Annotated in this window: 57 protein-coding genes (2 of these 57 only partly in view); 19 read left to right on the top strand and 38 right to left on the bottom strand. The window is 31.5% G+C overall.

The annotated features are described in order from the left end of the window. From HNP35_RS02685 to dusB, 4 genes are all read left to right on the top strand, one after another. A protein-coding gene (locus HNP35_RS02685; protein ID WP_184158698.1) for a phytoene desaturase family protein crosses the window boundary here: on the top strand, positions 1 to 684 show its end. It extends 834 nt beyond the left edge of the window; the window shows 684 of its 1,518 coding nt (coding positions 835-1,518); its start codon lies off the left edge, out of view; it ends in the stop codon at positions 682 to 684. 7 nt (positions 685 to 691) lie between these two features. Further along, positions 692 to 2,356, top strand: coding sequence for a C45 family autoproteolytic acyltransferase/hydolase (locus HNP35_RS02680; protein ID WP_184158700.1), 1,665 nt, complete (start codon positions 692 to 694; stop codon positions 2,354 to 2,356). Next, positions 2,353 to 3,648: a phenylacetate--CoA ligase family protein gene (locus HNP35_RS02675; protein ID WP_184158702.1), complete on the top strand. Its 1,296-nt coding sequence runs from the start codon at positions 2,353 to 2,355 to the stop codon at positions 3,646 to 3,648. The genes HNP35_RS02680 and HNP35_RS02675 overlap by 4 nt, the downstream gene beginning before the upstream one ends. A 133-nt stretch (positions 3,649 to 3,781) precedes the next feature. Further along, complete coding sequence (gene dusB / locus HNP35_RS02670; protein WP_184158704.1) at positions 3,782 to 4,774, top strand: tRNA dihydrouridine synthase DusB; 993 nt, start codon at positions 3,782 to 3,784, stop codon at positions 4,772 to 4,774. Positions 4,775 to 4,835: 61 nt separating this feature from the next. On the opposite strand, the gene HNP35_RS02665 is transcribed toward dusB, so the two are convergent. The 5 genes from HNP35_RS02665 to rbfA all read right to left on the bottom strand — a co-directional run bounded on the left by HNP35_RS02665 (position 4,836) and on the right by rbfA (position 8,896). Then, the gene (locus tag HNP35_RS02665; RefSeq protein ID WP_184158706.1) at positions 4,836 to 5,060 is read right to left on the bottom strand and encodes a hypothetical protein; all 225 of its coding nucleotides are present in this window, start codon (positions 5,058 to 5,060) and stop codon (positions 4,836 to 4,838) included. Between the two features lie 16 nt (positions 5,061 to 5,076). Beyond that, complete coding sequence (locus HNP35_RS02660) at positions 5,077 to 5,577, bottom strand: DUF6934 family protein (protein ID WP_343069212.1); 501 nt, start codon at positions 5,575 to 5,577, stop codon at positions 5,077 to 5,079. Positions 5,578 to 5,705: 128 nt separating this feature from the next. Further along, on the bottom strand, positions 5,706 to 7,133 hold the full coding sequence (locus HNP35_RS02655; protein WP_184158710.1) for an MATE family efflux transporter: 1,428 nt from the start codon (positions 7,131 to 7,133) through the stop codon (positions 5,706 to 5,708). Between the two features lie 169 nt (positions 7,134 to 7,302). Beyond that, the gene (locus HNP35_RS02650) at positions 7,303 to 8,502 is read right to left on the bottom strand and encodes an ABC transporter permease (protein ID WP_184158712.1); all 1,200 of its coding nucleotides are present in this window, start codon (positions 8,500 to 8,502) and stop codon (positions 7,303 to 7,305) included. A 1-nt stretch (position 8,503) separates the two neighbouring features. Continuing rightward, positions 8,504 to 8,896, bottom strand: coding sequence for a 30S ribosome-binding factor RbfA (gene rbfA, locus HNP35_RS02645; RefSeq protein ID WP_144216310.1), 393 nt, complete (start codon positions 8,894 to 8,896; stop codon positions 8,504 to 8,506). 210 nt (positions 8,897 to 9,106) lie between these two features. Between rbfA and HNP35_RS02640 the strand changes: the two genes are divergently transcribed. The 4 genes from HNP35_RS02640 (at position 9,107) to HNP35_RS02625 (ending at position 13,176) form a co-directional block, all read left to right on the top strand. After that, positions 9,107 to 9,526, top strand: coding sequence for a CBS domain-containing protein (locus HNP35_RS02640; RefSeq protein WP_184158724.1), 420 nt, complete (start codon positions 9,107 to 9,109; stop codon positions 9,524 to 9,526). A 288-nt stretch (positions 9,527 to 9,814) separates the two neighbouring features. Then, positions 9,815 to 11,251, top strand: a complete 1,437-nt coding sequence (locus HNP35_RS02635) for a circularly permuted type 2 ATP-grasp protein (RefSeq protein ID WP_184158726.1) — start codon at positions 9,815 to 9,817, stop codon at positions 11,249 to 11,251. A gap of 31 nt (positions 11,252 to 11,282) precedes the next feature. After that, positions 11,283 to 12,224, top strand: coding sequence for an alpha-E domain-containing protein (locus HNP35_RS02630; protein WP_184158728.1), 942 nt, complete (start codon positions 11,283 to 11,285; stop codon positions 12,222 to 12,224). Positions 12,225 to 12,228: 4 nt separating this feature from the next. Further along, positions 12,229 to 13,176 carry a transglutaminase family protein gene (locus HNP35_RS02625; protein ID WP_184158730.1) on the top strand — a complete coding sequence of 316 codons (948 nt, stop codon included), beginning with the start codon at positions 12,229 to 12,231 and terminating at the stop codon, positions 13,174 to 13,176. Between the two features lie 70 nt (positions 13,177 to 13,246). On the opposite strand, the gene HNP35_RS02620 is transcribed toward HNP35_RS02625, so the two are convergent. From HNP35_RS02620 to HNP35_RS02535, 18 genes are all read right to left on the bottom strand, one after another. After that, complete coding sequence (locus HNP35_RS02620; RefSeq protein WP_184158732.1) at positions 13,247 to 14,500, bottom strand: murein hydrolase activator EnvC family protein; 1,254 nt, start codon at positions 14,498 to 14,500, stop codon at positions 13,247 to 13,249. A 23-nt stretch (positions 14,501 to 14,523) separates the two neighbouring features. Next, positions 14,524 to 15,306: a DUF4292 domain-containing protein gene (locus HNP35_RS02615; protein ID WP_184158734.1), complete on the bottom strand. Its 783-nt coding sequence runs from the start codon at positions 15,304 to 15,306 to the stop codon at positions 14,524 to 14,526. Between the two features lie 7 nt (positions 15,307 to 15,313). Then, complete coding sequence (locus tag HNP35_RS02610) at positions 15,314 to 16,666, bottom strand: tetratricopeptide repeat protein (protein ID WP_184158736.1); 1,353 nt, start codon at positions 16,664 to 16,666, stop codon at positions 15,314 to 15,316. Positions 16,667 to 16,713: 47 nt separating this feature from the next. Then, positions 16,714 to 17,730: a sugar phosphate nucleotidyltransferase gene (locus HNP35_RS02605; protein WP_184158739.1), complete on the bottom strand. Its 1,017-nt coding sequence runs from the start codon at positions 17,728 to 17,730 to the stop codon at positions 16,714 to 16,716. Positions 17,731 to 17,813: 83 nt separating this feature from the next. Continuing rightward, positions 17,814 to 18,248, bottom strand: a complete 435-nt coding sequence (dut, locus tag HNP35_RS02600) for a dUTP diphosphatase (RefSeq protein ID WP_184158741.1) — start codon at positions 18,246 to 18,248, stop codon at positions 17,814 to 17,816. 28 nt (positions 18,249 to 18,276) lie between these two features. Beyond that, positions 18,277 to 19,737, bottom strand: coding sequence for a lipopolysaccharide biosynthesis protein (locus HNP35_RS02595; protein ID WP_184158743.1), 1,461 nt, complete (start codon positions 19,735 to 19,737; stop codon positions 18,277 to 18,279). A gap of 96 nt (positions 19,738 to 19,833) precedes the next feature. After that, a complete protein-coding gene (locus tag HNP35_RS02590) occupies positions 19,834 to 20,280 on the bottom strand; it encodes a GNAT family N-acetyltransferase (RefSeq protein ID WP_184158745.1) in 447 nt (148 codons plus the stop codon). A gap of 570 nt (positions 20,281 to 20,850) precedes the next feature. Then, positions 20,851 to 21,711: an ATP synthase F1 subunit gamma gene (atpG, locus tag HNP35_RS02585; RefSeq protein ID WP_184158747.1), complete on the bottom strand. Its 861-nt coding sequence runs from the start codon at positions 21,709 to 21,711 to the stop codon at positions 20,851 to 20,853. A 90-nt stretch (positions 21,712 to 21,801) separates the two neighbouring features. Continuing rightward, positions 21,802 to 23,379, bottom strand: coding sequence for a F0F1 ATP synthase subunit alpha (atpA, locus tag HNP35_RS02580; RefSeq protein WP_109191248.1), 1,578 nt, complete (start codon positions 23,377 to 23,379; stop codon positions 21,802 to 21,804). Between the two features lie 38 nt (positions 23,380 to 23,417). Next, positions 23,418 to 23,951 (bottom strand): ATP synthase F1 subunit delta, encoded by a 534-nt coding sequence (atpH, locus tag HNP35_RS02575; RefSeq protein ID WP_184158749.1) that lies wholly within the window; start codon positions 23,949 to 23,951, stop codon positions 23,418 to 23,420. Positions 23,952 to 23,955: 4 nt separating this feature from the next. Beyond that, the gene (locus HNP35_RS02570; RefSeq protein ID WP_184158751.1) at positions 23,956 to 24,456 is read right to left on the bottom strand and encodes a F0F1 ATP synthase subunit B; all 501 of its coding nucleotides are present in this window, start codon (positions 24,454 to 24,456) and stop codon (positions 23,956 to 23,958) included. A 128-nt stretch (positions 24,457 to 24,584) separates the two neighbouring features. Next, positions 24,585 to 24,776 carry an ATP synthase F0 subunit C gene (gene atpE, locus HNP35_RS02565; protein WP_184158753.1) on the bottom strand — a complete coding sequence of 64 codons (192 nt, stop codon included), beginning with the start codon at positions 24,774 to 24,776 and terminating at the stop codon, positions 24,585 to 24,587. A 98-nt stretch (positions 24,777 to 24,874) separates the two neighbouring features. After that, a complete protein-coding gene (atpB, locus tag HNP35_RS02560; RefSeq protein WP_184158755.1) occupies positions 24,875 to 26,026 on the bottom strand; it encodes a F0F1 ATP synthase subunit A in 1,152 nt (383 codons plus the stop codon). Between the two features lie 567 nt (positions 26,027 to 26,593). After that, positions 26,594 to 26,821, bottom strand: a complete 228-nt coding sequence (locus HNP35_RS02555; protein WP_184158757.1) for an AtpZ/AtpI family protein — start codon at positions 26,819 to 26,821, stop codon at positions 26,594 to 26,596. Beyond that, positions 26,802 to 27,200 (bottom strand): bactofilin family protein, encoded by a 399-nt coding sequence (locus tag HNP35_RS02550; protein ID WP_184158759.1) that lies wholly within the window; start codon positions 27,198 to 27,200, stop codon positions 26,802 to 26,804. The genes HNP35_RS02555 and HNP35_RS02550 overlap by 20 nt, the downstream gene beginning before the upstream one ends. 13 nt (positions 27,201 to 27,213) lie before the next feature. Next, the gene (locus tag HNP35_RS02545; RefSeq protein WP_184158761.1) at positions 27,214 to 29,826 is read right to left on the bottom strand and encodes a tetratricopeptide repeat protein; all 2,613 of its coding nucleotides are present in this window, start codon (positions 29,824 to 29,826) and stop codon (positions 27,214 to 27,216) included. Positions 29,827 to 29,915: 89 nt separating this feature from the next. Further along, entirely contained in the window at positions 29,916 to 30,611 is a 696-nt protein-coding gene (locus HNP35_RS02540) for an ABC transporter ATP-binding protein (protein ID WP_184158763.1), read from the bottom strand. Between the two features lie 113 nt (positions 30,612 to 30,724). Next, on the bottom strand, positions 30,725 to 32,185 hold the full coding sequence (locus tag HNP35_RS02535) for a DUF5687 family protein (protein ID WP_184158765.1): 1,461 nt from the start codon (positions 32,183 to 32,185) through the stop codon (positions 30,725 to 30,727). Positions 32,186 to 32,313: 128 nt separating this feature from the next. On the opposite strand from HNP35_RS02535, the gene HNP35_RS02530 reads away from it, so the two are divergent. Both HNP35_RS02530 and HNP35_RS02525 read left to right on the top strand, forming a co-directional pair. Next, entirely contained in the window at positions 32,314 to 33,366 is a 1,053-nt protein-coding gene (locus HNP35_RS02530; protein WP_184158767.1) for a ferredoxin--NADP reductase, read from the top strand. A 358-nt stretch (positions 33,367 to 33,724) separates the two neighbouring features. Further along, positions 33,725 to 34,069, top strand: coding sequence for a hypothetical protein (locus tag HNP35_RS02525; RefSeq protein WP_246453309.1), 345 nt, complete (start codon positions 33,725 to 33,727; stop codon positions 34,067 to 34,069). A 212-nt stretch (positions 34,070 to 34,281) separates the two neighbouring features. On the opposite strand, the gene HNP35_RS02520 is transcribed toward HNP35_RS02525, so the two are convergent. Continuing rightward, positions 34,282 to 35,292 (bottom strand): glycosyltransferase family 9 protein, encoded by a 1,011-nt coding sequence (locus HNP35_RS02520; RefSeq protein WP_184158770.1) that lies wholly within the window; start codon positions 35,290 to 35,292, stop codon positions 34,282 to 34,284. A gap of 43 nt (positions 35,293 to 35,335) precedes the next feature. Further along, positions 35,336 to 35,941, bottom strand: coding sequence for a DUF4254 domain-containing protein (locus tag HNP35_RS02515; protein ID WP_184158772.1), 606 nt, complete (start codon positions 35,939 to 35,941; stop codon positions 35,336 to 35,338). Positions 35,942 to 36,052: 111 nt separating this feature from the next. Between HNP35_RS02515 and upp the strand changes: the two genes are divergently transcribed. Next, positions 36,053 to 36,706 (top strand): uracil phosphoribosyltransferase, encoded by a 654-nt coding sequence (upp, locus tag HNP35_RS02510; RefSeq protein ID WP_184158774.1) that lies wholly within the window; start codon positions 36,053 to 36,055, stop codon positions 36,704 to 36,706. Here the strand turns inward: upp and HNP35_RS02505 are convergent. Further along, positions 36,701 to 37,630: a DUF6427 family protein gene (locus tag HNP35_RS02505; RefSeq protein WP_184158776.1), complete on the bottom strand. Its 930-nt coding sequence runs from the start codon at positions 37,628 to 37,630 to the stop codon at positions 36,701 to 36,703. The genes upp and HNP35_RS02505 overlap by 6 nt on opposite strands. A gap of 141 nt (positions 37,631 to 37,771) precedes the next feature. Between HNP35_RS02505 and HNP35_RS02500 the strand changes: the two genes are divergently transcribed. Beyond that, positions 37,772 to 38,002, top strand: a complete 231-nt coding sequence (locus HNP35_RS02500) for a DUF6341 family protein (protein WP_184158777.1) — start codon at positions 37,772 to 37,774, stop codon at positions 38,000 to 38,002. A gap of 41 nt (positions 38,003 to 38,043) precedes the next feature. On the opposite strand, the gene purD is transcribed toward HNP35_RS02500, so the two are convergent. Further along, a complete protein-coding gene (purD, locus tag HNP35_RS02495) occupies positions 38,044 to 39,318 on the bottom strand; it encodes a phosphoribosylamine--glycine ligase (RefSeq protein ID WP_184158779.1) in 1,275 nt (424 codons plus the stop codon). A gap of 135 nt (positions 39,319 to 39,453) precedes the next feature. On the opposite strand from purD, the gene HNP35_RS02490 reads away from it, so the two are divergent. The 4 genes from HNP35_RS02490 to HNP35_RS02475 all read left to right on the top strand — a co-directional run bounded on the left by HNP35_RS02490 (position 39,454) and on the right by HNP35_RS02475 (position 43,813). Then, positions 39,454 to 40,764: a phenylacetate--CoA ligase family protein gene (locus tag HNP35_RS02490; RefSeq protein WP_184158781.1), complete on the top strand. Its 1,311-nt coding sequence runs from the start codon at positions 39,454 to 39,456 to the stop codon at positions 40,762 to 40,764. 36 nt (positions 40,765 to 40,800) lie between these two features. Next, positions 40,801 to 41,331, top strand: a complete 531-nt coding sequence (locus HNP35_RS02485) for an ORF6N domain-containing protein (RefSeq protein ID WP_184158783.1) — start codon at positions 40,801 to 40,803, stop codon at positions 41,329 to 41,331. 206 nt (positions 41,332 to 41,537) lie between these two features. Further along, complete coding sequence (gene wecB / locus HNP35_RS02480; protein ID WP_184158785.1) at positions 41,538 to 42,626, top strand: non-hydrolyzing UDP-N-acetylglucosamine 2-epimerase; 1,089 nt, start codon at positions 41,538 to 41,540, stop codon at positions 42,624 to 42,626. Beyond that, positions 42,626 to 43,813, top strand: a complete 1,188-nt coding sequence (locus HNP35_RS02475) for a glycosyltransferase family 4 protein (protein ID WP_184158787.1) — start codon at positions 42,626 to 42,628, stop codon at positions 43,811 to 43,813. The genes wecB and HNP35_RS02475 overlap by 1 nt, the downstream gene beginning before the upstream one ends. A gap of 57 nt (positions 43,814 to 43,870) precedes the next feature. On the opposite strand, the gene HNP35_RS02470 is transcribed toward HNP35_RS02475, so the two are convergent. From HNP35_RS02470 to HNP35_RS02460, 3 genes are all read right to left on the bottom strand, one after another. After that, positions 43,871 to 44,854, bottom strand: a complete 984-nt coding sequence (locus HNP35_RS02470; RefSeq protein WP_026727300.1) for a UDP-glucuronic acid decarboxylase family protein — start codon at positions 44,852 to 44,854, stop codon at positions 43,871 to 43,873. Positions 44,855 to 44,918: 64 nt separating this feature from the next. Continuing rightward, positions 44,919 to 46,043, bottom strand: coding sequence for a glycosyltransferase (locus HNP35_RS02465; RefSeq protein ID WP_184158789.1), 1,125 nt, complete (start codon positions 46,041 to 46,043; stop codon positions 44,919 to 44,921). A gap of 2 nt (positions 46,044 to 46,045) precedes the next feature. Beyond that, positions 46,046 to 47,095, bottom strand: a complete 1,050-nt coding sequence (locus HNP35_RS02460; RefSeq protein ID WP_184158791.1) for a glycosyltransferase family 2 protein — start codon at positions 47,093 to 47,095, stop codon at positions 46,046 to 46,048. Between the two features lie 75 nt (positions 47,096 to 47,170). Between HNP35_RS02460 and HNP35_RS02455 the strand changes: the two genes are divergently transcribed. Next, complete coding sequence (locus tag HNP35_RS02455; RefSeq protein ID WP_317618004.1) at positions 47,171 to 48,409, top strand: oligosaccharide flippase family protein; 1,239 nt, start codon at positions 47,171 to 47,173, stop codon at positions 48,407 to 48,409. 1 nt (position 48,410) lies between these two features. Then, the gene (locus tag HNP35_RS02450; protein ID WP_184158795.1) at positions 48,411 to 49,619 is read left to right on the top strand and encodes an O-antigen ligase family protein; all 1,209 of its coding nucleotides are present in this window, start codon (positions 48,411 to 48,413) and stop codon (positions 49,617 to 49,619) included. On the opposite strand, the gene HNP35_RS02445 is transcribed toward HNP35_RS02450, so the two are convergent. The 7 genes from HNP35_RS02445 to HNP35_RS02415 form a co-directional block, all read right to left on the bottom strand. Continuing rightward, entirely contained in the window at positions 49,545 to 50,726 is a 1,182-nt protein-coding gene (locus tag HNP35_RS02445) for an O-antigen ligase family protein (protein ID WP_184158797.1), read from the bottom strand. The two genes, HNP35_RS02450 and HNP35_RS02445, sit on opposite strands and share 75 nt — an antisense overlap. Positions 50,727 to 50,782: 56 nt before the next feature. Then, the gene (locus tag HNP35_RS02440) at positions 50,783 to 51,298 is read right to left on the bottom strand and encodes a hypothetical protein (protein WP_184158799.1); all 516 of its coding nucleotides are present in this window, start codon (positions 51,296 to 51,298) and stop codon (positions 50,783 to 50,785) included. Positions 51,299 to 51,314: 16 nt separating this feature from the next. Next, positions 51,315 to 52,307, bottom strand: a complete 993-nt coding sequence (locus HNP35_RS02435; RefSeq protein ID WP_184158801.1) for a hypothetical protein — start codon at positions 52,305 to 52,307, stop codon at positions 51,315 to 51,317. 8 nt (positions 52,308 to 52,315) lie between these two features. Then, positions 52,316 to 53,995 carry a DUF6909 family protein gene (locus HNP35_RS02430; protein ID WP_184158803.1) on the bottom strand — a complete coding sequence of 560 codons (1,680 nt, stop codon included), beginning with the start codon at positions 53,993 to 53,995 and terminating at the stop codon, positions 52,316 to 52,318. 82 nt (positions 53,996 to 54,077) lie between these two features. Beyond that, entirely contained in the window at positions 54,078 to 54,731 is a 654-nt protein-coding gene (locus tag HNP35_RS02425; RefSeq protein ID WP_184158805.1) for a transposase, read from the bottom strand. A 73-nt stretch (positions 54,732 to 54,804) separates the two neighbouring features. Beyond that, a complete protein-coding gene (locus HNP35_RS02420) occupies positions 54,805 to 56,289 on the bottom strand; it encodes a GH3 auxin-responsive promoter family protein (RefSeq protein ID WP_184158807.1) in 1,485 nt (494 codons plus the stop codon). Positions 56,290 to 56,300: 11 nt separating this feature from the next. Then, complete coding sequence (locus HNP35_RS02415; RefSeq protein WP_184158809.1) at positions 56,301 to 56,807, bottom strand: peptidase; 507 nt, start codon at positions 56,805 to 56,807, stop codon at positions 56,301 to 56,303. 212 nt (positions 56,808 to 57,019) lie between these two features. Here HNP35_RS02415 and HNP35_RS02410 point away from each other — a divergent pair, with 212 nt between their 5' ends. Further along, positions 57,020 to 57,199: a Sec-independent protein translocase subunit TatA/TatB gene (locus HNP35_RS02410; RefSeq protein ID WP_008465789.1), complete on the top strand. Its 180-nt coding sequence runs from the start codon at positions 57,020 to 57,022 to the stop codon at positions 57,197 to 57,199. 215 nt (positions 57,200 to 57,414) lie between these two features. Here the strand turns inward: HNP35_RS02410 and HNP35_RS02405 are convergent, their stop codons facing one another. After that, positions 57,415 to 57,671: the final stretch of a Tex family protein gene (locus HNP35_RS02405; protein ID WP_184158811.1), read on the bottom strand. It continues 1,867 nt past the right edge of the window; 257 of the gene's 2,124 nt are visible here — the last part of the coding sequence; its start codon lies beyond the right edge, outside the window; the stop codon is at positions 57,415 to 57,417.

Below are 57,671 nucleotides of genomic sequence, written 5' to 3'. Positions count from 1 at the left end.
GCTGGTCAAGAAAACTTTAGAAAACCATTTTTCAGCAGAATCCAAAATCTCGAAAGCGTACTTTCTGCATTTAGTTTGTATATCGTTTTTAAACCAAAAACCTTCAAATACATCAATCATAATTATTATCATTTTAAAAGCTCAAATGATGTTTGGAGTTCTTATGAATACGACGAGAATTCTTGGCCAAAAACGTTTATGGCATCTATGAGTCCATCAAAAAAAGAGGAAGAATGGGCAGACGGAATGACGTTTTTGACTTATATGAAATATGAAGAAGTTAAAGATTGGGAAAATACATTTAATACCACTTTTGACGAAAATGACCGTGGCGAAAGTTATGAGGGTTTCAAAAACAGAAAAGCTGCTAAATTTTTAGAAGAAGTAGAAAAAAAATTCCTTGGAATAAAAGATTGCATCAAATCTATTCATACTTCTACTCCACTTTCTTACCGAGATTACATTGGCGGCGACGGCGGAAATATGTATGGATATGTTAAAGATTCTAATAATCCGATGAAAACTTTAATTCCGTCTAAAACTAAGATAGAAAATCTTTATCTTACAGGCCAAAGTATTAACATGCATGGTGTTTTGGGTGTTACGGTTGGAGCTGTTGTAACCTGCTCTGAAATTGTAGGAAAAGAATATCTGCTGGAAAAAATTAAAAAGGCATCTGAATAGTTTAATTATGAAAAACCGAATTCTATATTTCTTTTTTATCGGTTTTTTAAGCTTGCTGACTTCCTGCGGTACTTCAAAATCAAAACATCATAAACCAGATCTTACTGCTTTCAATAATTCAAAACCTCTCGTAGAAAAGTTGTCTGACAGTGTTTTCACATCTGGAAAAAATTCTCTTTTAAAAAATAAACAAGGTCTTTGGGAACTTTATGTAGAAGGCGATCCTCTTGAAATTGGTTTGACAACTGGCGCTTTAACCGATTCGCTTTTACAAAAACAACAGCGTATTTTTTTCTCTAAAATAACTGATTTTGTTCCTTCCAAATTTCAGCAAAAAATACTTCGCCAGTTCTTAAAATGGTTCAATCGTAAATTATATTTGAATGTTCCCAACGAATATCAAACCGAAATTTACGGCGTTTCTCAATATACTTCAAACGAGTTTGACAATATCGCACCGCAATATCAGCGTAGTTTATATCTTCATGCAGCACACGATATTGGTCATGCTTTGCAAGATTTGGCTTTAGTTGGCTGTTCTTCTTTTGCGGCTTGGAACGAAAAATCGGAGGATGGAAATTTAATTCTGGCTCGTAATTTTGATTTTTATGTAAATGACGCTTTCGCGGAAAATAAAATTATTGCCTTTATAAAACCAAAAGAAGGACATCCGTTTATGATGGTAACTTGGCCAGGAATGATCGGAGCCGTTTCTGGAATGAATCTCGAAGGTTTGACTGTAACGATAAATGCTTCCAAATCTAAAATTCCGCTTAGCGCGAAAACTCCGATTTCAATCTTAACTCGTGAAATTTTACAACACGCCAAAAATTTAGACGAGGCAATTGCCATCGCAAAAAAAAGAAAAGTATTTGTTTCTGAATCGATTATGGTTGGAAGCGCCAACGACAACAAAGCCATTTTGATAGAAGTTTCACCGAATAAAATGGATGTTTATGATGTTCCGAACAGTGATCAATTAATTTGTTCGAATCATTTTCAAGGAGAAGCTTTTGCAGCAGACAAACGAAATTTGGAGCAAATTGCCAATAGTCATTCTGAATATCGTTATGAAAGAATGCAGGAACTTTTGTCTGAAAACCCAAAAGTGAATCCTAAAATTGCTTCGGAAATTCTTAGAAATAAAGAAGGTTTAAAAAATATTTCTTTAGGATTTGGAAATGAAAAAGCTTTGAATCAATTAATGGCGCATCACGGAATTATCTTTAAACCGAAAGAAAAATTGGTTTGGGTTTCTGCAAATCCTTATCAATTAGGCGAATTTATTTGTTATGATTTGGATTTAATTTTTGGAGAAAATGAAAATAAAACTAAATCTTTTCAAAAAGAAAATCTGAATATCGCGAAAGATCCTTTCTTGGAATCTGCTGCATTTCAGAATTATAAAAAATTTAAAATCGAAGATCACAAAATAGATTCACTTCTTGAGAAGAAAGAAACGATTTCTTCTGAATTTATTCAAAATTATCAATCATTAAACCCAGATTATTGGGTTGTATATTATAAGACAGGATTGTACTTTTACCAAAAAAAGGAATTTCTTCAGGCAAAGCTTAATTTTGAAAAAGCTTTAAACCTTGAAATTACTACAGTTCCTGAAAAAGAAGAAATTGAAAAATATTTAAAAAAAGTCAAAAGAAAATTACAATGATTCCAGCAATAGAAAAAGATTCTTTAGAAGAAATTAAAATTTTTCAAGAAAAAAAACTCGTTGAACTTTTAGAATATATCAGCGAAAATTCTCCTTTTTATAAAAGACTTTTTGCGGGACAAAACATTGATATTTCTAAAGTGAAAACACTGGAAGATTTACAGCATTTACCAGTTACAACCAAGGAAGATTTACAGCAATATAATGATGATTTTTTGTGTGTTCCGCAGCATCAAATTATCGATTACGCATCAACTTCTGGAACTTTGGGAGATCCTGTAACTTTTGGTTTAACCGATTCTGACTTAGATCGTTTGGCTTATAATGAAGCGATTTCTTTTGCCTGTGCCGGAATTGCAGAAGGCGATGTTGTTCAATTAATGACCACAATCGACAGAAAATTTATGGCTGGTCTGGCTTATTTTCTGGGTCTAAGAAAATTGAAAGTTGGCGTTATTCGTGTTGGTGCCGGAATTCCAGAAATGCAATGGGATTCGATTTTAAAATACAATCCGAGTTATTTAATTACAGTTCCTTCTTTCCTCTTGAAATTAATCGAATACGCCGAAATGCACGGAATTGATTATAATAACTCGAGCATAAAAGGCGCAATCTGTATTGGAGAATCTTTGAGAGAACAGGATTTTTCAATGAATATTTTATCTAAAAAAATTACAGATAAATGGAATATCAAGTTGTTTTCTACTTATGCTTCTACAGAAATGAGCACCGCTTTTACTGAATGTGAACACGGAAAAGGCGGACACCATCATCCGGAATTGATTATTGTTGAAGTTTTAGATGACAACAATATTCCTGTAAAAAATGGTGAAATCGGCGAATTGACATTTACTACTTTAGGAATTGAAGCGATGCCTTTATTACGATTTAAAACTGGAGATATTGTACAGCTACATAACGAGCCTTGCGCTTGCGGAAGAAATACTTTGCGAGTTGGACCTGTTGTTGGACGCAAAAAACAAATGATTAAATATAAAGGAACAACGCTTTATCCGCCAGCGATGAACGATGTTTTAAGCAGTTTTGATAATATCGAAAATCATTTAATTGAAATCTCTACAAACGATTTAGGTACAGATGAAATCCTGATTAAAATTGCTGTAAAAAACCAAACCCCAGAATTTTTACAAGAAATAAAAGACCATTTTAGAGCCAAATTAAGAGTAACTCCAAAAATTGAATTTGCTTCAAAAGAAGTTTTAAATCCGTTGGTTTTTAATCCAATGAGCAGAAAACCAATTCGATTTTTTGATTATAGAACTTCGTTCTAAGTTGCTAAGATACTGAGATTCTAAGGTTCTAAGTTTTTATTCTAAAAAGAAAAAACTCAGAACCTTAGCAACTTAGAAACTTAGAATCTTTCAAATTAAACTAAATGTTGTAATTTTGCAAAAAATTATGAAGATGGTCAAGATTGGCAACATAGAATTACCCGAATTTCCTTTATTACTCGCACCGATGGAAGATGTTAGTGATCCGCCGTTTCGCAGATTATGCAAAACGCATGGCGCTGACATGATGTATTCTGAATTTATTTCGTCGGAAGGATTGATTCGTGATGCTATTAAAAGTAGAATGAAGCTGGATATTTTTGATTATGAACGTCCTGTCGGCATTCAGATTTTTGGTGGTGATGAAGAAGCGATGGAAATGTCGTCTAAAATTGTTTCTACCGTAAAACCAGATTTAGTTGACATTAATTTTGGGTGTCCAGTAAAAAAAGTAGTTTGCCGTGGTGCTGGAGCTGGAGTTTTAAAAGATGTCGATTTGATGGTTCGTTTAACTAAAGCTGTTATCAAAGGAACTGATTTGCCTGTTACAGTAAAAACTCGTTTGGGATGGGATGAAAATTCCATTAATATTGATGAAGTTGCAGAAAGACTTCAAGATATTGGTGTTCAAGCTCTTACTATTCACGCAAGAACTCGTGCTCAAATGTACAAAGGCCATTCTGACTGGTCGCATATTGCACGTGTAAAAAACAACCCAAGAATTACAATGCCTATTTTCGGAAATGGCGATATTGACAGTCCGGAAAAAGCATTAAAATATAAAAACGAATATGGAATTGACGGAATCATGATTGGCCGCGCTGCTATTGGTTATCCGTGGATTTTTAATGAAATCAAACATTTCTTTAAAACAGGGGAACACTTACCTGCTCCAACGGTTATAGATCGTGTTGAAGCTGCCAGAAATCATTTGCAATGGTCAATGGATTGGAAAGGTGAACGTTTGGGAATTGTAGAAATGCGTCGTCATTATACAAACTATTTCAAAGGAATTCATTCGTTTAAAGAATTCAAACAAAAACTAGTTACCACAGATGCTCCTGAAGATTTATTTTCAATTATGAAAGAAATTGAACAGGTTTATGCGGGATATGAGTTTGTTTAAAAAGTAAAAGAAGAGCCTTCAATTTTTGAAGGCTCTTCTTTTAATGTATTTTCATCTAAAATTATTCTATAATATTTTTTGTAGAATTTCTTTTAGCAAGCTCAATTACTGATTTTAGTTCAGAAAAAAATAATTCCGCTTCTTTTTTATTTCGAATTGATTTAGTCAAGTTGTCACTGTAATTTAATTCTGTAACAACTCTATGATCAACAATATTTTTCTCAGAAGCAGAAGCTAGAGCAATTTCCTGAATTTTATTGATTTTATTTTGAATAGAATCTTTCATACAGCAAATTTAAAAATTATTGATTTAAATTAAACATATAATATCTATAAAGATCATTCGTCTTTCTTTGAAAATCAAAAGATTCAGGTTTAGGTTTAAAGAACGCCGATCCATTATTATCTAGTTCTATTGTACCATTTCGTAGTAATCTCACGTACCAATCTACTCCGATAATCACTAAAAAATCTTTTAAATCTTTATAATTGTATCTAAACATTCGATGATATAAATTGGCTCGTAAATCATCTGAACCATCAATGCCAATTGAAGCATACGGATTCTTTTTTAAAAAAGTTATCGAAAACAAAATAATAGTTGAAAAAACTTTATTACTGTCTTTATGTTTAAGATTAATCGAATCATCTATTTTTCCATCTAGATTAAATGGTCCAAAAGCTAAATTATAAACATTTGGTAATAATGAGTCTGCTATGTTTGTAAACTTAACTTTAAGTTGAATTTTTTTATTATTCCTAAGTTGCGACTCGAAAATATATTGATCTAAATTAGAACTCACATATGTGGCTTCAAAAGTATCTTCTAAATTAATTTTAATCATAAAAGCATTTAATTCATAATGCTAAAATAATATAAATTTCTTACAAAAAATTAAAAGCTTTAAAATTTGAGAGTTTTTATTTATAATTACACTTGAACTCGCTTCCACTTTCCTCTCTTATAGAAAACAATTCCAGCAAGCGTAATCGCAGTTTCTGCAACAGGAATAGCAATAAAAACTCCTGTTGGTCCCATGTTGAAATGCTTGGCAAGAACAAAAGCCAGCGGAATTTGGAACAACCAAAACCCGAAAAAGTTAATTCCCGTTGGCGTCCAGGTATCTCCTGCTCCATTAAATGTATTGATTAAAACCATTCCGATTCCGTAGAAAATAAAACCGATGCTCATAATTTGTAAAGCCTCGATTGCAACGGTTTTTACCATTTCATCATTCGTAAAAAATGAAATAATATATTTTCCGAAAACTAATGTTATAATCATAATTGAAGCCATGAAAATTACATTATATCTTGCTGTAGTGTAAACCGATTTTTCGGCGCGTTCGATTTGTTTCGCACCTAAATTTTGCCCAACCAAAGTGGCAGCGGCGTTACTTAATCCCCACGCTGGAAGTATGAAAAACATCATAATTCTAAGTGCAGTTTGATAACCAGCAGAACCATGATCACCTCCCGTTGTTGCGACTAATTGCGCTAGAAAAATCCAACTGCAAGAAGCAATTACGAATTGTAAAATTCCTGGAGCTGCAATTTTAACCAACGCTTTTATTTGAGTAAAATCTGGAGCAAAATATGGAATCTTGATTTTCAAAATTCCACTTCCGAAAAACAAATGATAGACTTGATATAGAACTCCAATGCTTCTTCCGATGGTTGTAGCCAAAGCTGCTCCAATTAATCCAAAAGCTGGAACTGGTCCAAAACCATTAATTAAAATTGGGCATAAAATGATATTACAAATATTGGCAATCCATAAACTTTTCATGGCAATTGCCGCATTTCCTGCTCCGCGAAAAATTCCGTTTATTAAGAATAAAAGCATGATACACAAACTTGAACCAATCATAATTTGTGTAAATCGGAAACCATGTTCTGCTGATTCTACTGAAGAACCCATCAGAATCAAAATATCTTTCGCGTAAATAATTCCGAAAATGCTCAATAAACTGTTAACTGCAAATGCTACAATTATCGACTGCATTCCCGCTTTTGCGGCAGCAATAGGGTCTTTTTCGCCAATGCGTCTTGCTACAACTGCTGTTGCTGCCATACTCATTCCGATAGCTAAAGAATAAATTACTGTCAATACAGATTCTGTTAAACCAACGGTTTGAATAGCAAAACTACTATGTTCTAAATGTCCAACGAAATACAAATCGACTAAGGCAAAAACCGATTCCATCATCATTTCCAAAACCATCGGAATGGCTAATAGAATTACGGCTTTCTTTATACTTCCTGAAGTATAATCAAATGATTCGTCGCCTTTTAAAGCTTGTTTTAAAGTGGTAAAAATTTTGGAAATAAAACCTTCCTTTATAGATGTTTCTGTCATGATATTTTAGGATAAATGATAAAATTGGTTCAGATGTATAAATCTGAACTTCAAAAGTAAAAACGTAAGTATCCTAATTATTTTAAAAAATAAAATAGGATTAGGCAGAAACAATCATATGCTGTAGTTATTTAAGGCGGTAAATATAAGTAATATTTTTTAGCAAAAATTAATCTAGCAATTTTTTACTAACTCGGCTGCTTGCTATTAAAGAAGCAACAAATCCTAAAGAAATAATCGTCGCCATAACAATCAGTACATTTTCCATTGTAAAAACAACCGGATATGCCAATGTCGGCGTGATCATAATCAACTCAAATTGTTGTTGCAAGATAACCAAGATTATTCCTAAAACAAGTCCAATTAATCCGCCAAGGACACTTAATAAAGTACCTTGAAGTAAAAATATTTTGCGAAGATGACTGATGTCTGTTCCCAGATTAAAAAGGGTTTTGAGATTTCCTTTTTTCTCTAAAATCATCATAATCAAAGCGCCAATTAAATTGAAAAGCGCTACGATAATCACTAAAGTAAAAATCAGATAAACTGCAATATTTTCTGTGTTGAGCATTTTATATAAAGACTCATTTAACTGCGCTCTATTCTTTAAAGTAATTTTATTTTTAAAGATTGAATTTAATTGAGATTTTATTGCATTTTCATCTGCGTTGGGTTTCGATTTAAATTCAATTCCAGAAATCTGATTGGGTTTATACATTAATAATTCTTGCGTTAAACCCAAATCTGCGAATACATATTTAGAATCCAAATCTTCGCTTATAGAATAAATTCCGACTGGTAAAACATCTGTTTTGTTAAATGCTTCTTCGGGATTTTCGATGGCACCTTTCCCTGGTTTGGGTGCAAAAATCTGAAGTGGATTTTCAAAATCCATAATTCCCAAAGAAAAATTCTGAGCTAAACCATAACCAATAACAACTTGAAATGTTTCTGGTTTTAGCCATTGTCCATTAAAAAGCTTCTTCCTGATATCGTTAACCGTGGCATAAGAACTATCAACTCCTTTTAAGTAAGTAACTTGTTGTTTGTCTTTAAACAAAAACAAAACCCGTTCTTCTATAATTTTAGTATACGAAGCAACACCATCAATTTTCTTGATTTGATTTTCTTGATCTGGTGTTATAAAAAAAGACTTTCCGTAGGTACTGGTCAATTTTAAATCTGGATCGATTTCATTTGTAAATGACAGACTAAAAACTTTTAATCCGCTAAAGACAGATAAAACCACAAACAAAGCCATCGTACCAACAATGATTCCCATGCTGGCAATTCGATTAATAATATTGATAGCATTGTTTTTACTGCTGCTAAAAATATAACGTTTGGCTATGTATAAAGGAAAATTCAAATTACGACTTTCTTCTCTTTTCTAAAAGGTCACGATTTTCTATTGGGTTTTCTTTTCCTGCAAGTGCATTGTCGATTTTCTCAATATAATCTAGAGAGTCATCTATAAAGAAAACTAGATTTGGAACACGACGCAACTGAAGACGTACACGTTGTGACAAATCATGTTTAATTAAAGTAGTATTTGTTTTAATTGCCTCTAAAGTTTCTTTGGCTTTTTCTTGTGGAAAAATACTTAAATATACTGTTGCCACAGATAAATCTGTAGTTACACTTACTTTGGATACTGAAATTACCAAATTAGTAATTCCGTTTTTTCTCACTTCACCTTGCAAGATGTCAACCAGATCTTTCTGGAGAACTCCACCTATTTTTTTCTGTCTATTTGTTTCCATACTGCAAAAATACTATTTTTAAATTCAATCGTAGCAATTTCAAACGAACTTGAATAGTAATTTTTATTGTTTGAAATCAAAATTAAATCTTCTTACTATAAACTATAACTACCTAAAATACTACTTATTCTTCTTTTTTGTACTGACAAAAATCATCTTATTAGTTTCATTTAATGCTCAAATTTGATATAAATCTAACACCATCAAATTATGAAAAAAAGAGAACCGATAAGTCACATTATGACAAAGAGCGTTATAACAGTAAATCAAAATGATGATTTAAAAAATGTTGTAGAGAAATTAAAAGCCAATTCTATCCGACATATTCCTGTAGTTAACGGAAAAGAAGTTGTTGGTATCATCAGCCGAACCGATATTAACCGTCTTACTTTTGGTGCGTTGTTTGATGGACAGGATGGAGCCGATGAAGCTATATTAGAAATGCTTACTATATCACAGGTTATGACTTCTAAACCCAAAACTGTTTCTTCAGATCTTATTATTAGAGATTTAGGTGAAATCTTTGTAAAAGAAGAATTTCATGCCACACCAGTTGTTGACAATGGAGAATTAAAAGGAATTGTCACGACAACAGATGTTTTAAAATATTTCTTAGAAGAAAATTATTAGTCAAAAAAAGGGAGCGTTTGCTCCCTTTTTTTTTGTGTCGATGATTCTTAACTCTAATTTTCGAATATAAAATCCGCGTAGAGCCATTTTTAGAATATCAAATTTTAAAAAAACCTAGCTCTAAAAAGTAAACTTTTCAAAATAGAAAGTCGAAAAAACGAATACTGCATAAATTAAAAAATTCACATCAATTTAAAGTTTTACTGAAAAATAATTTTATAAATTAGAACAAAAAATGTTTATTTTTTACTAAAAAGTCCATAATTCAATTTATTTAATAATTCGGATATGACAAAATTAGCACCTAGTTTAACGCACAGCGGATGGGATGAAATGTTTTCTAAAGAAGGTGTTCGCGATTCCTACAGTCAAGTTTTTAAAACTTTACAAAAGTTAAGTCATAAAAACTTAACCAACAAACAAAAACAAGCCTCAGATCTTTTTATGAACCAAGGTATTACGTTTACCGTTTATAGTGATGACACTAATGGTATTGAGCGTATTTTCCCTTTTGATATTATTCCCAGAATTATTACACAAAAAGACTGGCAAGAAGTTGAGTCTGGAATTAAGCAGCGTTTACTGGCTTTAAATTTATTTTTGGAAGATATCTATAACGAACAGAATATTGTAAAAGAAGGCATTATTCCTGCGGGATTAATTGCTTCATGCCCTCATTATATACAAGAAGTTCAGGGCATAAAAGTGCCTCACAATATTCATGTACATATTGCTGGTATCGATTTAATTCGTGGTGCAAAAGGTGAATTTTACGTTCTCGAAGATAATCTTCGATGTCCAAGCGGTGTTAGCTATATGTTGGAAAACAGAGAGATTACCAAACGTATTTTTCCAGATATGCTTTCTTCCAATCATGTTAGCATGGTGAGCAACTATCCTATGATTTTTCACAGTATTCTAGTTTCTCTTTCTCCTAGAAATGTGTCTAATCCTAATGTTGTTTTACTGACACCGGGCGTTTATAATTCTGCCTATTACGAACATACTTATTTGGCACGTCAAATGGGGATTCCTCTTGTTGAAGGCCGTGACTTAGTTGTAAACAATAGTAAGGTTTATATGAAAACAACTTCTGGCTTACAGCAAGTTGATGTAATTTATCGTCGCCTTGATGATGAATATCTTGATCCTTTGGTTTTTAAACCAGACAGTACGCTAGGTGTTCCTGGTTTAATAAGCGCTTACCGACAAGGAAATGTAGCACTTGTAAATGCTGTCGGAAATGGAGTTGCAGACGATAAAGCAATTTATGCTTATGTTCCAGATATGATTAAATATTATTTGAATCAGGAACCTATTCTAAAAAATGTTCCTACATATAGAATGGAAAATTTAGACGAACGAGAACTGGTTTTTGCTAATATGGAAAATATGGTCATTAAAGAAACCAATCAGAGTGGTGGTTACGGAATGATTATGGGAAATAAAGCGACTCAGGAAGAATTGGACAATGCAAAAATTGAAATTACCAAAACTCCAAGAAATTTTATTGCACAACCTATTATTCAGTTAAGTACCGTTCCGTGTCTGATTGACGGACAGCTTAAATTACGTCATGTCGATTTGCGCCCATATGCTTTATGTGGCCCAAAAGGAGTTCAAATTGTGCCGGGCGGATTAACACGTGTTGCTTTAACCGAAGGTTCTTTAGTTGTAAATTCATCTCAAGGTGGAGGCAGTAAAGATACTTGGATTATAAAATAAATAGATTTAATAACATTCAAAAAAAGTAATTATGCTTAGTAGAGTTGCAGACGGCATGTTTTGGCTTAACCGATACATGGAACGAACTGATGGAATGCTGCTTACTTTAAACACTTCCTATATTTTATCTTTTGACAAAGAAATTAGCGATTTTCAAGGTTACAGACCCCTTTTAGAATATTATACGAATTTATCTCAGGATAAAATTCATTCCATTCAATATGATAATACCTATGTTTTAAAATACATAATCTGCGATAATCAGAATGATAATTCGGTTAAAAACTTAGTGATAAAAGCTCGTGAAAATGCGCGAGGTTCGCAAGATAAAATTACTAAGGAGTTATGGGAACATATCAATTCGATGTATCATTATATGAATTCGCCAGATTTGCCCAAAAAACTTGAAACTACAGATGCGCTAAAAGTCATTACAAAACTCAATAAAGACTTATTGCTCTACAATGGAATTCTGCAAGTTACAATGCCTAGAGGTTTGGGCTGGTGTTTTTCGAGTATTGGTAAACATATCGAAAGATGTTTGCAAACTATTTCAATGACTCAGGCTTATTTTGCCCCAATAAATTACAATCTTGAAGGCGAAGAAGATTTGATTTATTGGAGAAGACTTTTATTGTCACTTTCAGGTTACGAACTGTATTTAAAAAGTTACAGTAACATTTCGCATAACAGAAAAGTGGTCCACCAGGTAATTTTCAACAAAGATTTTGCACATTCTGTAATTTATACTTTAGAATTAATAAATACGTATTTGGACAGTCTTTTTAAAGACAATGACATGAGCGAAGCCCGAACTTTAAAGAATCAGTTTGGTCGTTTGAAAAGTTATGTTGCTTTTACAGATTATCACCATTTAACAAATCAGGAACTGGAAGAAGTCTTGCGAAATACTAAAAATCAGCTTACGCAATTTTCAATAGATTTTTCAAAATTATTCTTTTCTTATACCTAAAAATATGGCGCTTTTCAAAATAGTTCACATTACTAAATACCAATATAATTACCCAATAAAAGAAAGTATCAACGAAATTCGAATTTTCCCACATCACTTTGAAAATCAGGAAGTATTACAATATCAAATTTTAATTACACATAATCCAGATGTTGATATTTCTGAAGATTATTATGGAAATCGTGTTGGAAACTTTAATGTCTTGGATGCACATACCGAAATGACAATCGAATCTCGAATGCTGGTTCGTGTAAATCACTCTCTAAAAATTCCAGAAATTGATTCGACTTCTGTAAAAGATATTGAAGAAGAAAAACAGAAAAGTATCATGCTACTGCGTCTTTGTTATCTCGATAAAATTGAAAAACAAAATGAAATTGAAGCCATTTTAAAGAAAATAAACATAGAAAATAAATCTATTATTGAAATTGGACAGCAATGTAATAATTATGTTTTTGAGAATTTTACTTACACCAAAGGCATTACTAATATAGAGACAACAGTCGATGAAATTCTAACTCATAAAAAAGGAGTCTGTCAAGATTTTGCTCATATTTTGCTACAGCTCTTAAGAACAGCAGGAATTCCTTCTAGATATGTAAGCGGTTACATCTGTCCAAATGAAAGTGGACTTCGTGGCGAAGGCGCAACACATGCTTGGGTCGAAATTTATACTCCAAATCAAGGCTGGTTGGGTTTAGATCCAACCAATAATATTTGGACAATGGATAATCATGTTCGTCTATCGGTCGGAAGAAATTTTGGCGACTGCACCCCTATTAAAGGAACTTTTAAAGGATTAGCAAGACAAACGCTTTCTGTTTGCGTTTCGATTGGTTACGAAGACGGGCGACAATTTGAAGAAATAAATGATGTTAAACTTCAAGAAGTCTCAGCTCGAGTTCAGGAACAATTAGATTATATGGATCATTTACAGCAACAGCAACAATGATTGAAATTCCAATATTCGAAATCTCAATTCCAAATTCCAATAAAAAAGGGAGCAAAATTGCTCCCTTTTTTTATCTGCTTTGTAACCATCCTTCCGGATTGTTATTTGATGTGTTTTGCATAATCAGGAATTTAATAATTGTTTTTCCTGTATCTCCACTCGTTCTAACTCGTCCAATGTTTTGTTTGATTGTAACCTTATCACCTTGACTAACCGAAACAGAACTTAAATTTTGGTATACGGTAAAATAATCTCCATGCTGAATTACAACTGCCTTATTTACTGGAGATAAAACAATAACTTTAGAAACTTCGCCAGCAAATACAGCTCTTGCATTAGCACCGTCTTCAGTAGTAATTTCAACACCTGAATTGTGAACTGTAATTGAAGGGTGCAGTGGGTGTGGCTGATCTCCATATCCAAGAGAAATAAATCCTTTTTCTACTGGCCAAGGTAATCTTCCTCTGTTGGCTTTAAAATCGGCAGCTAAAACTTTATCTTCTGGTGTCATTACAATTTTAGAAGAAGAAACTGGAGCTTTAGCTTCGCTAGAACCTGGATTTGCTTTTGCTCTTTCTGCTGCTGCCTTTCTATTGGCTTCGGCAATTGCTTCACGAATTAAACGATCAATTTGTCTATCAATTCTTTTTGATTCGCTTTGTTTTGATCGAATATCAGCTGCAATTTTATTTTTATCTTTTTTAAGTGAATTAACCAATTTTTGCTGTTCTTTTTTCTCAGCTTCAAGTGTAACTTTTTCTTTTTGGTTTTCAGCAATGATTTTCTTTTTTACCTGTCTTTGTCCATCCAGTTTTGCATTAAAATCGACTAATTGAGCTGTTTTTGACTGAATTTCAAGACCTTGGTTTTTTCTAAAAGCGGTATACTGTTTCAAATACTGAGCTCTTTTATAAGCTTGTAAAAAACTTTCTGAAGATAGAATAAACATCGCACGGCTTTGTTCAGAACGACTTTTGTATGATTTCAGAATCATTTCAGCATAATCTTCTTTTAGAACTTTTAATTCTTTTTTAAGCTTATTTACCTGGACCTGATTAATATACATGTCATTACTAATCAGCTTTTCTTGTTTGGCTGTAGTATTGATTAATTTCTCTTTAAGTCTAATTTTATTCGCCTGAATTAAATATTCATTTACAGCAGATTTCTCTTTTTTTCGAACAGACTGAAGCATTTTTTCATTGTCTCTAATTTCCTGTTGAATTTGAGCTTTACGCTGTTCCAGTTTTTCTTGCTGTGAATCCTGCGCCCACGCAAAAGTTGTGGCACATATTAAAACTAGACTTAGGAGAAATTTTGGCATGTTTCTATTTTTATTTTGCAAATTTACTGAATTGTAACTTTTTTATAGCCACTTGGAACGCTATAAGGAAAAGAAAGTTCTTCATTAAATGAAATATTGTTATAATTTAAATTAATATTCGTTTTGCCCTTTGGCTGAACTGCATTTATTTCAATACTAGTTGGCAATGTTCCTTGATTGAAAACTTTACTATCTGAATAATTAATCTGTAGATTTCTATTTTCAGATGGCTGTGCAATTTCTTCTTTTTGAATCAAATATTTTTCTCCGTCTAAGAAAAAAGTCTTTTTTATATTAGCATCCTTTTCTTCATCTAATCTAAAAAGATTATCTACAATTGTCTGTGTATATTTTCCTTTTCTTAAATCGTCAAATGCTTCACCAACCAATAGGTTCTGAACTTTGCTATAATCCAATTCTGTTCCTAACCATTTGCTTAAACTTGTAAAATCTCCCTCGTAATAAGTTCCATTTATTTTTTCGTAGTAACTTACTGCAGAAGGCGTTATCAAAGCTTTTGCCATTGTAATTCCCAAGAAACGTACGCTTATTAAAATCTGTTTATCTTTCTCAATTCTAATTTCAGCCGTAACATTTTGACTTTGTTTTTCATCTACATATTTTGCACTTGCTTTTATGTATAAAGTAGAAAAATCTAACTTATTCTCATAATGCTTTTCTACCACTTTTTTGTCTTCTTTCGGAGCAACTGCTTGGCTTGTATTATTTCCTTGTACTGCAACTGCCTTCGATTTACAAGAAATTACGGCAATAGACAGCAATAGTACTGATATATATTTTTTCATTTGAATTCTATTTTTTCTTTTTTAATAATTCATTTGCCTTCAAAAAGTATTCCTCTTTTTTCTTAGCATCCCCCAATCCATTATATGCTTCTCCCAATTGAATATTAAAATTTGCCTCCAATTTTGTATCATCTACAACATAATCAAGGCCCATTTCTAAAACGGTTTTTGCATTTTTAAACTGTTTTATTTGATTATTTCCTAAACCTGCATAATAGTAAAACTGCGCCTGACTCGGATAAACTTCAATCAACATCATCGCTCTTTTTGTCATTAGATCGTATTGTTTAACTTGAGAATACGCTTCTAATAATAACATATTAGTTTCAAGATCTGTATCCGAATTTGCTTTTAAATCTTTTTCATAATATTTAATAGCATTTTCGAACTGACCTTTGCTGTGGTAAAATTTTCCAATTTCCTTTGCAACATCAACTTCTTTATCATTATCAAAATAAGAAATTGCTTTTTCTAAATCTGCTGAATACTGTGGATTTTTATTGACAAAAATCAAAAATTCATTCAAAGTTCTATGTTTAATTTTTGAATCAATTTTTGAGCTTGCTAAAATTACATTCATCGATTTTATTGCCTTGTCTGCTTGATTGGCATCTAAATACGTTTTAAACAAACTTACTTGAGCCCACTCAGAATTTGGAATTTCTTTTGCTAATTGTTTGGCTACTTCTAAAGATTTCTCGTTTTCATTATTTTTTGAATACAAGAGAATTAAACTCAAATAATTAGATTCTTCTTTCGGATCTTTCTTAATTTGCTGAATCAGATTATCAATTTCTGCATTTTGATATTTTCCTTGCGAAAGAATCTGTGCTTTATAAATTTCACGATCGGATGATTTTCCGAATTTATCATTCATTTCGTTTATCGCAATTAATGCTTTGTCGTACTGATTAGTAATCATATATAAAGAGATTAAATCATCTTTATATTCTTCGTCAAAAACAATAATTTTCTGAATGATTTCGATTGCTAACGCGTAGTTTTTTGTCTCATAACTTACATCGTAAATTCCGAGCCAAAACCACTTATTTTTAGGGTCAAGCTGCGTTGCTTTTTCAAAAGCATTTTGCGCATTTTGATACTGTTTTAATGCAAAATAGTTTTTACCTAATTCAAAATAAGCGACTGCATCATTGGGTTTTAGTTTGATACATTTCTCCAATGACACAATTGCTTTATCGTAATTTTCAATCCCTTTTTGTTTTAATGATTCATAAAATGAGTCTTGATATTCGTCTGTTGCCATAGCAATATCTTCGGGTTCTGTCTGAGCAAAAGCCGAAAATGAAGCGCTAAAAAAAGCAAAAAACAAAACTGTAAAAACTCTTTTTTTAATCATTTGAAAAAATACATTTAAACAAAAACGAAACTTTCTTCTTTTTTATTTTATTCTAAAACAGCGTAATCACCAATACTAATGCTCGTAAATTTACCATCATAGCTTACGTGATTTCCAATCATTGCATTATCTAAATCAGCATTTTTGATTTGAGAATAGGTTTGAATCAAACTGTTTTTAATTGTACTATCTGTTACATGGCATCCGTTTCCTAGAGAAACATTTGGACCAATAGTAGTATTTTTCAAAACAACATTTTCTCCAATATAACAAGGAGGAATAATTGTTGAATTTTCCAATTTTACACCGTAATCTACTAAATGTTCTCCATCATTATGAAGAAAACCTAGCATTCTTGTATTGGTTTCAACAGTAACATCTTTGTTTCCGCAATCCATCCATTCGTCAACACTTCCGGTTTTAAAAACTTTTCCGTTTGCCATCATTGCTTTAATACCGTCATTAATCTGGTATTCTCCACCGTTCTGAATATTATTATCCAAAACATTCTGAAGCTCATTTCTTAAAACTCCAACTTCCTTAAAATAATAAATTCCGATAACCGCTAAATCACTTACAAATTCTTTTGGTTTTTCAACCAATTCTATAATTTCATTATTTTGGTTTAGTTTTACAACTCCAAAAGCCTCTGGTTGTTCTACTTGTTTTACCCAAATTACAGCGTCCGCTTCTGGATCTAATTCAAAGTCGGCTCTAATCAAAGTATCCGCGTAAGCAATTACAGCTGGTCCAGAAAGAGAATCTTTAGCACACATAATTGCATGTCCAGTTCCTAAAGGCTGATCTTGGCGATAAATAGAAGCTTTAGCTCCTAATCCTTTAGCTAAATCTTCTAAGCTTTTTACAACATCATCTCCAAAAAAAGCTTCATCTCCTAAAATAAAAGCTACTTCTTCAATTGGTTCTTTTAATATTTTGGCAATATCTTCAACTAAACGGTGTACTATAGATTTTCCCGCAACAGGAATTAATGGTTTTGGAACAGTTAAAGTATGAGGCCTCAATCTCGATCCACGGCCTGCCATTGGCACAATTATTTTCATTCTTTATTTGATTTATAAGAAGATTTGAAAAAATCTCCATTGGGTTTGGTCTCTCTTTTTTTTGTTTCTGTTTACTACAGAAATTATTTTACTCCAGTGCTTCCGAATCCGCCTTCACCTCTTGATGTTTCAGAAAGTGTTTCAACTTCAATCCATTCTGCTCTTTCGTGTTTTGCAATAATCAACTGTGCAATTCTCTCACCATTTTCGATTACAAAATCGTCATTAGATAAATTTACTAAAATTACACCAATTTCTCCTCTGTAATCTGCATCAATAGTTCCAGGCGAATTTAAAACTGTAACGCCTTTTTTTGCAGCAAGGCCACTTCTTGGTCTTACTTGCGCTTCGTAACCAATTGGCAATTCTATAAAAAGGCCTGTTTTTACAATCGCTCTTTCTAAAGGTTTTAACGTAATTGTTTCTGAAATATTGGCGCGTAAATCCATTCCTGCCGAAGCAACTGTCTCGTAGTTTGGTAATTCGTGCTGAGATTTATTGATTATCTGTATTTTCATTTTTTAAATATAATTTTTTAAGCTTGTCTTATTTTCTTTTCATTATTCCTTTTATAGTATCTTTTTCAAAATGATAAACCAAATACATAAAGGCTAAAAGAAGCGGAATTCCAACATAATATTTTTCTCTAAATCCGTAAAACGAAATGATTGAAAACAATATAGAAACTCCTAAATAAGCACCAATTTTATTCATGTCATAAGGAATTGGATAGTATTTATTTCCTAAAACATAAGAAATAAGCATCATACTTCCGTAAGCCGAAATAGTTGCAATTGCTGAACCATAATAACTATACTTTGGAATTAAAAGATAATTTAAAACCAACGTTACAATAGCACCAACTATAGAAATGTAAGCGCCAATTTTTGTTTTATCGGTTAGTTTATACCAAACCGATAAGTTATTATAGATTCCAAGAAAGAAATTCGCTAAAATAATTAACGGCACTACTTTCATTGCTTCCCAATACGATTTGTTGTCTAATAAAAGGTATTTCAAAACATCGGCAAAAACTATTACCCCTAATAAAATCAAAGATCCTAGAATCACAAAATATTTCGTAATAACGGCATACGTCTGCGGAGCATTTTCATTTTTAGCATGGCTGAAAAAGAAAGGTTCGATTCCTAATCTAAAAGCTGTTGCAAAAAGAACCATAAATAATCCTAATTTATAACATGCAGAATAAGCTCCAACTTCAGACTTGGCTAAGTTTTCTGGTAGCAAATAACCTAATAAGATTTTATCGAAATGTTCATTTACTGCAAAAGCTAATCCGGCTACCAAAATAGGAAGTCCGTATTTCATCATTCTTCTCCAAAGTTCTGGATCGAATTTTCGTCCAAGCGAAAGATAATTTGGAGAAAGAACTATAAATGTCGCCAAACTTGCCAAAAGATTAGCAATGAAAATATAAGCGATTTGAAAGTTTTCTACATATAAATTATCCCAAACAGAACCTGGATTTGATGCCGCCAAAGTAGGCAGATACATCAAAAAGAAAATATTTAGCAAAAGATTTATAACCACATTTCCAATTTTGATTGCCGCGTAAACCATTGGTCTTTGATTGGCTCTTAATTTAGAAAACGGAATTAAAACTAATGCGTCTAAGACTAAAATCCAAACTGTATACGTAATGTATTGAACGTCTACCTCTGCAAGATTGGCTAGGGTATTTCTAAAAATTAGAGCGACAAAAAGAAATATAATTGAAGTCCAAAATATAGAAATTGTCGAAGTTGCGATTACATTTTTCTTATCATCTTCGGCACTGTAAAATCTAAAAAATGCAGTTTCCATTCCGTACGAAAGTACCACGTTGAAGAAAACCATCCAAGACAATACAATTGAAACTTCTCCATACTCTGCGGTTGGTAAAATTCCTGTATATAATCTCACTAATAAAAAACTCAGCATTCTAGGTAAAACAGTCGCTAGACCATAAATTGCTGTTTGCTTAAATAGATTTTTATATAATCCCAAAATATAATTCTAATAATGTTTGTAAGACAAAAATAACCATTTCTTTTGTTTAATAATGCTTTTGTCTGTGCAATAAAGAAAAGTTCTCTTTGTTTTTTAATGAGTCATTTTTGTTTCGTCTAGGATTTTTACGAAATGAAATCCTTTTGGTGCATATCCTTGATTGTAATAAAATCGATGCGCTCCAAAATTTCCTGTAAAAGCATCTAAAACAATACTACTACAATCTAATTCTAGTGCTTTTTTTTCGACATAATCTGTAAGCAATTTTCCAATCCCTTTAGAACGATACTCCGGATTTACAACAAAATTATCTATTTCTAGATATTTCCCTGTCCACAATTTTGTTGCCGACCAGCAGCCTGTAAGTCCTAAACAAACATCATTTTCAAAAACAGCTATTTGAGTGTAATTGTGAGGAAGCATTTCAGAAAGAAAAGATTCATACTTTTCTAAAGTTATGTTGGGATATAGAAACCTAATTGTTTCTATTTCGGCCAACATTTCAGTGATAGTCGTTAGTTCTTTTATAAGTAGATCCATTGAATTGTACTTTAATATAATCAAAAATAATTAATTTGTTAGTTAATAGTTATATAATTAAAAATCAAAGACATGTGAAATATATAAATTAGACATGAAAATTATGTAACTTTTTTTAGACAGTCTTTTCCTAAATTTGTTTCACAGGGATTGAGAAAGCTAAATACAACCCTTATAAAAAAGGAAGCACTGGGACTGATAAAGCTTGTTTGTTCCCATAAAAGACAAAGCATAAGGGATTGATTCAGCTGTATTGTAACCCTAATAAAAACAGAGCACTGGGACTAATAAAGCTTGTTTGTTCCCATAAAAGACAAAGCAAAAGGGATTGATTCTGCTGAAATGTAACCCTCAAAAAAACAGAGCATTGGGATTAATAAAGCTAGTTTGTTCCCATGAAAGACAAAGCACACAGAGTTATCTGTCTATTTTTATAAAATGGTAGTGATTCTCAACTTTTGAATAAATTTGAGAATCACCATTTTATAAAATTATTTTTAAAAAAGAAAACTTCCAATAAATAAAAAGCCAGCAAATGCTGGCTTTTTATTTTATATATAATGGAATTGATTATCCATTTAAAGCTTCTGCTCCACCAACAATTTCCAAAATCTCACTTGTAATCGCAGCTTGACGCGCTTTGTTGTAAGTTAATTTCAATTGGTTTCTTAATTCAGTAGCATTATCTGTTGCTTTGTGCATAGCAGTCATACGTGCTCCATGCTCAGAAGCAAATGAATCACGGATACCTTTATACAATTGTGTTTTTAAAGACTTCGGAATTAAAGTCAAAACAATTTCTTCTTTTGAAGGTTCAAAAATATAATCTCCAGCAGAAACATTTTTATCAGAATTGATAGGAGCTAACGGTAAAAATTGCTCTACTTGAACAATCTGAGTCGCTGCATTTTTAAATTGATTGTAAACCAACTCAATTCTATCATATTCGCCAGATAAAAATTTCTCCGTCAAATTATCTGCAATTCCAGCAACATTTTCAAAAGTTAAATGATCAAAAATTGCATTATGATGACCGTGAACTTTATGAGTTTTGCTTAAAGCATCATTTCCTTTTTTACCAATAGCAAAAACATCAACTTGCTTTCCTGCGTAAAACTCAGTACGGTTTTTAATCTCTTTAATAATATTTGAATTGAAAGCACCACATAAACCTCTGTTTGAAGTTATAGCTACTAACAATACTTTTTTTACTTCACGTTGTGTAGTGTAATCTCCTCCCACTTCACCTTCAAGTGTAGCAGAAAGATTTTGCAATAACTCCGTTAATTTCTCGGCATAAGGACGCATTGCAGTGATTGCATCTTGTGCTTTCTTAAGCTTTGCAGCAGAAACCATTTTCATAGCCGATGTAATCTGCATCGTCGATGAAACGGAAGTAATTCTATTACGGATTTCCTTTAAATTTGCCATCTATTAATTAGAAAATGTGACAATTTGAAAATTAGATAATTAGAACAATGTTAAACCATTTTCTAATTATCTAATCAACGAATTATCTAATTAGTTATATTTTGCTGAGATTTCTTTTGCTGCTTTTTCGATAACATCTGTAATAGCGTCATCTAATTTACCAGCTTTCAACGCATTAAGCGTATCTTTATGTTTACTGTTTAAGTAAGCTAAGAAATCAGCTTCAAATTCTTTTACTTTTTCTACAGGAACGTTTCTTAATAAGTTTTTAGAACCAGCGTAGATAATAGCAACTTGGTTTTCAACTGTATAAGGATCATTTAAACCTTGTTTCAAGATTTCAACGTTTCTTTTTCCTTTTTCGATTACGTTTAAAGTAACAGAATCTAAGTCAGAACCAAATTTAGCGAAAGCTTCTAATTCACGGAATTGAGCTTGATCTAATTTTAAAGTTCCAGAAACTTTCTTCATAGATTTAATTTGAGCATTACCTCCAACACGAGATACAGAGATACCTACGTTAATTGCAGGACGAACCCCAGAGTTGAACAAATCTCCATCAAGGAAAATCTGACCATCTGTAATAGAGATTACGTTTGTTGGGATATATGCAGAAACGTCACCAGCTTGAGTTTCGATAATTGGTAAAGCAGTTAATGAACCACCACCTTTTACGATAGATTTGATAGAATCTGGTAAGTCGTTCATGTTTTTAGCGATACCATCATCAGCGATTACTTTACAAGCACGCTCTAATAAACGAGAGTGTAAGTAGAAAACGTCTCCAGGGTAAGCCTCACGTCCCGGTGGTCTTCTTAATAAAAGAGAAACCTCACGGTAAGCAACAGCTTGTTTAGATAAATCATCATAAACGATAAGAGCTGGACGACCAGAATCTCTAAAGTACTCTCCAATTGCAGCACCAGCGAATGGAGCATAAACTTGCATTGGAGCTGGATCAGAAGCATTAGCTGCAACGATAACTGTATAAGCCATTGCACCTTTTTCTTCCAACATTTTAGCGATTCCTGCTACAGTTGAAGCTTTTTGTCCAATTGCAACATATATACAGAATACAGGTTTTCCTGCATCGTAAAATTCTTTTTGATTTAAGATTGTATCGATACAAACAGTTGATTTACCTGTTTGACGGTCACCGATTACAAGCTCACGTTGTCCACGACCAACTGGGATCATAGCATCTACTGCTTTTACTCCTGTTTGTAATGGTTCAGTTACTGGCTGACGGAAGATAACTCCAGGTGCTTTTCTTTCCAAAGGCATTTCGTATAAATCTCCACCGATTGGTCCTTTTCCATCAATTGGAAAACCAAGAGTGTTAACAACACGTCCTACCATTTGCTCACCTACTTTAAGAGAAGCAATACGTTGAGTTCTTTTTGCAGTAGATCCTTCTTTAAGTCCAGTAGATGGTCCTAAAAGTACAACTCCAACATTATCTTCTTCAAGATTCAATACGATACCTTCCATACCGTTATCAAATTCTACTAACTCTCCATATTGTACATTAGATAGCCCGTAAACACGAGCAATACCGTCTCCAACTTGAAGTACTGTTCCTACTTCCTCTAGCGTAGCACCAGATTCAAAACCTTCTACTTGCTTTCTTAATATTGCTGAAATTTCAGCAGGTTTGATTTCCGCCATCTTAATTTATAATTTAGACACTTTTTGTGTTATAAAAACTAATTACTTAACTCTCTTTTTAATACTTGTAATCTGTTTGCAACAGAAGCATTGTATTGCTTGTCACCTATTCTCAAAATAAATCCACCGATAATTGCTGGATCTACTATATTTTCAATTGTAATTTTTTTATCAGATAAAGTCGCGATTTTTGCCAAAACTTTAGCTTCTAAAGCTGCATCCATTGGAATTGCAGTTGTAACTTTTGCTACTTCAACACCATTGCTTTCATCATATACTTTACTATATTCTACTGCAATAGCATTTAAAATCTCAAATCTTTTGTTTTCGAATAATAATTGAAATAACCCTTTAGTTACACCATTTACATTTGCGAAAACTTCTAAAAGAGCACTTTGCTTAACTTCAACAGTTGTTGTTGGGTTTTCAATAAACGTACTCAATTCTACATTAGTCTCAATTGCATTTGCAATTGATTTCATATCGTTATTTACAGCTTCGGCAACACCTTTAGAGTTTGCTAAGTCCAAAATTGCTTTTGCATAACGAATTGCTGCTCTTGTACTTGCCATAGTCTTAGTTTAACTTTACGTCACCTAACATTTTCTCAACTAATTTAGTTTGAGATTCTTTGTTAGATAATTCTTCTTTCAATAATTTTTCAGCAATGCTTAATGATAAAGTTGAAACTTGAGATTTCAATTCTGCCATAGCAGCATTTTTTTCGCTTTCGATAGCAGCTTTAGCTTGTTCGATCATTTTTTGACCTTGAGCTTGAGCTTCGTTTTTAGAATCAGCAATCATTTTCTCTTTCATTTCGCGAGCTTCTTTTAACATAGCATCACGTTCTGCACGAGCTTCATTCAAAATTCTTTGATTATCAGCTTGTAAATTTTGCATTTCTTGTCTTGCGTTTTCAGCAGAAAGTAATGCATCTTTAATTCCTTGCTCTCTATCGTTTACTGCATCAAGGATTGGTTTCCAAGCAAATTTTTTCAACAAGAAAATTAATCCAACAAATATTAATACTTGCCAAAAGAACAAACCGAACTCGAACTGATTTATTAACTTTTCCATTATATAGAATTATAAATTTTAAATTATATCTTTTTAAATTCTCGTAAAGAGCAATTTTATTTTTAATGTTTTAATTTTAAAACAATAGTTACAACCAACCGTTGCAACTATTGTTCTTTGTGTTTTAATTAAGCAGCGAATAACGCAGCGAAACCAATACCTTCGATAAGTGCAGCAGCGATAAGCATAGCTGTTTGGATTTTTCCTGAAGCTTCTGGTTGACGAGCAATAGCGTCCATTGCAGAACCACCAATTTTACCAATACCTAAAGCAGCTCCGATTACGATTAATCCAGCTCCGATGTAATTTAAACCGTTCATATGTATATATTAAAAATTAAACATTCAATTTGATTTTAGATTTTTGAATGTAGATTTTGATTGTTATAAATCTGAAATCTAAATTCTGAAATCTAATATTAATGGTGCCCCTCCTCTTCGTGGTGGTGCTCTTCTACTGCTGAACCAAAATAAAGTGCAGACAGCATTGTAAAAATATAGGCTTGTAAAAATGCTACTAGAATTTCTAGTATAGAAAGTACAAATGATAATCCGAAAGATAATGAACTTCCAATCCAGCTTTTAAAGATAAACATTAAACCGATGATACTCATTAATACGATGTGACCTGCAAAAATGTTTGCGTACAAACGAATCATTAATGAAAATGGTTTAATAAAAACTCCTAATAATTCAATTGGTGCCAAAATAATTCTCATTGGTTTTGGAACTCCTGGCATCCAGAAAATGTGCCCCCAATAATTTTTATTTGCTGAAATATTTGTTATTAAGAATGTAAGGATTGCTAAAGAGAATGTAACTGTAAAGTTTCCTGTAGCATTAATTCCTAGTGGAGTTAATCCGAAAATATTTAAAAACAATACAAAGAAAAATATAGTTAACAGATAACTCATGTATTTCTTATAATGTTTTTCGCCAATGTTTGGAATCGCAACATCGTCACGAATAAAAAGTACTAAAGGTTCGAAAATTCTACCAACTCCAGAAGCAATTCCTCCGTTTTTAGCATATGATTTTGCTAAACTTGTAAATAACCAAAACATTAATAAAGCGGCAACCATAATAGAAAGTACCGTTTTTGTAATTGAGAAGTCTAACGGACGAACATTTGTTGGGTGACCTGTTTTTTCATCTTCAGTAATTGTACCCTTAGCATCTGTTCTGTAGATTTTTCCATCATGATGATTAATCACATAAAAATTTCCATTTGACTCAGCTACTTCGTGTCCGTGGTGAAATTTAGAAGAAGAAAAAATGTGTAAACCATTATCCCAAAGAATTACTGGTAATGGGAAACCATAATATTTACCTGTCTCATCATCTTGCGTTAATGTAAAATCATGAGAGTCTAAAACGTGATGACCAATAAATGCTTTAATCTTAGATTTAACATCTGTTGGCTCTGCATGATGACCTTCTGCAGCACCTTCATGGGCTACTTCAGTTTGAACATGTGCAGAGTCTTTTTCAGTATTTGAAAAACTCATTAGTGGAAGACAAGCTACTAAAGCTGCAAGAATAAATCTGAGTGGTTTGTTTGAAATCACCATATCTGTGGAAAATCTTATTTTTTACGTTTCTAAAATTTGGTGCAAAGGTACATTTTTTATTAATATTCAAAAGGATATGAAAAATTATTTTTAAACCTTGTTTTAAAGAATTGTTATTTTAACGCTTTTCATTTAATAATCGGGCAGTTAAAAGCGTCTGAAATAACAAAAACAGAAGAAATGTTATAAAAAAATTAGTTTTTTCAACAGAGCCATTAGAAATGTTGCTTGATAAAATCGGTCGCAAAAATCCATAGTAAACAAACATTTGAACAAATGTTCCCAACATAAAGAACATTCCAATACTATCAAACTTGTCTTTTACAAATCTTAGGGTGAGTATTAATAATAAGGTAGAAAATAGTAGAAAAATTAGATATAAGATTTCTAAGCTGTAAATAAAGTTCTGGTCGTTAACTTTAAAAATAAAAAAAGCTCCTTTATGTAATATATAGGAAGAAAAAGCGAGAATAATTAAATGAAGAACAAGTTTGTATTTCTTTAAAAACATCTTGAATATTTTTTTGCAAAGATGCAATATTATTTAAAGCCGTTTTTAAACTTTATTTACTTTGTTTTATTAATCTCATTTACCTGACGAATAACATTGTATAGTGCTAATGCAACGCCAACCATAACCAAGATCTTGTTATAGTAAACTTTTTCGCTTGGATGGTTTTCATCCAACCAAGTCCCGAGATAAGAGAACAAAAATATGATAACACCCATTTGAATGGGAATATTAATGAGTGCTATCCATTTATTTCCTCTATTTCTATTCGGTTCCTTTTCCATCTTCTAACATTATTACCTGATTAGAATGGGCAAGCATGGTGCAGGTTGCAGTGAAGTCTGCTCCTGGTTCTATTGATAATTTTCCAACAGCTACTTCTCCATGAATTTGAGCAGTTGATTTTATATTTAAAATTTCAAGAACTTTTATTTTTCCGTGAAATTCTCCTTCTATATCGGCATTGTTACAGATTATTTCTCCCTTTACAGATCCTTTGGCGCCAATTACAATTTTGCCTTGTGAAGTAAAATTTCCAATCAATTCTCCGTCTAGTCTAAAATCAGCCTTAGAAACAATGTCTCCTATTATTGATGTTCCTTCTACTATTCGGTTTGTTTTTCCTAATTGTTCAGTTCCGTTTTTTTTTACTTTTTCAAACATGGCGGTTAAGGTTTTAAGGGGCTTTTGGGGTCAAGTATGCGTCTAGATTTTTTTTGATCTGTACTATTTTGTAATTATCTGTTGATATGATTATTGACGGATCGGCTATTTTGTATTTTTTATCGTCTCTGAAAACACCGGCAATATCTCTAGCATAAGCTTCAGACTTTAAACCATGAATAACTACAAAACTTTCCGTTTTATTGTATTTATCTACAGATGTTGTTAATCTTTCGAAGTTTTCAACTAACAAAAATACTCTAATTGCCTCTTTAATTTTTTCGACCGTTTTTGTATCTGTATTAGCAACTTTATACAAAATTTTCCAATTTTTATTATCTACATCTGTAAAGGCCATCTTTTCTAAGATAGGAACTTGCTTTTCGAGAATTTCTCTAGCATTCTTACCTTCTTCACTGTTAGGATAATTATCCGCAACATTTTCAAGGCCTTTTTTATAAGCTTCCAAGCCATTTACTTTTCCTAAAGTATTGGCTTTTAACAATTCGTATTTAGAAACGATTTCATCTCCAGAATATTGATTGATTAAATTATCAATATTGGCTAAGACTTCATCAAATTTTTCTTCCTCAAAAAGTTTATACCATTTCTGGTATTCTTTATCAGGACTTGAATTTGGATCGTCTGTTTTGTTATTTAAAATCTGAGCGTATCTTGAATCTGGATATTTCGATGAAATTTCTGCTTTCATTGCTTCAGCTTTTGCTGGATCTGTAATTTGATAGATTTTATACAAATTATACATCGATGGCAATACTAACTTTTCTTCAGGACTGTTTTTTAATAATTGTTCCAATTTATCACTGGCCAATTTGTATTCTTTAAACTTCTCCTTATATATAAGTCCTAACTGATAATATGAAAAATTACGTTCTTTACCAATACTATCCATAGCTTCTTGGGTTGTTGGAAGCTGTTTTACATAATAAGCAACTGTATATTTTTCTACAACAACAGTATCTACTATCGCGTTTGCAATTTCTTGATTTTTAATAGAATCATTTAATGCTGCGTCATTGGCAGATTTTACTCCTGATAGCCTCCAGTTACTTCCTAACGTTCGGTTTCCCCACATTTTTTTAAATTGCAGTTTTCCGTAAGCGACTGTTGTTGGGTTATAAAAATAAAATGTGCTAACGTTATCAGTGAAACCTGTAGGCACGCCAACTAATTCTGGTACAGAAGACTGACCTAAAGATTGAGGGTTAACCGCTCCGTTTCCAGAAATTTCTGCCTTAGAATTTAGATCAATATTGGCTAATCTCTCTTTTTCTTTTTCTTCAAAAAGTCTTTTTGCTTCGTCTTTCTTTTTTAGCTCTGCAATATAGTTTTCAAAATAAATTTTCTTTTCTCCGGCTGGCAAATTATATACCTTAATAATACTATCATTACGTTTTGCAATTGCTTCGTATTTTATAACTTCATCCAGGTTTTTTCTATTTTTTTCAATAAAAGCGTATTCTCTAGTTTTAGGATCTAGTTTAACCAAAGTACTATCGTAATACTTTGCAGCCATGATGTAGTCTGTATTTTTAAAATACATATTACCGATATTTCTGTAGGCAGAAGCCATTAAATATGGATCCTTAGATTTTCTTCTTAATGATTTATTGTAGAAACTTAAAGCATTTTTCTGGTCTTTCTTTTTATCATAATAAACTCCCATTTCATAAAAAAGGACATCATAATACGGACGATTTTCGCGATCCGTTACCAGTTTATTGAATGTTTTTAAAAATATCGTGTCGTTATCTTTTCCATAATCAAACATTTGTGCTTTTTTCGCATAAGCATGCATCATATATTTACGATCTGCTTTTCTGTTTAAATCTATAACGGCATCATAAAAATAAGTAGCGCTGTCTTTTTTTCCTTCTTCTTGATACATCTGTCCTAGAATAAAACGGTATCTTGCGCGCTCCTCATTTTTTCTTGTAAACTCTTCTGCAACTCTTAGTCTGGCAACAGCACTATCTTTTTGTTCTAAATTCAAAAATGCTTCAGCCAAAAGCGCATTTGCATCTGCAAAAGTCTGTTTGTCTAAATCTGTTTTCTTAAGTAAAATTTTAATGTTTTTAAGAGCAATTGCATCATTTCCTAAACGCATATTGGTCTTTTCGCGCCAGATTTTTGCTATATAAATATTATTGCTTTCTGGATATTTGTACAAAATATAATTGAATGCCTCAATAGCTGGAATAAAACGCTGATCATAATATCTGGCTTTTCCCAGCATAAGATACGCTTCGTCAATCTGCCAGTTTCTTTCTCTTCCTCCAATATTCATGGAGTGTTTCTGAATAGCTTTTGTAGCCTTAGTTTCTGCTTTTTCGAAATCAGGATTTTTGGCTTTTTCTCCTTCAGAAAAATTTTCGTCAAACTGCATTTTTTCGATTGGAAGAATTTTCCAAAAATTGTCTTCATTATTCGCCTGAATAGACTGGAGACCTTTTTCTAGACCAATTCCTCCGTTGTACAGAATATTATATTTGGTTCCGATAGAGTGTGAACTTCTAGCCAAAAAAGTGTTTTTTTTGGTAGAACAAGCTATCAAAAGCAATAAAAAAACAAGAGTAAAACTATATTTAAGAGTATTCTTTTTCAATAGAAAAGAGTTTAAAACAGATAACTACTAAAAATCAATTTTAGTATATTCCTTTGTAAAAATACGCTTCTTTTTGAAATATAGAAATGCTATACGGCAAAAAACAATTCTAGTTCCTGTAAGGTTTCTTTTGAGGTCTGAATATCTTTTACAATTTCTCCTTTATTAAGTGCAACTATTCGATCGCAAACTTCAACAGTATGCTGTAAATCATGGCTTGAAACTAAAACTGTTACATTTGGATTTTCTGCCAGTTCTTTAATAATTTTTTTTAATCTGCTAACCGTTGTCGGATCTAAATTTGCAAAAGGTTCATCTAAAATTACAACTTCTGGATTGCCAATAAGTGTTGCAATAATTCCAACTTTTTTCTGATTTCCTTTTGATAAATCGCGAAGGTATTTTTTGTTTTTTAAAATCTCTCCGTTAAAAAATTCTTCATGTTTAGCTAATAATGCGTCTACATCTGCTTTATTCTGATTGCGTAAATCTCCAATAAAATAGAAATATTCTTCTGGTGTTAAATATCCGATAAGGAAATTTTCATCTAAAAAAGAGCCTGTAAAAGATTTCCAGTTTTCACTGTTATTTACCTGAATATCATTGCTTTTTATATATCCAGTTGAAGGCTGAATAAGATCTAAAAGCAAGCTGAAAAAAGTTGTTTTTCCTGCTCCATTATTTCCGACCAATCCGAAACTTTGTCCTTTTGGAATTTCAAGATTACTAATGTTTAAAACTGTTGTTCCGTTATATGTTTTTGAAAGTTGATTTACTTGTATCATAATAATTTTAGATTTATGAGTGTAGATTTTTAGATTAAAAAACACTCCTTATTTATAGTTTTTTCTAGTCAATTGTTCTATTTTCTAATTGACTCATTCTCTAATTTATCTAATTAATTCTTTTGTTTGTAGGCACTTATCGTACTGTATTTTTCTATTTTGTATCTTTTTTCAATTAAAGTAAAAACCTTTTCTTTAAATACGAATCCAAGAATACCTGCAACCGCAACTAAAGCTAAGCCAATCATTTTGTCTCCAAAATAAATTCCTAATGCATATAAGGCCACTGGCAATAAAATTTTGGGCAAAGACAAAAGCATGGCACTTGCATTGAAAGCTTTTTTATCTCCAAAAGCTCCGCCAGCATTGCTCAAATCAATTGGTGTTTTAGTGAAAGCACCACCCAATAATACCAAATGAGAATTGACTCCAATATTATAAATAGCTCCAACAACAATAGTTAGATAAACTTCCCATCCATAGAAAAGATAAAAGGAGGCCAATATGGTAGAAACAAATGTTGCAATAACAATAAGCCACCATTTTGAAGTGATATAATTTCTGTATGGAATATTCTGAGTCATCATTAATTGGTAATACGAACTATCCCAGCTTGGTACAAATTGACCAAACACAAATAAAAATCCTCCTGAAACAAATATTCCGGCAAAAATGTGCATCATAGCGGGTTGATGTGAGTTTCCGAAAAAGATCAACCCGTAGAATAAAAAAACAACACTCATTATAATTGTCGTTTTGGATCTTTTATTTCTTTTTATGAGTTTAATGTCATTTTTTAGAAAAGTTCCCAAAGTACCAAACTGATTCAGCCAAGTAAGATTTTCTGTTGAAGCTTCATCTTGTTTTACAGAAAGTCCTGCATCTAGATATAAATTCTTTTTAAAATATTTATAAGTATAAATATGCAGTCCAATTAATAGCAATATTGGTATTAAAAATACGCCTTCTATATCGTAAAAATTTTGAAAAAATGGAGTCGTAAATTCAGTAATATCAAACAATTTATAATATTGAGCTCCTGCCAAAACTGCAATTAGTGCAACAAATACAACAAACAACTTGTCAATATTACTCAAAATTATATTCAAGAAATTATTGATGTAAATGAATGCCATAATTCCTAAATGCCAAAAAACAATTCCGACAACATCGTATCCGTTTAAAATTAAAACAACAGAAAACGGAATGAAAAATAAAGCATGAATCCAATTAAAAAACGATAACATTGTTTTTCCTAATGAAAAATGAACAATCGTTGGTTTTTTAAATGGCAAAACCAATAAAGGTTTGATATTTAAAACAGGTATCGACTGTAGCAATAATCGAATTAACAGATCGAACAAAAAGTAATAAACGAGAAATTTGTTGACCGTTACTAAAGGTTCCAATTTCATATCCTTAAGAACATAAAATGCGCCAACACCCATTCCGATAAAAATTACTGAAAAATAGAGCATAAAAAACCCAATTAGGATTTTCATTGCCAGGTTTTTACCAAACGATGCCGATCGAATGAAGGCTTTCCATTCGAGGTAAATAAACTTCTTAATCATGGTTTACGGTTTTAGTATTTTTGTAGTAAGAGATCAAATGTAGGAAAACGTTACAAAAAAAGTTAAAAAAAATAATTTAGTGCTATGCTTTTAAGAGTGGTTTGCTACTTTTGCATAAAAATTCTATCATGCCTTCATTCTTAAAACTTATAATTAAAGAGGTTAAACGCGAAACTGCAGAGGCTGTTTCTGTACTTTTTAATGTTCCTGAAGAACTAAAACCTGACTATAAATTTATAGCTGGTCAATATATAAATTTAAAATTAACACTTGACAATCAAGAAATTAGACGTGCATATTCTATTTGCTCTGCTCCAGATAGCGGCGAACTAAGAATTGCCGTTAAAGCCGTAAAAAATGGTCTTTTTTCTCAGTTTGCCAATACAAAACTAAAAGCTGGTGATGTTCTTGAAGTGGGTCAGCCAGAAGGTAAATTTACTTTTGAGCCAGATGCAGAAAGACAAAAAAATTATGCTGCTTTTGTTGCAGGAAGTGGAATCACACCAGTTCTTTCGATTATAAAATCGGTTTTAAAACATGAGCCAAAAAGTTCATTTGTATTAGTTTACGGAAATAAAACTCCAGAAAACACTATTTTTTATCAAGAACTTCACGATCTACAATTGCAATACGTAGGCAGATTTTTTGTGCATTATGTATTCAGCCAGGCAAAAGCTGAAAATGCTTTATTTGGAAGAATTGAAAAATCGGCTGTTAATTTTGTATTGAATAACAAACACAAAGAACTTCAATTCGATAAATTCTTCTTGTGCGGACCAGAAGACATGATTAATACTGTTTCTAATGTTTTGAAAGAGAAAAATGTAAAAGAATCTGCTATTAAGTTTGAGCTATTTACATCTTCTTCTGAAGAACACGCAATTCAAGGTTCTCAAGAAGGACACACTAAAATTACCGTTTTAGTTGATGATGAAGAGACAACTTTCGAAATGTCTAAGAAACAAACTATTCTAGATGCTGCTCTAAAACAAGGTGTTGACGCTCCTTACTCTTGTCAAGGCGGAATCTGCAGCAGCTGTTTAGGACGTGTAACTACAGGAAGTGCAGAAATGACTAAAAATTCTATTTTAACAGATAGAGAAATTGCCGAAGGTTTAATTTTAACCTGCCAAGCGCATCCAACTTCTGAAACTATTTATGTTGATTACGACGATGTTTAATCGCTAAATTTCAAAAAATATAAAATTCCAAATTCCAACTTTAAAATTGGGATTTGGAATTTTTTTTTGTTTCGAAGTATTTACAATTCTTATAAAAATCAAAAAGATTTTTAACATTGTTTGTTTTGCAATAAAAACAAAATAAAGTCAAAATATTGCCAAATTTTTATTATATTAGAAGAGAAATTATTACAATCGTAATCTTCATTCTTTTTGAAGATTTTTGTAGAATAAATCAAATTTGTCAAACATTTAAATATTAAATATCATGACAGCTCACGTACAACATTTTCATCTTTATCTATTTATTATGCTCGTTGTAACTGCTTCGCTATGCGTTCTTGCCGTTATTATAAAAATGAAAAACAGAAAAGGCCCTAAGTTACTTGAAAGAGAAAAATACAATTCGACTCTAAGCGATAAAATGGTAGAAGTAAAAGATACCGACTCAAATATTTTTAATATTTGGCCTTATGTTAGCAAACTTAAATCAGCTAAAGTTTTATCTAAGAAAATAAAAGACAACGACTTAGTTTACAAAATTTACAGAGACTCAACAGAAAAGTTTGAACATATTTTATTATCAACCGAAGACAAAAATAACTTTGTTACGATTATAGTTAACAAAAAAAGAAAAAAAACAATCGGATATTCTATTCTCGATTCTGATGAAAAATATGAATTAAGAAGCAATATTGCTTAAAAATCATTTTTATGAGCAAAGACCCCAGCGGGGTAAAATATTTTTAGAATCACAATAAAACAAATGAAAAAAGCTCTAGCGGAGCGACATAGTTTTATAATTTATGTCGCTCCGCTGGAGCTTTAATATTGTAGATTTTATTTTTTGCTATAAATATTTTGCTTCTCCGAAGCTTGCAAAAAAGTAACTGCCGTTTTAGTTTTTTTAATCTTTTATGAAAGCTGTTCTACAACTTTATCAAAAACCTGTTGTGGTAAAATTGTTCTCATAGCATCTTCATAACCTTCTACAATTTTATTTCCATAAACAGAAGTTGGCAATTTCGGGTATTTATTTCTATCAGATGTTAAAGCATTTTCTAAACTTTGATTGAAAGGTAAAAATCCAGCGTAAGGATGCGTTGCTCCCCATAGTGTAACCACTTTTATTCCCAACATTGCAGCAATATGAGCATTTCCAGAATCCATAGAAAGCATAACATCAAGATTGCTGATTAACTGTAATTCTTGCTGAAACTTAATTTTTCCAGCCATATTAATTACATTTTCAAATGGCTTTGAAAGCGAATCTAAAATTTCGATTTCTTTTTTTCCTCCACCAAAAAGTAAAATTTTATAAGTAGGATTTTCAGCCAATTTTGCAATCACTTCTTGCATTAAATCTAAAGGATAAACTTTAGAATCGTATTGTGCAAAAGGCGCAATTCCAATTAATTTCTGATTTTGGTTTCCTATAATTTCTAGAATATCAGTACTTAAAACTGCTTTTTCTGGAAATACAGGATTTGATAAATCTAAAGAAAAACCAAGTTCCGTAAACACTTTTGCGTGTCGTTCGAACATGGTTGGCAATTGTTTGAAAATCTTATTTTCTGCTCTTGTCAATTCTTTTTTTCCTTCTCGACCTTTATCAACAGTGGCTCTTTTTTTTCCGCTTAAAGCGAAAAGCAAACTCACAACCTTAGATCGTAAAACATTATGAAGATCTGCAAAAGCATCGATTTTAAGCTTTTTTACATCTTGAAACAAACGCAAAAGCCCTAAGAAACCTTTGTATCTTTCTTTTTCATCAAAAGCAAAAAATTCCAGATTCGGAATCCCATCAAAAAAAGGTTTGAAAAACGGACGTGAAATAATAGTCAATTTTACCTCAGGATATTGTTTTACAAAAGCTCGTAAAACAGGAACCGTCATGGCGACATCTCCCATTGCGGATAGTCTCATGACGGCTATATGTTTGATTTTGTTGTTGGACAACTCTGCCAAATTATTTTTTATTTTGATATAAAACTGGATTCAATTCATCATCATTGTACATTTTCATTTGTTTGTACACTTTCATGAATTTATCTCCATTTTCGATATCTGTCAATAATTCTTCAATTGCTGTAGATAAATCTGTTCTTTGTTCTAAAAGCACATTTAATTTTTCCTGACATTTATCTCTGTGTTCTTGAGAAGCCTCTGGACGAGTTGCTTCTTCGTGCATATGATAAATTTTTAAAGCCAAAATAGACAATCTATCAAATGCCCAAGCAGGGCTTTCAGAATTGATTTTTGCTCCATCTTTAGCTTTAATGTTGCTGTATTTTTGTAAAAAGTAGCTATCGATATATTCTACCATATCTGTACGCTCCTGATTTGATGCATCAATTCTTCTTTTTAAAGTTAAAGCTGCAACTGGATCAATTTGTGGATCACGGATAATATCCTCAAAATGCCATTGAACGGTATCAATCCAATTTTTTAGATATAACAAATGCTCGAACTTATCTTTTGGATAAGGATTATTAATCGGCTGGTCAACATTATCAAATTGATGATAATCTTTTATACTTTGCTCGAAAACAGAATATGCTAATTTTGAAAACATGTATTTATTTTTTTAGAGTTACAAAGATACTTTTTATACTTTTATGCTACGAAAAAAAGCAATTATTTTTCGTTTTCTAAACTTTATCCGTTAATAAATTAATATTTCATCATGAAAATTCATTATATATCTGAAAAAAATAGCGTTTTAAATCATTTCTTAGGGCAAATCAGAAATGTCAATGTTCAAAATGATAGTATGCGTTTTAGAAGAAATATTGAACGCATTGGAGAAATCATGGCTTACGAATTAAGCAAAATATTACCTTATAAAGAGGTTGAGATTACAACTCCGCTTGGTATTAAAAAAACTACACAAATAGAAACCGATTTGGTTTTATGCCCAATTTTAAGAGCCGGTTTGCCACTTCATAATGGTTTTCTAAATTATTTTGACCACGCAGAAAATAGCTTTGTTTCAGCTTGCAGACATCATCCAAACAATGATGATGAATTTGAAATTTTAGTGGAATATCAAGCCATTTCAGATTTAAACAATAAAACGGTTTTACTTCTTGATCCGATGTTAGCAACTGGGCAGTCTATAGTTGCTGTTCATAAAAAACTGGTAGAGAATGCAACTCCAGCAGAATTTCACATTGTTGTGGTTATAGCTGCTCCAGAAGGTGTAGCACACTTAGAGGAACATCTTCCAGAAAATTGCCATTTGTGGATTGCTTCTTTAGACGAAAAACTAAATGAAAAAAACTATATTGTTCCTGGTCTTGGCGACGCTGGAGATTTGGCTTACGGAAGCAAATTATAATTGCGAGAAAAAAGTAAATAAACTACACACAATCAATACGTAATATACAATTTCGTTGTTGAGTTTTTGTTGCATATATTCTACATGACTTGCCGCCATAATAGTTAAAGGCGCAATGCTAAATAACAATAAATCATTGCTTTTGTTTGGTGAAATAAGGAAAACCAAAACAGCTATAAAAAAGTAAGCTACTATTTTTTTATACGATGAATGAACAATTTGCGGTCTATTTGACAACGTCATCAACATAGAAGTGACAAAAAACAACGTTATTGCGGTATATATCGAAAGCGCCGCATTTTCATAATTATTCTTAAAATAATCAATTTTAAAATCGAGTACAGCTCTTTCATTAAAAAAAGCTACGACATCAATATTAAAAATCAACGAAGTCATATAAAATAGAATTGCGACTGCAAAAAATGCTATAAATGGCAAAACCCAGTTTCTATAATCGCGCGAAACGTGAAAAATAATAGAGATGTAAACCAATATCAAGAATAAAATACTCCAAAATTGAAATAAAGAAGCTACAAAAATCCAAAATGCTGCATCAAAAATTTTTTCTTTTGAAGCTTTTAGCGATTGTAACGAAACTAATCGTCGAAGTGCCAATAAAATAAAGAAATTGGCATAAACAACATTTGCATTATTAAATATTGTCGGAAAAAATAAAAGAAATAATAAGTAGAAAAGTATTGCGTATCCGTTGTCTTTACTGAGACCGTTCTTTTTTACGATAAAATTAATCATAAAAAAAGAAGCCAAAATAAAGCATAACAAACTCACTTTTTGAAATGCCAAAAAATAAGAGCTAACCCAAGAAGGGTCTTTAATTTGGAACATAAAAAAGAAAACCAGTATTAAAATTACAACCAATGAATAATTTAATGGCGTAGATTTTTTAAAAACACTTGTTATCATAAGGATATTTTATACTTTTGTGATTGTAAAGATAATACTTGTTTAAAAGGAAAAACGGAACAAGTTGAAAAAAGATTCAATTAACCGAATTTTATCTTCAAAGCATTACACAACAATAAATAACATATAATTTTTTAAATTATGAAAGCTTTTTTCGAAGGAATTCAATACTTATTCGTTAACATTTTGTTTGCTCCTCTTGACTTTTTACGTCGTTTGGAATTAATTACATGGTTTGGTGCAAACACTATTAACTGGATTTTCATGATCATTTGTTCATGTGCAATCGTTTATTGGATCAAACAATTACGCATTTTTGATGACGCTGGAACAGAAAACCAAGATACTACAGCTCATTCATTTTTAAAATAAAAAACCAAACCCTTAATTAAAAGGGTTGGTCTATTTACTTTTTAAATTAAATCGAAGCCGATATCTTTTCTAAAATACATCTTATCAAAGCTTAGTTTATCTATGTTTTGATAAGATTTTTTTACGGCCTCTTGGAAATTATCTCCGTAAGAAGTAATAGCAATTACACGTCCTCCATTAGTAACGACATTTCCGTTGTCTAATTTTGTTCCTGCGTGAAAAACAATCGAATCTGTTATATTTTCTAAACCAGAAATTACTTTTCCTTTTTCGAAATCTTCAGGATATCCGCCAGAAACAACCATTACTGTTGTAGCACTTCTTGGATCAACTTCTAAATTAAAGTCTCCTAATTTCTGATCTGCAACAGACAAAAACAGCTCAACTAAATCTGATTTTAATCTCGGAACCACAACTTCAGTTTCTGGATCTCCCATTCTCACATTGTATTCAATAACAATTGGTTCTCCTTTTACATTGATTAAACCAATAAATACAAAACCTTTGTATTCGATTCCGTCTTTTTGGAAACCTTCAATAGTTGGTTTTACAATACGAGTTTCAATTTTTTCCATCAAAACCGCATCAACATAAGGAACTGGAGAAACTGCTCCCATTCCGCCTGTATTTAAACCTGTATCTCCTTCACCAATTCTTTTGTAATCTTTTGCCGTTGGAAGAATTTTATAGCTTTTTCCGTCAGTTAAAACGAAACAGCTTAATTCGATTCCGTCCAAAAATTCTTCGATTACCACTTTTGCACTTGCTGTTCCAAATTTTGCATGAACTAGCATATTGCGTAATTCTGTTTTTGCTTCTTCAAGATCCTGAATAATCAAAACTCCTTTTCCAGCTGCTAATCCGTCTGCTTTTAAAACGTAGGGTGACTGTAAAGTTTCTAGAAATTTACATCCTTCTTCAACTGTTTCAGCAGTAAAACTGTCATAAGCCGCAGTCGGAATATTATGTTTCATCAAGAATTCTTTGGCAAATTCTTTACTTCCTTCTAATTGAGCACCTAATTGAGATGGCCCAATTACTGGAATATCTTTTAAACTTTCGTCGTTTTTAAAATAATCGTAAATACCTTTTACCAATGGATCTTCTGGTCCTACGACTACTAAACTTATATTTTCTTTAAGCACTAATGCTTTTACAGCTTCAAAATCTGTTGCAGATATTGCAACGTTTTCAGCAATTGCAGCAGTTCCCGCATTTCCAGGCACTACAAAAAGTTTTTCGCAAAGCGGACTTTGAGTCATTTTCCATGCAAATGCATGCTCCCTTCCGCCTGATCCCAATAATAAAATTGTCATGGTGTTGTTGTATTTAGTTGTGGTGCAAAAATACTTGCTTTTGTACGTAAAAAATAATTTAATCTTCAAAAAATTGTTGGTTCTGCACTGTTAGTAAATCCTAAACATTATTTTTGATGAAAATTATCCCGAAAAATGATTCGTCTTTTTGATCTTTCGCTCAAATTAAATGGTTTTCCGATAAAGAAAGCAAAAGTCGAATTGGATAAAATTGTTCATTTTTCTGAAGAAGAATATTCCTTATTTCTTGAAAATAAAAAGAAGGAAATCGTTGATTTTCATCTTAAAAACAATCTTTTTTATTCAGAATTAGCTGGAAATGCAACAGCTGAAAATTGGGAAAATCTTCCGATTTTAACCAAACAAAATCTTCAAAAACCTCTTGAAGAAAGACTTTCAAAAGACTATTCTAAAAAAAATATTTACCTCAACAAAACATCTGGATCAAGCGGAACACCTTTTGTTTTTGCAAAAGATAAATATGCACATGCCTTGACTTGGTCTTCTATTATTATGCGTTTTGGATGGTTCCGAATTGATTTTAACCATTCTTTTCAAGCGCGTTTTTATGGCATTCCTTTAGATTTTATTGGCTATCAAAAAGAACGTTTTAAAGATTTTCTAACGCGTCGTTTTCGTTTTCCGGTTTTTGATTTGTCTGACGAAATTTTAGATAAGTTTCTGCAGAAATTCAAAACCAAAAAATTTGATTATATCAACGGATATACAAGCTCGATTGTTTTATTTGCTAAATATTTAGAAAATAACAATATCATTCTAAACAAAGTTTGTCCGACATTAAAAGCCTGTTTTGTTACTTCAGAAATGCTTTTTGAATCGGATAAAAAATTGCTGGAAAAACAATTCGGAATTCCAATTATCCGCGAATATGGTGCATCTGAATTGGATTTAATTGCTTTTGAAAACCCCGATGGTGAATGGCAAATAAATTCAGAAACCCTTTTTGTTGAGATTTTAGACGAAAACAATAATCTTGTTCCACATGGAACGGAAGGAAAAATTGTGATTACTTCTCTTTTCAACAAAGCTCATCCTTTTATTAGATATGAAATTGGCGATATTGGAATTTTAGATGAAAAAAGCACCCCAAAAAAACCAATCTTAAAAAAGTTAATTGGCAGAACCAATGATGTTGCAATTCTTCCAAGCGGAAAAAAATCGCCAGGTTTGACTTTCTATTATGTAACCAAAAGCATAATTGAAGACGATGGAAATGTAAAAGAATTCATTATCAAACAAACTAAAATAGATGCTTTTGAAATCGAGTATGTAGCTGATGCAGCATTAGTTTCAGAACAAATTCAAAAAATAAAAGGAGCCATTGATTTATATTTAGAACCCAATTTAAACTTCACTTTTACCCGAAAATCTGTTTTAGAAAGAAGCAATCGAGGAAAATTAAAACAGTTTCAATCTAATTTATAGATAAAATCTTACATTTGTTTTTTTTAATAAAAACTTATGGACAGTCATTCTTTGCTTTCTGAAGAAACAATTTCTAATAAAATATATTTTATCCGTGGTCAAAAAGTAATGCTTGATGGCGATTTGGCATTACTTTATGGGATAGAGACCAAAGTATTAAAACAAGCTGTTAAAAGAAATTTATCAAGATTTCCCGATGATTTTATGTTTGAACTTACTAAAGTAGAATATGATTCTTCAAGGTCACAAATTGTGACCTTGAAGAATGGTAGAGGTTCAAACTTAAAATATCTTCCTTATGTCTTTACAGAACATGGAATTTTAATGCTTTCAAGCGTGCTAAAAAGCGACAAAGCCATTCAAACTAATATTCAAATTATGAGGATTTTCACGAAAGTGAGACAAATGCTTTTGGACACAACAGAAATTAAAGTTGATATACTTCAGATTCAAAAGAAGTTAGAAAATCATGATAAAAATATTGAGTTGGTTTTTTCTTATTTAGATGAATTGACTGAGAAAAAAGAAAACGAATCTGAAAGAGTTAAGATTGGCTATAAAAAATAAATTTATAAATGTTCAAGGTCACAATTTGCGACCTTGAAAACTTGAAGTCACAATTTGTGACCTCAAGTTTATACTTCAATAAGATTTCTCAATAATCGTCTTCAAAATTCAAATTTTAAACACAACAAAATCTTCCAATTTACCGAGAATCCAATTTAAACTTTACTTTTGCTAAAGAAAGTTTTTAGACAGAATCCGGTAAACTTATGAAAATTACTATTATCGCTGGTGCAAGACCCAATTTTATAAAAATAGCACCCATTATTAATGCCATAAAAAACAAACAAAATGAAGGTTTTGCCATTTCATTTCGTTTGGTTCATACTGGACAGCATTACGATAAAAACTTAAGCGATACTTTTTTTGAAGAATTGAATATTCCTCATCCAGATGTCAATCTTGAAGTAAAAAGCGGTTCTCAGGCAGAACAAACAGCTGCAATTATGATTGCTTTTGAAAAAGAATTACTTCAAAACCCAACCGATTTAGTTTTGGTTGTAGGCGACGTAAACTCAACAATGGCTTGTTCTATCGTGGCAAAAAAATGCAATACAAAAGTAGCGCACGTTGAAGCAGGAATTAGATCTGGAGATTTGACTATGCCCGAAGAAATTAACCGAATGCTGACAGACAGTATAACAGATTACTTTTTTACAACCTCAACATCGGCTTCTGAAAACTTATTAAAATTGGGTTCAAATCCTGAAAATGTGCACTTTGTGGGCAATGTCATGATTGACACTTTATATCAGAATATCAATAGAATTTCGGCTCCAGATTTTTGGAACGAACTTCAATTAAAAGAAAAAAATTATATCGTTCTAACTCTTCATAGACCTGCAAATGTCGATGAAGTTTCTTCGTTAGTAACATTATTAGAAGGAATTGATTTGCTTTCGAATGATAAAAAAATAATTTTTCCAATTCATCCAAGAACGCAGGCAATTTTAAAAGAAAGTAAAACCGATTTCAAAAACATCATTTTTGTTTCACCTCAGGGTTATTTGAATTTTATGTATTTAGTAAAAAACAGTTTTGCGGTTATTACAGACAGCGGCGGAATTTCTGAAGAAACAACTGTTCTAGGAATTCCATGTTTTACGATGCGAGACAATACCGAAAGACCTGAAACAGAAACTATTGGTTCTAATACTATTGTAGGAACCTCTCTCGAAAATCTGAAAAAAGTATTTGGAGCGTTTTTACAAAATGGCGCCAAAAAAAGTGGTGTACCAGATTTATGGGATGGAAAAGCATCTGAAAGAATTGTTTCCATTTTATTGAATAAAAACTGATGAACGATATTCTTATTATTTCCAATTATTATCCGCCAGAAAAAGGAGCTGCTGCGAATAGAATAGAACAATTGGCTCTAAAATTAGATCAAAACGGATATAATGTTTCGGTTATTTCTCCATTGCCAAATTATCCAAAAGGAGAACTTTTTCCTGAATATAAAGGCAAATTTTCGGTAACCGAAAAAATTCAGAATATTACTTTAAAACGTCTATGGATTTATCCTAGCAACAGTTCTAATATCTTTAAAAGAATTGTTTCTACGCTTTCGTTTTCTACTACGCTGTTCTTTTATTTATTATTTCTAAAAACGCCAAAAAAAGTAATTGTACAATCACCTCCTTTATTGTTGTCTTTTACTGCGATTTTTGCACTTTGGATTAAACGAAAAAAAATAATCTTAAATGTATCTGATCTTTGGCCAACAGCCGCCATTGAACTTGGCGTTTTAAAGAAAAACAGCATTTCGCATAAAATACTAGTTTTTATAGAACGTTTCATCTATAAAAAAGCAACACATATTTTTGGGCAATCGAACGAAATTATTGCACATATTCATTCTATTTTTCCAGAAAAAAAATGCTTTTTATATCGTAATTATCCTGATCATTTTATAGAAAATAACATTTCTGAAAAATACGATTCTGCAGAACCAATAAAGTTGTTTTATGCTGGTTTATTGGGAGTTGCGCAAGGTGTTTTTGAACTTATTCAAGAATTAAACTTAGAAAATCTGAACATCGAACTTCATATTTTTGGTGATGGTGCAGAAAAAGATCAGATTGTAAATTATTTAAAAGAACATCCCGAACAAAAAATTATTTTTTATGGAATGTTGGAACGAAACATTTTACATGAAAAATTAAAAGATTTGGATATTGCTTTAATTCCGCTCAAAACAAGGATTTACGGTTCTGTTCCTTCCAAAATATTTGAATATACCGCTTTAGGTTTTCCTGTTTTATATTTTGGCGGCGGCGAAGGAGAAAATATTGTTGAAGAAAATAATCTCGGATGGGTTGCGCCTGTGGGAAATTTTGAAGCTTTAAACCACTCTTTAAAACAAATCTCTGAAGTTGGAAAAGAGGAAATTCAAAATAGGAAAAAATCAATTTATCTTCATGCGAAATCACATTTTAACCTCAACGAGCAAATGAAACAACTTATTGAAAATGATGCTTTTTGAATCATTTTACAAAAAAGAAAAAGGGAAAATATTCTAACATATTTTCCCTTTTTTTTATTACTTAATATAACTTGAAAAGTCTTTGTGTTCTTCTTTAGCCAATTCTTCTGGAGATAAGGATTTGAAATATTCATATGTTATTTTCATTCCTTCTGCTCGACTAACTTTGGCTTCCCAACCTAACAATTCTTTTGCTTTTGTCGTATCTGGCTGACGCTGCAATGGATCGTTTATTGGCAACGGATGATAAACCACTTTCTGATTTGTTCCTGTAAGTTTTATAATTTCCTCTGCAAAATCTTTAATCGTGATTTCGTCTGGATTTCCAATATTTACAGGATATACATAATCTGAATGCAGTAATCTGAAAATACCTTCAACCTGATCGTCTACGTAACAGAAAGAACGTGTTTGCATTCCGTCTCCAAAAATGGTTAAATCTTCTCCGCGTAAAGCCTGACCTATAAAAGCAGGAATTACACGTCCGTCGTTTAATCGCATTCTTGGGCCGTAAGTATTAAAAATACGCACGATTCTGGTTTCTACACCGTGAAAAGTGTGATATGCCATTGTTATAGATTCCTGAAAACGTTTGGCTTCGTCATAAACGCCACGCGGACCAATTGTATTTACGTTTCCGTAATATTCTTCTGTCTGCGGGTGAACCAACGGATCTCCATAAACTTCTGAAGTCGAAGCAATTAAAATTCTGGCTTTTTTAACTCTCGCTAATCCTAACAAATTATGTGTTCCTAAAGATCCTACTTTTAAAGTTTGAATTGGAATTTTCAAATAATCTATCGGACTTGCCGGCGAAGCAAAATGCAAAATATAATCTAAATCGCCAGGAACGTGAACAAACTTAGTAATATCATGATGATAGAATTCAAAATTTTCCAGTTTGAATAAATGTTCAATGTTTTTAAGATCTCCCGTAATCAGGTTATCCATTCCGATTACAAAGTAACCTTCTTTGATAAATCTGTCACATAAATGTGAACCTAAAAATCCTGCCGCTCCAGTAATAAGTATTCTTTTCATGATAATGGTTTGTTCAACGCAAATGTAGTTGATTTGAAAACTATTTTTCTTTTATATTCTTACTTTATATTTCTTCTAATGTTTGCTGATGCGCTTTAAACTTGGTTTCAACAAATTCCTTAATTTCTTTTTCAAATCGTTCTTTTGAAAATTTAACCGCATGTTCGCGAATCACTTTTGGATCGAAAGACTTTGTCTGAAAATGTAGTATTGCTTCTCTTATTTTTTCGGCAGATTGTTCTTCAAAGAAAATTCCGGTTTCATTTTCAACAACCGTTTCTAGAGTTCCTCCTTTCTTTAAAGCAATAACTGGAGTTCCGCAGGCCTGCGCTTCAACGGGAATAATTCCGAAATCTTCTTCGGCTGCAAAAACGAATGCTTTTGCTTTCTGCATCAAACTTCGCAGTTTTTTATTTTCGACAAAACCAACAAATTCAATATTCTTTTTGGCTATTTTTTGAAGTTTTTCTAGCTCTGGTCCTTCTCCTGCAACAATTAATTTTAAGTGCGGCAATTCGTTAAAAGCTTCTACAATCAGTTGCGTTTTTTTGTACGGAACCATTCTCGAAGCGGTCAAATAATAGTCTTCTTTTGTTTCTTCTAAACTAAAAAAATCAACATCTACCGGCGGATAAATTACAACCGATTCTTTATTATAGGTTTTTTTAATTCTCTGAGCAATGTGTTTAGAATTGGCAATAAAATAATCTACATTTTCTGAGTTTGAAAGATCCCATTTTTGCATTTTATCTAAAACCGATTTCGCATACAAACCTTTTAGACCTTTGGTTAATCCAGCATCTTTTAAATATTGTTCTCTTAAATCCCAAGCGTAACGCATTGGAGAATGACAATAACAAATGTGTAGCTGATTTTCCGTAGTTCTAATCCCTTTTGCAACGGCAGAAGAAGAGCTTATTATTAAATCAAAATCTTTTAAATCAAATTGTTCTATTGCAATTGGAAATAACTGCAAAAATTTACGGTGATTTTTCTTTACTGTAGGTAGTTTTTGGATAAAGCTAGTTTTTGCTTTTTTCCCATTTAAGATAAATTTGCGATCGGCCTCATTCAGAAAATCTATAAGTGCAAAATGATCGAAATCATTCCAGATAGAATTTATAGAATGAATCACTTTTTCGGCTCCTCCATTTACATAATACCAATCGCTGATTAGGGCTTTTTTCATTTTTATTGCATTAATTTTCTTGTAAGATAATAAACGTAATAAGCGTTTTTACCAAAAGTGATATTTAAAAAGTATAAAGTTTTAGGAATCCAATGATCGAACAAATCTAATTTTTTTAATTCAGATTTGAGTTCTTTTAAGGTTTCTTTCGAAACTCCAACATTCATTTCAAAAACATGAAACGATTGTCTAATCATTAATTCTTTTCTTAATTCTTCATGAAGTTCAATATTATATAGTTTACCAACATCTTTTCCGATGTCTAAAACACCTTTCCACATTGAGGCTCTTCCTTTTGCTGTATAAGATCCCGGAACATGAAAATCTCCATCTTTTTTAGAATTTCCAAACAACGGCGGATTTCCCGCTCTTCCTCCTACTGACGGATTTGCTAAATAACCTATTCCTGTTGTACAAAAAGCATTTGCTGCGAGGTAAATTTGGTAAAATAAAGTTCCGTCGTATTTGTCAGTCGCTATTTTTTTTGCCCATTCTTTGTTGATAACCAATCCTCCAACAAAACCACACATTCTGAAAATGAATTTCGGAGAATCATTTTTTCCGATAATAGCTTCATTGGGCAAAATTCTAGAAATTCCTAGCGGTTTATTGATGTCTTTTTCAAAACGAATAAACGGTCTGGAAATCATGGCTATCGATTCATTTTTTTTACAAAATTCGTCAATTTCATTTAAACCTCTTTTCAAAAACAAATCATCGTTACCAATTAATATTACCCATTTGTAAAGAGCTAAATCAATTAATCTTCGAATGTTAGCATCGTAACCTAAGTTTTTTTCATTTTCTATATATGAAACAACTACATTTTTAGTGTTAAAAATGATTTGATATTTCTCTGCTACAGCACGTATTTCATTTCTTTCTTTCGAAAAATCCTCGCAAATTATAACTTCATTTGGCAGCATATCCATTTCATTAATAGATTGTAATAAATCTTCAAATTCATTTGGCCTGCCATAAGCTGGAATTGCGATACTATATCCTTGTGTCATTTTTGTATTAAAAAAACTTACATTTTCTGATTTTATCAAAAATATAATTTTAATTTGTATTTGCTTGAAATAAACAATCAAGTTTCTGTTTCAAATTTAACAACAAACTGTATAGTGCTTAAAAACATCTCATTGAGCTTTGGAATAAATTTTATTAATTTATTATTTCCATTGTTATTAATTCCGTTTTACATCAAAACATATGGAATTGATACTTACGGTTTAATTGCGGTATCTCTAGCATTCATCAATATTGTGTCTGTATTATATGATTATTCCTGGTATGCATTTGCGCCAATAGAAATTCAAAAAGTAAAAGACGATTCGAATTTAATCAGTCAATATATTTCTAAAATTATTAATTGCAAGATTGCCGTATTTGTGCCGTCTATACTTTTATTGGTTGTTTTTATTTTATGTTCTGAAATAAAGCACAATCTGATTTTTGCATTTTCATTGTTGGTCTTTCTGTTTTCAAGATCTCAAAACAACCTTTGTTTCTTTATCGGATTAGATAAAGTTTTTCCTTATTTCATCATCAATTCTATTGTGAAAATTGGCTGTATTGCACTGATTTTTATAACTCTAGTTGAAAAGACCGATTATCAATTTGTTTTTTACTATCTAGGAATATCTGATATTCTAATTTTCATTTTTTCGACTTTATATTTAATTAAAAAAAATTATTTTAAATATCATTTTTCTACCATTTCTGAAATTTATGAAGAACTTGTTTTTGGTTACAAATTGTTTTTAACCAATCTCACAATTTGTGCGTTGATGAATTCGAGCACCATAATTCTCAGTATCTTTTTTGATAATACGATTGTCGGAATATACAATGTGGCAGAAAAAATTATCATGCTTTGCAAACAATCTATTAGTGTATTATTTCAAGGAGTTTATTTTAAGGCATGCGAAATCGGAATTTCAAAAATTAAACAACTCAATCATTTTTTAAAATCTGTCTTTTGGGCCTATTTTCTAATGTATGGTTTTGGAGGTCTTTTACTAGTCTTTTTTCCGAATTTGATTATTAGTATTTTAAGTTCTGAATTTACCTCGAATTCTTCTCTTTACTTGATTTATCTTGCTCCCATTCCGCTTATTAGTGCTTTAAATCAATCTGCTTATATGTCATTATTGTTGCATCATAAAAAAAGTACTTATTTTAATGCGCATCTTTATGGACTAATTATCAATATCATCCTTTCTTTTGTTCTCTGTTATTTTATAAAAGTAAATGGTATCATTATATCTTTAATTTTAACCGAAATATTTATAACCGTTTACCTCAATTTTGCAATTTCAAAAAGCGATGAGTTAAACTTTTTCAAGAATAAAATTGACTAAAATGAATTTTTATAAAGAGCTTACTAAGAACGTATTTTATTTGTTCGTAGCTTCTACTCTAATCTATTTTGTTGAAGCTTTTCAATCTATTATGATGATTGCTGTAGCTTTGCTATTACTAAGTTTTGCTAAATTGAAAGATTTTAAAATTTCAAAAAAAAATGCTCCTTTTCTATTTTCTTTTGTCATTTTAGCTTTTTATTACACGCTATTTTTTAGTTCTAAAAGTGTAAAACTTATTGCCGAAAGTTTGCTGTTGTTTGTCATTCCGTTGTTAAGCGTTTATTTATATCGAGTTGAAACTTTTTCAAAAGATTTAAAAAAAATACAATTTGCGTATAGTATTTCTTTGAGTTTATTGTGTTTGTATTTTTTGGCTTTTTATATTTATGATATTCCAAACCACCATTTTGATTGGTATTTAGCACGCTATAATTTAGAGTTTTACAATAAAATACATGGCACTTATATCTGTTTATGGATTGCAATTGCTATTTTATTTCTAGCCGATCTAACCTCAGGTTTTAAGCAGTTTTCTTTGTCTAAAAAGGTTTTGTTTGGTGTTATGTTTGCCCTTCTTTTTTCAGGATTAATTATTTATAATTCCAGAAATATTATTGTTGGGCTTATTGTAATTTCGGGTATTCGATTTTTATTACTGAAAAAACAAAACAAGACGATTTCAAAAAAAGTGCTTTTACTAGTCTTATTTGCCTTTATAGCCATTATTTTGTTATCGAGACGTTATATGGAAGACATTCAATTTCTATTCGAAAATTCGTTTAAAAATTCGACTCGCTACGCCGCTTGGTCTTGCAGCGCGCAACTTATTTACGATTCTAATTTTCTAGGAATGGATTTCAATCTAATTCAAGAAAAATTAAATGAATGTTATGTTCCTTTTCATAGTCTGGAACTAACAAAATTTAAAATAAACTCACACAATCAATATCTTGATTTTCTATTAAAAGGCGGAATTTTTATGCTTTTGGCTTTTATTTCTACGTTATTTGTAAAAATAAAATACGCTCTTAAAAATCACAATTACTTGTATTTATCGCTTACAATCTTATTTGTTATTTCATTTATAACCGAAAATATTTTAGTGCGACAATACGGAATGTACAGCTATTTTTTATGTGATGTCTTGTTTCTCGGTTCTATTCTTGGAAATAAAAATCATAGTCGAAACGAAGTAGAAAAACACTAAAGTTGGTATATACAACATACAGCCATCGCTGCAGCAAACAAACAAATAAATCATACAGCCAACTAAATAGAGATAATTGTTATTCTTGGTTGTAATGGCAATGTAAACGGGCATAAAAAAAGAAAGACAGAACAAGATTATCCCAACAAAACCAAGTTGTTTAAAAATTGACAAATACACAATTTCTTCAATAAACTTAAAGGTTTGGCTTCCAAAGAAACTTAAACCGCTCAATTGTCTAATTTGCTCAATTCTTCCTCCCAATTTTGAATCTAAAATAAATCCTGATAAAGATCCGTATTGAAAATAGCGATTCATAAAAAACGTTCCGATAACAATAAGAATTAATCCGAGTAAAGCATAAATTCTAATCAATCTGAAAATGCTGTCTTTATAAATAAGTACAAAATAAAACAACAATCCAAGCCAAACTGTTCTCGACAATGTGAGTATTAAAGCTAAAATCACAATCATCAATTTGAGCTTAGAAGTGTTTTTTTGATGAAAAATTGGAAACAGCATTAAAATACAGACTCCAAAAATATTTCCGTTATTATAGGTAGAAATCAGCTTATAAAGCGAACCTCTCATGTTGTATTTTCCTTCCAAAGTTCCCAAATCATCTGCGTTTACCGTCACATAAGGTATTTCAATATAATGACCTGTAACTTGCTTGAAAATAAAAAGTAAAACACCGTATAAAGAAACCAAAAATACTGCCTGAACTATCTTTTCTTCGATGTATGAATACTCTATTTTCTTTAAAAAAGGACTTAAAAATAAATAGAAAAATAGCGGTAAAAATGCAAAACTGACATAAAAGGCTACAAGATTTCCAAGTGAGCCCGAATATCCTCTAAAAATCAGATTTAGAGAAAAATACACCACAAATGGCAGCGTAGCTAAATAACAAATAAGATGTTTTGACTGAACAAAAAAGGTTTTTTTTTCGAGTAATATGGTTATTAAAAGCAGAAAAAGAAATCCTAGATATAGATATCCCCAAGTAAAAGGTATTCCCGCAATTTTGAAACCTCCTTTTGGAAGGTAAACTAAAAATAGCAGTCCAATAAAAAAAAGATACTCTCTAATTTTTTCGTTATTCAAAATAAGTTTAAAATTAAAACGCATCTTTTTTTTTATTCTTTTTTACTATTAATTATTTAAAATTTAAGTCTTTGAAGTTCATCCTTTAATTCGTTATTACCCATTAAAAAAGGATCATATTGATTATTGATTGTGCTTAATTTGTAACCAAAATAATTCGGATCCCAAGTAACAAATTCGTTCGTGTAGAAGTACTTTTTGTAAGCATCAAAATCACCATCTATTATTTTTGAGTTATGCTGTATGGAAATATTTTTAATGGTAACATTCTGTTGTGTAGTATTATAACCTAAATCTACTCTAATGTTTTCAGGAAAAACCTTATCTGGAAAGTTGATTACAATTTTTTGCATTTCATTGGAAGCATAAACAGGTCTAAAAACAGAATTTTCATCTTTCCACTCTCCTCCTTCTACTAAGTAAAAAACCTGCAGTTTATCATTTTTAGCAAAAATACCTTCAATGGTAACCGTAAAAATATCTTTTTTCTTGGTTTGGTTTTCTTCCTTTTTTCCGCAAGATGATACTAATAAAGCAATTAAAAGGCAGGTTGAAATGATTCTCAATTTCATTTTAAAAAAAATTATATTAATTGTTCTTTTCTTTTTCTTCAAGCAAAAGTTGCTTTTTGTAAAATGCTTTAAATGAATTTAGTAACACAAAAAACAAAATAAATAAAAGAGGTAAATAGAATTTTAGCTTGCTATTAATCGATTTTTTGCTTTCAACATTTATCGTACTACTGATTTCTTTGATTGTTTTTTCGTAACTGATCAATTTAAGTCTATTTTTTCCTTGATCATCAATTAAATACTGTTTTGTTTTTATAAGGTCGTTTAACTGGGTATTTTCATTATAATAGACCAATTTGTCGTTTTGCGCTCCTTTTGCAACATTAGAAAAATTGCTTAAAACATTATTAATCTGTTTGATAATGGAATCATTTTGAACAATATGTGCTTGTAAATTTTTTAATTCAATTTTCTGAACTGTATTAAAATATTCTGAATTATTCAAAAAATTCAAAATTGGCACTGCAAAGTCTGTATCATTTCCTATTTCATTTGTTGTAAAAGAAATGGTGTGATATCTATAGTTTTTGCTGGTTATGGTGTCTACCAAGATTTTGTTGATATCACCATTTTCAGCCATCAATTCTAACAATTGAAAATTACGCTCTTTGTTTTCTACAAATTTATAAGCTTCAACAATTGGTCTAATTTGAATTCTTTTAATCAATTTTGGTCTTTTAATTCCAACTACATTTTTTAGAAAAACAGTATCGTGTGAAATTACTTTAGACTGTAGTAAATCAATTTTTGAATATAAATAATCGACGCTTTCAAAATTTGGCTCTACAATAATTTCATTACTGTATGATTTTCTTGCAGTGTCTAAATACCAGCCAATAGCAAAACCAGTCACAATCAATACTAAAACTATAATCCAGTTTCTTAAAAAGAATTGAATACTACTAAAAATAGAACGATTCAATCTCTCAAAAAAGTTACCGATCTTTTTAGAAATCTGAACTAAATCAATTTCCTGATCTTCTTGATTTTGTGGTACTTTTGTACTCATCTAAAGTGCTATTTTATATTAAAAATTTGTTCTAAAATTTTAATTGTAATCAAATAAGTTGGTTTAACACCAGTTGTTCCAAGTCCGCCAGAAGCCAAAGTACTTCCTGTTTCCAGCGGATTATCTGAAGCATAATAAGCATATCGAACTTTAATATCTTGAGGCACACTTTTTCTAATTTTAGATGCCGACTGAATCGCTTTTTGATAGTAAGAACCTTCCATTTCAAGACCAATTACTCCCCAAGTAGATTCGTGGAAAAATTTCAGCAAATCTCTGTTTTGTAATGACGTTCCTAAAACGGTAACCATTGCTCCTTCATAAATATCAATATCGTTTCCTTCGAACATTGCGCCTGTCAATTCATTTTCGAAGAAATAATTATCTGCAGTTCCTTCGTTGATATGAGCCGTTGGAATCATGATATCTCCTTTTCCACCTTCTAAAATCCCCGCTTTACCCATAATCGAAACCGATTTTACATTTAGTAAAGTTTCTTTTTTAAATGGTTTCAAAAGCTCATCGATTGTTTCGTAAGCTTGCTCGCCAAAAGCATAATCCATTACAATTATTACAGGTTTATCTTCTCCTACATTAGCATGCGAAAAAGCCGTTTTTGACCAGTCAATTTTTGCGGTATCAAAAATCTGAACGTCGATATTTGTTCCTGAACTATCTGGCAACGAAATCATTCCATTTTTAAAAGCCAGTTCTTCAACCTGACCTCTAATTTCTTTTGATCCAGAACCGCTTAATTCTTCATAAATAAAGAAATCCGTTTTTCCTTTATATTTCGTTTTCAACAAAGGCGTCGCAAAAATCGAATTCATCACACTGTGCATATTTGCACTAATAACGTGAATTGGCCTTTTCAGCAAATCATTAGCTTTTAAAACTTCTTTAATATTTGTTGCCCAGATTTCTCCGTGAATATGATGTCCTAAACGCTCACGTAAAACTGGACTAAAAGTAATCGTACGTTTGTTGTTTTCAACAATTTCTTCGATTGCCAGTTTTCCTAACCAATAAATTACGTGTAAGAATCGATCTGGTGCATTTTCTGAACCAAAAGCATCGTAAATATCTAAAACTTCTTCAAAAGTTCTTGCTAAAATATTGGCAACGTGCGAAATTGCTTTTTCTTTTTCAACTTGCGAAAGCTTTTTGGTTTGCATAACCGCTTGTTCCAATTTCTGCCAATCGCGAGAAACTTCTCCACCGTCATCAATTAAAACTCTATTTTTAATTTTATGAGATTCAATGAAAATGAACGTTAAATGTGTAAGGATATCGTAAATATCAGAGCGTCCGCGCGTGATTTCCACGTTCATTTGCTCTTCGTCGATTCTATAGCAGTTTCTTCTTCTTTTTGGAGGAACAATTGGCTGAAAATGCGATTTAGAATAACCTTCATCTGAAGTTAAATTGATAAAACGGCATTGTTCAATTCCGATTGGAAGACGTTCTATAACGTATAGAAGTCCGTTTAGTTCTACTTTTTCTTCTGCAATATTTCCATAGATTTCTGGACGTAATGCCAATAATGATTCGCGTAAACTGTCGCCAGAAACTCCCATTGGTTTATAAAAACCACGGTTGAATAAATGGCGCATTGTAATGTACATTTTTTCTATCGCCGCAGAAGATTCCTGCGCTCTTGATCTTGATATATGTTTGGTTTCTTTCATTCTGTATTATTTTGTAAACTCAAATGTAGTTAAATACACGGCATGCCGTGTATCTGCAACATTATTTTTTAAAAAATCATTTTTATTTTGATTTATCTTCTGTTTTAAATTTATCCTTTGCCCATTTTTCGGGATTTGAAACAATGTAATCAGAAATTCTTTGATAATCATTATTACTTCTAATGATATTATCGTAAAATAATTTTTGCCATTGATGCGGATATCCTAATCTATTGGCATGTTTGGTTACCGCAGATTTATACGATCCAACAATTGACGAAATAGTATTTTTTCCAATGTTTTGAAATCGTTGCGAGCCTGGATTCGATTCTGATGATATTTCAGATGATTGTTGAGATAGGACGTGTTGAGACAGGGCATGCCCTGTCTGTACATAATCCATGCTCAAATGCCCTGCCTGTAAGTGATTCATCCCCAAGTCATTTGCGTTATCCAATGGTTTATTAATTATCAAAATTCCATGAATATGATTTGGCATTACCACAAAATCACCCAATTCGACATTTTTATGATGTGATGGAATTTGATGCCATAATAAATCGGCAATAATTCCAGCATGCGATAAAATCATTTTATTATTTTGAATTTCTCCAAAATAATGTTTCCTGTCTTGTGTACAAATAGTTATGAAATAGGCTCCATTCCATCCATAGTCCCACCATTGGGCTCTTATCGAAGAAATACGGTATTTATTTTGAAATTTTCCTTGACTCATTAATTTTTTATTTACTTCTCAATTTATATATTGTAGTAAATAACTTATTAATACGAAAAATATTACCTAAATGCTATCTCAAATTATCCGCAATCTTTCTATCATTTGACAATCTCGGAATCTTATTCTGTCCGCCTAATTTCCCTTGCGATTTCATGTATTCCTGAAATCCATTTTTAGAAACTTTGGTAATCACTACTTTTCTTAAAACATTTCCTGTGATTAAATCATCATAATAAATGTTTTGTTTACGCATCGAATTGTCGATCGTTTCAGCAAAAACTTCCATGTTTTCTGGTTCTTTTTCAAACTCAACCAACCATTCATGATATGGCAATCCGTTTGACGGATTAATCTGCGGCGCAACTGTAAATTCATTAATTACAATATTGGTCGATGCAACAGCTTCTTTCATTGCATTTTCTACTTCATTGGCAATTACGTGTTCGCCAAAAGCAGAAATATAATGTTTGATACGTCCGGAAACTATCACACGATAAGGCGCTAGAGAAGTAAACTGAACTGTATCACCAATATTATAACGCCAAAGACCTGCATTTGTAGAAATTATTAAAACATAGTTTATGCCCATTTCTACTTCACCAATTGTAATCGCTTTTGGGTTTTCTTCAAAAAATTCATCGGCTTTTATAAATTCGTAGAAAATTCCAGAATTTAGCAATAAAAGCATTCCTTTTTCTTTCTGAGAATCCTGATAGGCAAAAAAGCCTTCAGAAGCCGGAAACAATTCTATACTATCTACCTTTCTGCCAATCATTTGTTCAAACTTGGCGCGATAAGGTTCATAATTTACACCTCCATAGATAAATAGATTAAAGTTTTTGAATATTTCGCCAATCTTTTTTCCATTGCTTTTTTGCTGTAAACGCTCAAAATACATCTGTACCCAAGACGGAATTCCTGAGATAACCGACATATCTTCTTTTATGGTTTCGTCTACAATAGCATCTACTTTGGTTTCCCAATCTTCAATACAATTGGTTTCCCAAGATGGCATTCTATTTCTTTGCAAATATCTCGGAACAAAATGTGCCACAATACCCGAAAGTCGTCCAAATTTAATTCCGTATTTTTCAGTCAAAATTGGACTTCCTTGAAGAAATATCATTTTTCCATCAACAAAATCAGTGTTTCCTGTTTCATTAACATAATGCAAAATAGCATTTCTCGCCGCTTCAATATGATAAGGCATTGATTCTTTGGTCAGCGGAATAAATTTCGCTCCAGAAGTTGTTCCAGAAGTTTTTGCAAAATAAAGTGGTTTTCCTGGCCAAAGAATACTTTCTTCTCCTTTTATAACCTTTTCAACATAAGGTTTCAAATCTTCATAATCTCTTACAGGAACGTTTTTTTGAAAATCTTCGACCTTTTTTATTTGATTAAAATAATGGTCTTTACCAAAACTGGTTTGGGCTGCACTTTTTATTAAATTTTGAAAAACCTTTTCTTGTATTTCGACTGGTCTTTGGGCCCAAGCCTGCGTTTTTTTATATATTTTTCTGGCAAATATTTTTGCTGCTAAAGCTTTGATTGACATTTTTTATGGTATTATTTTTTGTCACTTTTCTTTTTGTTCTGAGTTTTTGTTTGCAATTCCTTTTCAGTATTTGCCACCTCATCTCTTAATTTTACTTCCGCATCAGAAGCTTTCATGTTTAAATCTGAAGGATCTTCTGCCGTTTCTGATAAAATCGAATCTTTATTAAATTTTGAATACTCTAATTCTCCTTTTAATACTTTCTGAATGCCTTTTATGTAGGCTTCATTTTGCTTTAAAGCTGTTTCTAAAGAATCAGATTTTATAGCCAGTCGCGTAGCATTTCTCTTTAATTCTGTCGAAGAATAACCTGGAATAAATTCGCGGAGCGGCGTAAAAGCGATAATAAAAGTGGTTACTAAAATTAAAAAAATACCTCCTAAAGTAAACGTTACGAACACGTTCATTAAAGTAAGCCTAAAAGAAAAAATTTCTTCAAAAGTGTCTTCATTTAAAATTACCAATCTATTTTTAATGAATAATTTTTTTCTTAAATTCTTTTTCTTTTTTTTAGCCATTGTACTTCATTATGCTAGCAAATATAGTAATTAATCGTCACGATAACGATCGGGAAAATACTATGAAATGCTATAATTTACGATTTTATAAAATATTTAACGTGGTTAGATACTAATATTTTAAACTAAAAATACTTCTATTTCGTATATTTCTGTATACCTTTGCGGAATAATTAAGAAAAACAATTTGCTTCGGCATTAAATATACAATCATGGGAAGATTAGGTCTTACAGAAATCCTTGTAATAGTAGGTATTGTGATTTTACTTTTTGGAGGTAAAAAAATTCCAGAATTAATGAAAGGTTTAGGAAGCGGTATTAAAGAATTTAAAAACGCTGCTAAAGACGATCAACCTGCTGCTTCTAAAAAACAAGAAGAAGAAACGAAATAATAAATTCGAAACTTATTAAAAAATCCCAAACTGCAAATTGTAGTTTGGGATTTTTTTTGTGCTTTTAATAATAAAGATATTTACATATAGTTTGTCATTTCGACGAAGGAGAAATCTTCGTAAGTAGCTCTACAAAGAATAGACAAATTGTAGCGGAGTTACTCGTGGAGATTTCTCCTTCGTCGAAATGACAAGATTGAAGAAGTTTTGGAATTTTACAAAACCATCGTCAGCTGAATTCTCTTTCTATCTTCATCAACCTCAGTAACTTTAACGTCAACATGCTGATGTAATTTCACCACTTCGTTTACATCGCTGACATAACCCGATTTTAACTGCGAAATATGCACTAAACCGCTTTCTTTGATTCCGATGTCGACAAAACATCCGAAGTTGGTGATGTTATTAACAATACCTGGTAATATCATTCCGGTTTTCAAATCTTTGATTGATTTTACATTCGCATCAAATT

Source organism: Flavobacterium notoginsengisoli, assembly GCF_014207905.1.
Lineage (GTDB): Bacteria > Bacteroidota > Bacteroidia > Flavobacteriales > Flavobacteriaceae > Flavobacterium > Flavobacterium notoginsengisoli_A.
Note: the sequence above shows the minus strand (reverse complement) of the source record. Positions and strands in the feature narration are given on the sequence as shown.

Coding starts and splice junctions, on each gene's coding strand:
- HNP35_RS02440 (WP_184158799.1), bottom strand. CDS start 51,298: ATGAAATTGAGAATCATTTCAACCTGCCTTTTAATTGCTTTATTAGTA.
- HNP35_RS02630 (WP_184158728.1), top strand. CDS start 11,283: ATGCTTAGTAGAGTTGCAGACGGCATGTTTTGGCTTAACCGATACATG.
- HNP35_RS02605 (WP_184158739.1), bottom strand. CDS start 17,730: ATGAAAATAATTGTGCCAATGGCAGGCCGTGGATCGAGATTGAGGCCT.
- dusB (WP_184158704.1), top strand. CDS start 3,782: ATGGTCAAGATTGGCAACATAGAATTACCCGAATTTCCTTTATTACTC.
- HNP35_RS02625 (WP_184158730.1), top strand. CDS start 12,229: ATGGCGCTTTTCAAAATAGTTCACATTACTAAATACCAATATAATTAC.
- HNP35_RS02470 (WP_026727300.1), bottom strand. CDS start 44,854: ATGAAAAGAATACTTATTACTGGAGCGGCAGGATTTTTAGGTTCACAT.
- wecB (WP_184158785.1), top strand. CDS start 41,538: ATGAAAATTACTATTATCGCTGGTGCAAGACCCAATTTTATAAAAATA.
- HNP35_RS02615 (WP_184158734.1), bottom strand. CDS start 15,306: ATGAAAAAATATATATCAGTACTATTGCTGTCTATTGCCGTAATTTCT.
- HNP35_RS02530 (WP_184158767.1), top strand. CDS start 32,314: ATGCCTTCATTCTTAAAACTTATAATTAAAGAGGTTAAACGCGAAACT.
- purD (WP_184158779.1), bottom strand. CDS start 39,318: ATGACAATTTTATTATTGGGATCAGGCGGAAGGGAGCATGCATTTGCA.
- atpH (WP_184158749.1), bottom strand. CDS start 23,951: ATGGCAAGTACAAGAGCAGCAATTCGTTATGCAAAAGCAATTTTGGAC.
- atpB (WP_184158755.1), bottom strand. CDS start 26,026: ATGGTGATTTCAAACAAACCACTCAGATTTATTCTTGCAGCTTTAGTA.
- HNP35_RS02540 (WP_184158763.1), bottom strand. CDS start 30,611: ATGATACAAGTAAATCAACTTTCAAAAACATATAACGGAACAACAGTT.
- HNP35_RS02420 (WP_184158807.1), bottom strand. CDS start 56,289: ATGTCAATCAAAGCTTTAGCAGCAAAAATATTTGCCAGAAAAATATAT.
- HNP35_RS02525 (WP_246453309.1), top strand. CDS start 33,725: ATGAAAAACAGAAAAGGCCCTAAGTTACTTGAAAGAGAAAAATACAAT.
- rbfA (WP_144216310.1), bottom strand. CDS start 8,896: ATGGAAACAAATAGACAGAAAAAAATAGGTGGAGTTCTCCAGAAAGAT.
- HNP35_RS02680 (WP_184158700.1), top strand. CDS start 692: ATGAAAAACCGAATTCTATATTTCTTTTTTATCGGTTTTTTAAGCTTG.
- HNP35_RS02490 (WP_184158781.1), top strand. CDS start 39,454: ATGATTCGTCTTTTTGATCTTTCGCTCAAATTAAATGGTTTTCCGATA.
- atpG (WP_184158747.1), bottom strand. CDS start 21,711: ATGGCAAATTTAAAGGAAATCCGTAATAGAATTACTTCCGTTTCATCG.
- HNP35_RS02465 (WP_184158789.1), bottom strand. CDS start 46,043: ATGAAAAAAGCCCTAATCAGCGATTGGTATTATGTAAATGGAGGAGCC.
- HNP35_RS02415 (WP_184158809.1), bottom strand. CDS start 56,807: ATGGCTAAAAAAAAGAAAAAGAATTTAAGAAAAAAATTATTCATTAAA.
- HNP35_RS02430 (WP_184158803.1), bottom strand. CDS start 53,995: ATGAAAGAAACCAAACATATATCAAGATCAAGAGCGCAGGAATCTTCT.
- HNP35_RS02475 (WP_184158787.1), top strand. CDS start 42,626: ATGAACGATATTCTTATTATTTCCAATTATTATCCGCCAGAAAAAGGA.
- HNP35_RS02520 (WP_184158770.1), bottom strand. CDS start 35,292: ATGAGACTATCCGCAATGGGAGATGTCGCCATGACGGTTCCTGTTTTA.
- atpE (WP_184158753.1), bottom strand. CDS start 24,776: ATGAACGGTTTAAATTACATCGGAGCTGGATTAATCGTAATCGGAGCT.
- HNP35_RS02535 (WP_184158765.1), bottom strand. CDS start 32,185: ATGATTAAGAAGTTTATTTACCTCGAATGGAAAGCCTTCATTCGATCG.
- HNP35_RS02655 (WP_184158710.1), bottom strand. CDS start 7,133: ATGACAGAAACATCTATAAAGGAAGGTTTTATTTCCAAAATTTTTACC.
- HNP35_RS02425 (WP_184158805.1), bottom strand. CDS start 54,731: ATGAGTCAAGGAAAATTTCAAAATAAATACCGTATTTCTTCGATAAGA.
- HNP35_RS02500 (WP_184158777.1), top strand. CDS start 37,772: ATGAAAGCTTTTTTCGAAGGAATTCAATACTTATTCGTTAACATTTTG.
- dut (WP_184158741.1), bottom strand. CDS start 18,248: ATGAAAATACAGATAATCAATAAATCTCAGCACGAATTACCAAACTAC.
- HNP35_RS02635 (WP_184158726.1), top strand. CDS start 9,815: ATGACAAAATTAGCACCTAGTTTAACGCACAGCGGATGGGATGAAATG.
- HNP35_RS02675 (WP_184158702.1), top strand. CDS start 2,353: ATGATTCCAGCAATAGAAAAAGATTCTTTAGAAGAAATTAAAATTTTT.
- HNP35_RS02450 (WP_184158795.1), top strand. CDS start 48,411: ATGAATTTTTATAAAGAGCTTACTAAGAACGTATTTTATTTGTTCGTA.
- HNP35_RS02620 (WP_184158732.1), bottom strand. CDS start 14,500: ATGCCAAAATTTCTCCTAAGTCTAGTTTTAATATGTGCCACAACTTTT.
- HNP35_RS02410 (WP_008465789.1), top strand. CDS start 57,020: ATGGGAAGATTAGGTCTTACAGAAATCCTTGTAATAGTAGGTATTGTG.
- HNP35_RS02665 (WP_184158706.1), bottom strand. CDS start 5,060: ATGAAAGATTCTATTCAAAATAAAATCAATAAAATTCAGGAAATTGCT.
- HNP35_RS02570 (WP_184158751.1), bottom strand. CDS start 24,456: ATGGAAAAGTTAATAAATCAGTTCGAGTTCGGTTTGTTCTTTTGGCAA.
- HNP35_RS02590 (WP_184158745.1), bottom strand. CDS start 20,280: ATGGATCTACTTATAAAAGAACTAACGACTATCACTGAAATGTTGGCC.
- HNP35_RS02515 (WP_184158772.1), bottom strand. CDS start 35,941: ATGTTTTCAAAATTAGCATATTCTGTTTTCGAGCAAAGTATAAAAGAT.
- HNP35_RS02485 (WP_184158783.1), top strand. CDS start 40,801: ATGGACAGTCATTCTTTGCTTTCTGAAGAAACAATTTCTAATAAAATA.
- HNP35_RS02550 (WP_184158759.1), bottom strand. CDS start 27,200: ATGTTTGAAAAAGTAAAAAAAAACGGAACTGAACAATTAGGAAAAACA.
- HNP35_RS02555 (WP_184158757.1), bottom strand. CDS start 26,821: ATGGAAAAGGAACCGAATAGAAATAGAGGAAATAAATGGATAGCACTC.
- atpA (WP_109191248.1), bottom strand. CDS start 23,379: ATGGCGGAAATCAAACCTGCTGAAATTTCAGCAATATTAAGAAAGCAA.
- upp (WP_184158774.1), top strand. CDS start 36,053: ATGAAAATTCATTATATATCTGAAAAAAATAGCGTTTTAAATCATTTC.
- HNP35_RS02435 (WP_184158801.1), bottom strand. CDS start 52,307: ATGAGTACAAAAGTACCACAAAATCAAGAAGATCAGGAAATTGATTTA.
- HNP35_RS02640 (WP_184158724.1), top strand. CDS start 9,107: ATGAAAAAAAGAGAACCGATAAGTCACATTATGACAAAGAGCGTTATA.
- HNP35_RS02610 (WP_184158736.1), bottom strand. CDS start 16,666: ATGATTAAAAAAAGAGTTTTTACAGTTTTGTTTTTTGCTTTTTTTAGC.
- HNP35_RS02505 (WP_184158776.1), bottom strand. CDS start 37,630: ATGATAACAAGTGTTTTTAAAAAATCTACGCCATTAAATTATTCATTG.